The organism is Streptomyces sp. NPDC017225 (genome assembly GCF_044331465.1).
GTDB lineage: Bacteria > Actinomycetota > Actinomycetes > Streptomycetales > Streptomycetaceae > Streptomyces.
The window spans coordinates 42,836-98,671 of the sequence record NZ_JBIRNE010000012.1; the positions used below are offsets into that span (position 1 = coordinate 42,836).

52 protein-coding genes (1 of these 52 running past the window's edge) are annotated in these 55,836 nt (G+C 72.4%); 34 read left to right on the plus strand and 18 right to left on the minus strand.

Going from position 1 to position 55,836, the window contains the following annotated elements:
• Positions 1-52: 52 nt before the first annotated feature.
• The 13 genes from ACH4NX_RS24725 (at position 53) to ACH4NX_RS24785 (ending at position 12,988) form a co-directional block, all read left to right on the plus strand.
• Positions 53-154: a daptide-type RiPP gene (locus ACH4NX_RS24725; protein ID WP_382551630.1), complete on the plus strand. Its 102-nt coding sequence runs from the start codon at positions 53-55 to the stop codon at positions 152-154.
• 97 nt (positions 155-251) lie between these two features.
• On the plus strand, positions 252-416 hold the full coding sequence (locus ACH4NX_RS24730) for a daptide-type RiPP (RefSeq protein ID WP_279564400.1): 165 nt from the start codon (positions 252-254) through the stop codon (positions 414-416).
• A 168-nt stretch (positions 417-584) separates the two neighbouring features.
• Complete coding sequence (gene mpaP / locus ACH4NX_RS24735) at positions 585-2,219, plus strand: daptide biosynthesis intramembrane metalloprotease (RefSeq protein WP_351387493.1); 1,635 nt, start codon at positions 585-587, stop codon at positions 2,217-2,219.
• A 101-nt stretch (positions 2,220-2,320) separates the two neighbouring features.
• A complete protein-coding gene (gene lanKC, locus ACH4NX_RS24740; protein WP_398128766.1) occupies positions 2,321-4,846 on the plus strand; it encodes a class III lanthionine synthetase LanKC in 2,526 nt (841 codons plus the stop codon).
• Complete coding sequence (locus ACH4NX_RS24745) at positions 4,846-6,120, plus strand: YcaO-like family protein (protein ID WP_398128765.1); 1,275 nt, start codon at positions 4,846-4,848, stop codon at positions 6,118-6,120. The genes lanKC and ACH4NX_RS24745 overlap by 1 nt, the downstream gene beginning before the upstream one ends.
• A 55-nt stretch (positions 6,121-6,175) precedes the next feature.
• Positions 6,176-7,060: an ABC transporter ATP-binding protein gene (locus ACH4NX_RS24750; RefSeq protein ID WP_398128764.1), complete on the plus strand. Its 885-nt coding sequence runs from the start codon at positions 6,176-6,178 to the stop codon at positions 7,058-7,060.
• Positions 7,057-8,397, plus strand: a complete 1,341-nt coding sequence (locus ACH4NX_RS24755) for an ABC transporter permease (RefSeq protein WP_398128763.1) — start codon at positions 7,057-7,059, stop codon at positions 8,395-8,397. The genes ACH4NX_RS24750 and ACH4NX_RS24755 overlap by 4 nt, the downstream gene beginning before the upstream one ends.
• Positions 8,398-8,572: 175 nt before the next feature.
• On the plus strand, positions 8,573-8,761 hold the full coding sequence (locus tag ACH4NX_RS24760) for a hypothetical protein (RefSeq protein ID WP_351387481.1): 189 nt from the start codon (positions 8,573-8,575) through the stop codon (positions 8,759-8,761).
• Between the two features lie 84 nt (positions 8,762-8,845).
• Positions 8,846-9,082 (plus strand): hypothetical protein, encoded by a 237-nt coding sequence (locus tag ACH4NX_RS24765; RefSeq protein ID WP_351387479.1) that lies wholly within the window; start codon positions 8,846-8,848, stop codon positions 9,080-9,082.
• A gap of 95 nt (positions 9,083-9,177) precedes the next feature.
• Positions 9,178-9,507 carry a rhodanese-like domain-containing protein gene (locus ACH4NX_RS24770; RefSeq protein WP_351387744.1) on the plus strand — a complete coding sequence of 110 codons (330 nt, stop codon included), beginning with the start codon at positions 9,178-9,180 and terminating at the stop codon, positions 9,505-9,507.
• 675 nt (positions 9,508-10,182) lie between these two features.
• Positions 10,183-10,914: a DUF5819 family protein gene (locus ACH4NX_RS24775; RefSeq protein ID WP_398128762.1), complete on the plus strand. Its 732-nt coding sequence runs from the start codon at positions 10,183-10,185 to the stop codon at positions 10,912-10,914.
• A complete protein-coding gene (locus ACH4NX_RS24780; protein WP_398128761.1) occupies positions 10,911-12,206 on the plus strand; it encodes an HTTM domain-containing protein in 1,296 nt (431 codons plus the stop codon). Before ACH4NX_RS24775 ends, ACH4NX_RS24780 begins: the two co-directional genes overlap by 4 nt.
• Entirely contained in the window at positions 12,203-12,988 is a 786-nt protein-coding gene (locus ACH4NX_RS24785) for a TrmH family RNA methyltransferase (protein WP_351387472.1), read from the plus strand. The genes ACH4NX_RS24780 and ACH4NX_RS24785 overlap by 4 nt, the downstream gene beginning before the upstream one ends.
• A gap of 9 nt (positions 12,989-12,997) precedes the next feature.
• On the opposite strand, the gene paaN is transcribed toward ACH4NX_RS24785, so the two are convergent.
• Positions 12,998-14,689, minus strand: coding sequence for a phenylacetic acid degradation protein PaaN (gene paaN / locus ACH4NX_RS24790; RefSeq protein WP_398128760.1), 1,692 nt, complete (start codon positions 14,687-14,689; stop codon positions 12,998-13,000).
• 182 nt (positions 14,690-14,871) lie between these two features.
• Here paaN and ACH4NX_RS24795 point away from each other — a divergent pair, with 182 nt between their 5' ends.
• Positions 14,872-16,386 carry a 3-hydroxyacyl-CoA dehydrogenase gene (locus tag ACH4NX_RS24795; protein ID WP_398128759.1) on the plus strand — a complete coding sequence of 505 codons (1,515 nt, stop codon included), beginning with the start codon at positions 14,872-14,874 and terminating at the stop codon, positions 16,384-16,386.
• Complete coding sequence (locus ACH4NX_RS24800) at positions 16,383-16,994, plus strand: TetR/AcrR family transcriptional regulator (protein WP_351387466.1); 612 nt, start codon at positions 16,383-16,385, stop codon at positions 16,992-16,994. Before ACH4NX_RS24795 ends, ACH4NX_RS24800 begins: the two co-directional genes overlap by 4 nt.
• Positions 16,995-17,113: 119 nt before the next feature.
• Here the strand turns inward: ACH4NX_RS24800 and ACH4NX_RS24805 are convergent, their stop codons facing one another.
• Entirely contained in the window at positions 17,114-17,632 is a 519-nt protein-coding gene (locus ACH4NX_RS24805; protein WP_398128758.1) for an Lrp/AsnC family transcriptional regulator, read from the minus strand.
• Between the two features lie 174 nt (positions 17,633-17,806).
• Between ACH4NX_RS24805 and pdhA (ACH4NX_RS24810) the strand changes: the two genes are divergently transcribed.
• From pdhA (ACH4NX_RS24810) to ACH4NX_RS24835, 6 genes are all read left to right on the plus strand, one after another.
• Positions 17,807-19,012 (plus strand): pyruvate dehydrogenase (acetyl-transferring) E1 component subunit alpha, encoded by a 1,206-nt coding sequence (pdhA, locus tag ACH4NX_RS24810; RefSeq protein WP_398128757.1) that lies wholly within the window; start codon positions 17,807-17,809, stop codon positions 19,010-19,012.
• A complete protein-coding gene (locus ACH4NX_RS24815) occupies positions 19,009-20,013 on the plus strand; it encodes an alpha-ketoacid dehydrogenase subunit beta (protein ID WP_351387460.1) in 1,005 nt (334 codons plus the stop codon). Before pdhA (ACH4NX_RS24810) ends, ACH4NX_RS24815 begins: the two co-directional genes overlap by 4 nt.
• The gene (locus tag ACH4NX_RS24820; RefSeq protein ID WP_398128756.1) at positions 20,013-21,569 is read left to right on the plus strand and encodes a dihydrolipoamide acetyltransferase family protein; all 1,557 of its coding nucleotides are present in this window, start codon (positions 20,013-20,015) and stop codon (positions 21,567-21,569) included. Before ACH4NX_RS24815 ends, ACH4NX_RS24820 begins: the two co-directional genes overlap by 1 nt.
• 293 nt (positions 21,570-21,862) lie before the next feature.
• Positions 21,863-22,765 (plus strand): NTP transferase domain-containing protein, encoded by a 903-nt coding sequence (locus ACH4NX_RS24825; protein ID WP_398128788.1) that lies wholly within the window; start codon positions 21,863-21,865, stop codon positions 22,763-22,765.
• Entirely contained in the window at positions 22,765-24,264 is a 1,500-nt protein-coding gene (locus ACH4NX_RS24830) for a molybdopterin molybdotransferase MoeA (RefSeq protein ID WP_398128755.1), read from the plus strand. Before ACH4NX_RS24825 ends, ACH4NX_RS24830 begins: the two co-directional genes overlap by 1 nt.
• Positions 24,261-25,358 carry a potassium channel family protein gene (locus tag ACH4NX_RS24835; RefSeq protein ID WP_351387454.1) on the plus strand — a complete coding sequence of 366 codons (1,098 nt, stop codon included), beginning with the start codon at positions 24,261-24,263 and terminating at the stop codon, positions 25,356-25,358. The genes ACH4NX_RS24830 and ACH4NX_RS24835 overlap by 4 nt, the downstream gene beginning before the upstream one ends.
• Positions 25,359-25,430: 72 nt before the next feature.
• Here ACH4NX_RS24835 and ACH4NX_RS24840 read toward each other — a convergent pair whose 3' ends face one another.
• The gene (locus tag ACH4NX_RS24840) at positions 25,431-26,279 is read right to left on the minus strand and encodes an ABC transporter permease (protein WP_351387451.1); all 849 of its coding nucleotides are present in this window, start codon (positions 26,277-26,279) and stop codon (positions 25,431-25,433) included.
• A complete protein-coding gene (locus tag ACH4NX_RS24845; RefSeq protein ID WP_398128754.1) occupies positions 26,276-27,310 on the minus strand; it encodes an ATP-binding cassette domain-containing protein in 1,035 nt (344 codons plus the stop codon). Before ACH4NX_RS24845 ends, ACH4NX_RS24840 begins: the two co-directional genes overlap by 4 nt.
• 287 nt (positions 27,311-27,597) lie before the next feature.
• Here ACH4NX_RS24845 and ACH4NX_RS24850 point away from each other — a divergent pair, with 287 nt between their 5' ends.
• Positions 27,598-28,578, plus strand: coding sequence for an NAD(P)H-quinone oxidoreductase (locus ACH4NX_RS24850; protein WP_398128753.1), 981 nt, complete (start codon positions 27,598-27,600; stop codon positions 28,576-28,578).
• A 10-nt stretch (positions 28,579-28,588) separates the two neighbouring features.
• Here ACH4NX_RS24850 and ACH4NX_RS24855 read toward each other — a convergent pair whose 3' ends face one another.
• A complete protein-coding gene (locus ACH4NX_RS24855; RefSeq protein WP_398128752.1) occupies positions 28,589-29,188 on the minus strand; it encodes a hypothetical protein in 600 nt (199 codons plus the stop codon).
• Between the two features lie 347 nt (positions 29,189-29,535).
• On the opposite strand from ACH4NX_RS24855, the gene ACH4NX_RS24860 reads away from it, so the two are divergent.
• Positions 29,536-30,075, plus strand: coding sequence for a bacterial proteasome activator family protein (locus tag ACH4NX_RS24860; RefSeq protein WP_351387443.1), 540 nt, complete (start codon positions 29,536-29,538; stop codon positions 30,073-30,075).
• Between the two features lie 147 nt (positions 30,076-30,222).
• Here ACH4NX_RS24860 and ACH4NX_RS24865 read toward each other — a convergent pair whose 3' ends face one another.
• The gene (locus ACH4NX_RS24865; RefSeq protein ID WP_351387440.1) at positions 30,223-31,887 is read right to left on the minus strand and encodes a protein kinase; all 1,665 of its coding nucleotides are present in this window, start codon (positions 31,885-31,887) and stop codon (positions 30,223-30,225) included.
• Between the two features lie 359 nt (positions 31,888-32,246).
• On the opposite strand from ACH4NX_RS24865, the gene ACH4NX_RS24870 reads away from it, so the two are divergent.
• Positions 32,247-33,875 carry a protein kinase gene (locus ACH4NX_RS24870; RefSeq protein ID WP_351387438.1) on the plus strand — a complete coding sequence of 543 codons (1,629 nt, stop codon included), beginning with the start codon at positions 32,247-32,249 and terminating at the stop codon, positions 33,873-33,875.
• A gap of 99 nt (positions 33,876-33,974) precedes the next feature.
• On the opposite strand, the gene ACH4NX_RS24875 is transcribed toward ACH4NX_RS24870, so the two are convergent.
• Together ACH4NX_RS24875 and ACH4NX_RS24880 are read right to left on the minus strand one after the other, a co-directional pair.
• Positions 33,975-34,382 (minus strand): pyridoxamine 5'-phosphate oxidase family protein, encoded by a 408-nt coding sequence (locus tag ACH4NX_RS24875; protein ID WP_351387435.1) that lies wholly within the window; start codon positions 34,380-34,382, stop codon positions 33,975-33,977.
• A gap of 122 nt (positions 34,383-34,504) precedes the next feature.
• A complete protein-coding gene (locus tag ACH4NX_RS24880) occupies positions 34,505-35,161 on the minus strand; it encodes a response regulator transcription factor (protein WP_351387433.1) in 657 nt (218 codons plus the stop codon).
• 323 nt (positions 35,162-35,484) lie between these two features.
• Between ACH4NX_RS24880 and pdhA (ACH4NX_RS24885) the strand changes: the two genes are divergently transcribed.
• The 3 genes from pdhA (ACH4NX_RS24885) to ACH4NX_RS24895 are packed head-to-tail and all read left to right on the plus strand — an operon-like array spanning position 35,485 to position 39,251.
• Positions 35,485-36,801: a pyruvate dehydrogenase (acetyl-transferring) E1 component subunit alpha gene (gene pdhA, locus ACH4NX_RS24885; protein ID WP_398128751.1), complete on the plus strand. Its 1,317-nt coding sequence runs from the start codon at positions 35,485-35,487 to the stop codon at positions 36,799-36,801.
• Between the two features lies 1 nt (position 36,802).
• A complete protein-coding gene (locus ACH4NX_RS24890) occupies positions 36,803-37,783 on the plus strand; it encodes an alpha-ketoacid dehydrogenase subunit beta (protein ID WP_351387427.1) in 981 nt (326 codons plus the stop codon).
• Between the two features lie 10 nt (positions 37,784-37,793).
• A complete protein-coding gene (locus ACH4NX_RS24895) occupies positions 37,794-39,251 on the plus strand; it encodes a dihydrolipoamide acetyltransferase family protein (RefSeq protein WP_398128750.1) in 1,458 nt (485 codons plus the stop codon).
• A gap of 129 nt (positions 39,252-39,380) precedes the next feature.
• On the opposite strand, the gene ACH4NX_RS24900 is transcribed toward ACH4NX_RS24895, so the two are convergent.
• The 3 genes from ACH4NX_RS24900 to ACH4NX_RS24910 form a co-directional block, all read right to left on the minus strand.
• Positions 39,381-40,367: a DUF1648 domain-containing protein gene (locus ACH4NX_RS24900; protein WP_398128749.1), complete on the minus strand. Its 987-nt coding sequence runs from the start codon at positions 40,365-40,367 to the stop codon at positions 39,381-39,383.
• On the minus strand, positions 40,364-40,711 hold the full coding sequence (locus tag ACH4NX_RS24905; protein WP_279564367.1) for a GntR family transcriptional regulator: 348 nt from the start codon (positions 40,709-40,711) through the stop codon (positions 40,364-40,366). Before ACH4NX_RS24905 ends, ACH4NX_RS24900 begins: the two co-directional genes overlap by 4 nt.
• A 109-nt stretch (positions 40,712-40,820) precedes the next feature.
• Positions 40,821-41,771 (minus strand): D-alanyl-D-alanine carboxypeptidase family protein, encoded by a 951-nt coding sequence (locus ACH4NX_RS24910; RefSeq protein WP_398128748.1) that lies wholly within the window; start codon positions 41,769-41,771, stop codon positions 40,821-40,823.
• A 207-nt stretch (positions 41,772-41,978) separates the two neighbouring features.
• On the opposite strand from ACH4NX_RS24910, the gene ACH4NX_RS24915 reads away from it, so the two are divergent.
• Both ACH4NX_RS24915 and ACH4NX_RS24920 read left to right on the plus strand, forming a co-directional pair.
• Entirely contained in the window at positions 41,979-42,629 is a 651-nt protein-coding gene (locus ACH4NX_RS24915) for a GntR family transcriptional regulator (RefSeq protein WP_279564365.1), read from the plus strand.
• A complete protein-coding gene (locus ACH4NX_RS24920) occupies positions 42,626-43,936 on the plus strand; it encodes a nitrate/nitrite transporter (RefSeq protein WP_398128747.1) in 1,311 nt (436 codons plus the stop codon). The genes ACH4NX_RS24915 and ACH4NX_RS24920 overlap by 4 nt, the downstream gene beginning before the upstream one ends.
• 111 nt (positions 43,937-44,047) lie before the next feature.
• Here ACH4NX_RS24920 and ACH4NX_RS24925 read toward each other — a convergent pair whose 3' ends face one another.
• A complete protein-coding gene (locus ACH4NX_RS24925) occupies positions 44,048-44,872 on the minus strand; it encodes a maleylpyruvate isomerase family mycothiol-dependent enzyme (RefSeq protein WP_351387410.1) in 825 nt (274 codons plus the stop codon).
• A gap of 196 nt (positions 44,873-45,068) precedes the next feature.
• Here ACH4NX_RS24925 and ACH4NX_RS24930 point away from each other — a divergent pair, with 196 nt between their 5' ends.
• Complete coding sequence (locus ACH4NX_RS24930; protein ID WP_351387407.1) at positions 45,069-45,866, plus strand: carbon-nitrogen family hydrolase; 798 nt, start codon at positions 45,069-45,071, stop codon at positions 45,864-45,866.
• A gap of 29 nt (positions 45,867-45,895) precedes the next feature.
• Here ACH4NX_RS24930 and ACH4NX_RS24935 read toward each other — a convergent pair whose 3' ends face one another.
• Positions 45,896-46,414: an LURP-one-related family protein gene (locus tag ACH4NX_RS24935; protein ID WP_351387405.1), complete on the minus strand. Its 519-nt coding sequence runs from the start codon at positions 46,412-46,414 to the stop codon at positions 45,896-45,898.
• On the minus strand, positions 46,411-47,415 hold the full coding sequence (locus ACH4NX_RS24940) for a helix-turn-helix domain-containing protein (protein ID WP_398128746.1): 1,005 nt from the start codon (positions 47,413-47,415) through the stop codon (positions 46,411-46,413). Before ACH4NX_RS24940 ends, ACH4NX_RS24935 begins: the two co-directional genes overlap by 4 nt.
• A 67-nt stretch (positions 47,416-47,482) precedes the next feature.
• Between ACH4NX_RS24940 and ACH4NX_RS24945 the strand changes: the two genes are divergently transcribed.
• Positions 47,483-47,875: a cupin domain-containing protein gene (locus ACH4NX_RS24945; protein WP_351387739.1), complete on the plus strand. Its 393-nt coding sequence runs from the start codon at positions 47,483-47,485 to the stop codon at positions 47,873-47,875.
• 24 nt (positions 47,876-47,899) lie between these two features.
• Here the strand turns inward: ACH4NX_RS24945 and ACH4NX_RS24950 are convergent, their stop codons facing one another.
• From ACH4NX_RS24950 to ACH4NX_RS24960, 3 genes are all read right to left on the minus strand, one after another.
• A complete protein-coding gene (locus tag ACH4NX_RS24950) occupies positions 47,900-48,151 on the minus strand; it encodes a DUF6458 family protein (RefSeq protein ID WP_055418875.1) in 252 nt (83 codons plus the stop codon).
• Positions 48,152-48,286: 135 nt separating this feature from the next.
• Positions 48,287-49,585 carry a M18 family aminopeptidase gene (locus ACH4NX_RS24955; protein ID WP_398128745.1) on the minus strand — a complete coding sequence of 433 codons (1,299 nt, stop codon included), beginning with the start codon at positions 49,583-49,585 and terminating at the stop codon, positions 48,287-48,289.
• 98 nt (positions 49,586-49,683) lie between these two features.
• Positions 49,684-51,510 carry an acyl-CoA dehydrogenase gene (locus ACH4NX_RS24960; protein ID WP_398128744.1) on the minus strand — a complete coding sequence of 609 codons (1,827 nt, stop codon included), beginning with the start codon at positions 51,508-51,510 and terminating at the stop codon, positions 49,684-49,686.
• Positions 51,511-51,672: 162 nt separating this feature from the next.
• On the opposite strand from ACH4NX_RS24960, the gene ACH4NX_RS24965 reads away from it, so the two are divergent.
• The 3 genes from ACH4NX_RS24965 to ACH4NX_RS24975 all read left to right on the plus strand — a co-directional run bounded on the left by ACH4NX_RS24965 (position 51,673) and on the right by ACH4NX_RS24975 (position 54,448).
• Entirely contained in the window at positions 51,673-52,140 is a 468-nt protein-coding gene (locus ACH4NX_RS24965) for an SseB family protein (RefSeq protein ID WP_107477858.1), read from the plus strand.
• 139 nt (positions 52,141-52,279) lie between these two features.
• A complete protein-coding gene (locus ACH4NX_RS24970; RefSeq protein ID WP_351387394.1) occupies positions 52,280-53,257 on the plus strand; it encodes a pirin family protein in 978 nt (325 codons plus the stop codon).
• 96 nt (positions 53,258-53,353) lie between these two features.
• Complete coding sequence (locus tag ACH4NX_RS24975; protein ID WP_351387391.1) at positions 53,354-54,448, plus strand: AI-2E family transporter; 1,095 nt, start codon at positions 53,354-53,356, stop codon at positions 54,446-54,448.
• On the opposite strand, the gene ACH4NX_RS24980 is transcribed toward ACH4NX_RS24975, so the two are convergent.
• On the minus strand, positions 54,370-55,836 hold the 3' portion of the coding sequence (locus tag ACH4NX_RS24980; protein WP_351387389.1) for a SpoIIE family protein phosphatase. The gene runs 708 nt beyond the window's last position; the window shows 1,467 of its 2,175 coding nt (coding positions 709-2,175); its start codon lies off the right edge, out of view; the stop codon is at positions 54,370-54,372. The genes ACH4NX_RS24975 and ACH4NX_RS24980 overlap by 79 nt on opposite strands.

Below are 55,836 nucleotides of genomic sequence, written 5' to 3' on the forward strand. Positions count from 1 at the left end.
CAAGAACGACGTCGCTGTCGCCGCCGCCACCCCGGAGAACGTGGAGCTGGAGATGCAGGAGCTGGAGGCGCTGGAGGCCCCCGGTTTCTGGACCGGTGTCTCCATCGGCGCCACGGTCTCGTCGGCCGTCGCCACCTCGATCGCCCTCACCTGATCCGTCCCGCGTCCATCGTCCGATCCGCGTGCTGTTTCACGTGAAACCGCCGCTCCTGGTGAGAGGGACTCACCGGGCCTTACGAAAGGGAAATGTCATGGCCGAGATCAAGAACGACGTCGCTGTCGCCGCCGCCACCCCGGAGAACGTGGAGCTGGAGATGCAGGAGCTGGAGGCGCTGGAGGCCCCCGGTTTCTGGACCGGCGTGTCCATCGGCGCCACGGTCTCGTCGGCTGTCGCCACCTCGATCGCCCTCACCTGACCGAGGAACCGCGACGAGGGACGCGACCCCCAGTGAGTAGCCCTCACTAGGTCTTCGGCACCAACCGCAGATCCTGCCTCGGCCCTGCTTCCGGCAAACGAATGAGCTGGGCCGAGGCGGGGGGCGCCCCACCCACCGACCGATCCTCTCCGCCGTAAGGACACCACCGTGAGCGCCACCACCGCGTCACCCGCTGCGCCCGCCGCGCACACGCAGCGGCCGGACCGCGCACCGGGCACCGAGATCCACCCGCCCATGGGCGACGGCGGCACGTGGGTGCTGCAGCGTGGCCCGCGTTACATCCGAGTGAGCCCCGAAGTCGCCGTCCTCGCCGGCCACTTCGACGGCAGCCGCGACCACGAGGAACTGGCCCGTCTGATGGGCGGTGGCTGGAACGCCGAGATGGTCGGCTTCGCCGTCCGGCGCCTGGACGACCTCGCCCTGGTCGACAACGGCGAGATGAAGGCGCCCCGCCGCCAGGGCCGCTTCAAGATGGTCCCGCCGTTCACCTTCCAGTTCACCCTGCTGCGGCCCGGCCGCACCATGCAGTCCATGCAGCCCCTCTTCGCCCGCCTGGGCAACCGCTACCTCGTCGGTGGCGCGCTGCTGACCGCCCTGGCCGGCCTGCTCGCACTCGCCGTCCAGAACACCTACGTCACCGCTTCGCTGTCCGGTCCGCTGTCGCCCCTGACCTACCTGGGCATCCTCGCCGGACTCATCATCGGCACCTCGATCCACGAGCTCGGCCACGCCGCGACGCTCATCCGCTACGGTGGCAAGCCCTCGCGCATCGGGATCATGCTCTTCTACCTGATGCCGGCGTTCTTCTGCGACGTGTCCGACGCCTGGCGCCTGCCGCGACGCCGCCAGCGCGTCCACGTCGCGCTCGCCGGCCCAGCGGTGCAGACCTTCCTCGCCGGTTCCGCCGCGCTCGCCGCCTGGCCGCTGGCCGACTCCGGCGCCAAGACCGCCCTGGTCTTCTTCGCCCTCGGCAGCTACATCACCGGACTGCTGAATCTGCTGCCCTTCATCAAGCTCGACGGCTACATCGCCCTGATGAGCCACGTCGACATCCCCTACCTGCGCGACCGGGCCATCACCGACGCCCGCCGCTTCCTGGCCCGCCTGCTGTTCGGCGGCACCTACGAGCGCGAGCTGAAGCACCGCTGGACCACCGTGTACGGGCTGGCCTGCATGGTCTTCCCGCTGTACCTGCTCTCCACCGCACTTCAGCTCTGGATCGACCTGCTGCGCCGCGGCGGCGTCATCGGTATCTGCCTGGCCGCCTGCGGAGTGTCGTACGGGCTGTACTTCATGGGGCGCGGGGTCCGCAGGCTGGCGGGGGAGGTGCGCGCGGCCGGTGCCGGGCGGCCCCGTATCGCCCTGGTCACCACCGCGGTCGCCGCCGCCGTCGGCGCCGTGATGTTCCTGCCCGTCCCGCACACGGTCTCCGCCGCGTACGTGAGCCGGCCCGGCGGGGTGGACCTGGTGCTGCTCGACGGCGCCGACACCGACCGCATCGGGCCCGGCCAGAAGGTCGCCCTCACCACCAACGGCCCGGTGCTGAACTCGGCCACCGGCACCGCGACCATCGGCGCCGCGCCCGCCGGGACCGGTGAGGCCCCGCTGGACTCCTTCTTCCCGATCGACCTGGACGGCGCCCTGAAGATGCCGGTCACCACCTACCCGCTCGCCCTCGACGGCGCCCCGGAGGAGCCCGCGGGCGCAGCCCGGGTGGACACCGGCCGGCTGCCGCTGTGGGAGGTCGGCTACCGCACCTACATCAGCCCCTTCCTCCCGTAACCCACCGCCCGGCCCCGCCCCGCACCCCTTCCGCCCGACCCGTCACGCACCCTCGGCGCGGCCCCGCCGCGCCCACCGAACCCACGGTCAGGAGACGTATCGTGCTCGACTTCCGCTTCCTCGACTTCTGCCGCGAGGACTCCCTCTTCTACGACGCCCCCGACCACGACGGCGCCACGGACCAGGATTTCCACGCGGGCCGCGTCCCCGGCACCGGCTGGACGGTGAGCCGGGGCAGAGAGTGGACGTTCTGCACACCGCCGGACCTGGACGTCCCGGACCAGGGCTGGAAGATCCACGTCTCCGCCTCGCCGGACAACGCCGCCGAACTCCTCGACATCGTCGCCCCGTACTGCGTGGAGCACGGGCTGATGTACAAGTACATCTCCAACCGGGAGATCCTCGGCCGACGCGGCAGCAAGTACGGAGACCGCAGCGCCAGCGGCAAGTTCGTCACCATCTACCCGTCCGACGAGGAGGCCCTGGAGCGCACGCTGCGCGAGCTGGACGAGCTGGTCGGCGGCACGCCCGCCCCGTACATCCTCAGCGACCTGCGCTGGAACCAGGGCCCGCTGTTCGTGCGCTACGGCGGCTTCGTGCTGAAGATGGCGCGTGCCGAGAACGGCGCCATGGTCCCCGGCATCCGCAACCCGCAGGGCGAGATGGTGCCCGACGTGCGGCGCCCCGCGTTCCGGCCGCCGGAGTGGGTGACCCTGCCGGCGTTCCTCGCCGAGGCGCACGCCAAGCGCAGGCAGGGCACCCTGAAGAACTTCCCGTTCCGGGTCTACAAGGCGCTGCACTTCTCCAACGGCGGCGGTGTCTACCGCGCCGTCGACCAGCGCACCGGTGGCGAGGTGCTGCTGAAGGAGGCCCGTCCGCTGGCCGGTCTGGACGCCAGCGGGGCGGACGCGATCGCCCGTATGGAGCGCGAGCACTGGGCGCTGACGACGCTGGCCGGTCTGCCCACGGTGCCGGCCCTGGTCGACTACCGGGACGGTCACGAGCACCGCTTCCTCGCCCGTGAGTTCGTCGAGGGCGAGGCGCTCATCGACGTGCTGCGCCGCCGGCACCCCTTCACCTCGGGGGACAACACCCCCGAGGCCCGCGCCGCCTACACCGAGTGGGCGCTGGGCATCCTCGACCAGGTCTCCCGGGGCGTGGCCGACATGCACGAGCGCGGGGTGGTCTTCGGTGACCTGCACCCGGGCAACATCCTGCTCAAGGCCGACGACTCGGTCGCGTTCATCGACATGGAGACCTCCACCCCGGTCGAGGCCGGGTACCAGCAGGCGATGGGCGCTCTCGGCTTCCACGCGCCGCACCACCTCACCGGGCCGGCGGTCGACCTGTTCGCCCTCAACGTGCTGCGGTTGACGATGTTCATGCCGCTGCCGCAGGTGGTGCCGTGGGGCGTCGCCAAGGTGCGCACGCTGCTCAAGGCCGCCACCGACAACTTCGACCTGCCCGAGTCCCTGACCCGTGCCATCACCGACGGTCTGGGGCCGGACGTGCTCACCGCGGACCGGGACTTCCGGGCCGAGTGGCCCGCCGTTCCCGACGCCGAGCTGCGCGCCAGGATCGCCCGCTCCATCGTCGAGGGCGCGTCGCCCGACCGCGACGACCGTCTCTACCCAGGCGACGCCATGCAGTTCCTCATCCCGGACGGCGGCACGACCTTCGCGTACGGCGCGGCGGGCGTGCTGTGGGCCCTGTCCCGCGCGGGTCACCGGCCGCCGGCCGAGCACGTGCGGTGGCTCGCCGACCACGCCCGCGACGCCGAGACGGACGGCCCCGGCTTCTTCACGGGTCTGGCCGGACCGGCGTTCACCCTGGATCACCTGGGCCACCGGGACGAGGCCGACGCGCTGATGCGGCGGGCCTTCGACATCCCGGCCGCGAACGTCAGCGACTCGCTGTGCAACGGCTGGGCCGGTCTCGGCCTGGTGGCTCTGCACCTGGCCGAGCGTCGCGGCGACCCGGCGTACCTGGAGATGGCCCGTACCCTCGCAGGCCGGCTGGGCGGCCCGCAGAGCGCGCCGGCCGGGCCCAAGCGGGTCGGTCTGGTGCACGGGCGCACCGGTCACGCGCTGTTCCTGCTGCGGCTGTTCGAGCAGAGCGGCGACCTCCGTCACCTGGACGCCGCCGAGGCCGAACTGCGGGCGGACCTGGAGACCATCGACCTCGACCAGGAGGACAGCCGGCTCCGGCTCGGCCCCGGCCTCATCGGCGGCGCGGGAATCGCCCTGGTGATCCGGGCCCTGCGACGGCACCGGCCGAGCGCCGACCTGGCGGCGGCCCGGGAGCGGCTGCTGGAGACCGTGCACACGCACTTCGCCATATCCTGCGGCCTGTTCACCGGCCGGGCCGGCGCGCTGCTCGCGCTGACCGGCGAGGACCGCGCCCCCGAGCTGATCCGCACCCACCTGGACGCGCTGGGCTGGGAGGCCATGGCCGCCGAGCCGGGCCGTGTGGACTTCCTCGGCGACCACGGCTACCGGCTCTCCACCGACCTGGCGACCGGCTCGGCCGGCGTGCTGCTGGCGCTGGCCGCGCTCGCCGACGACGACGCGGCGGCCCTGCCCTTCCTGGGCGGCACGCCGGCGCGGGATTACGCGGAGGCGGCCTGATGATCGACGTCCCGCGCACCCTCGCCCCGGCCACCGGCATCGCCTCCCGCTATTCGCTGCTGCCCCCGCGGGGCGACAACCCGCTGTGGAGCACCGCCGTGGCGCTCGCCCCGGTCGCCGGGGCGGACGAGGCCGAGGTTCCGCTGTCCGCGCTGGTCGCGGGCGCCAACGGCCACTCCCGCGCCGACGCGCTGCTGCGCGGTGCCGGCGAGGCCGTCGAGCGCCGCGCGCTGCACCCCGACGACCGGCTGGGCACCGTACACGGCACCGCGTCCGGCCTGGGCCGTCCGGTCCTCGCCCCGCACGACCCGCGCCACGCCCTGGCCCACCCGGACGCGGCCCGCGCCGAACTGGCCTGGTACCCGGCGGTCCGGCTGAGCGACACGGCCGAGGTGCTGGTCCCGGCCCACCTCGTCGACTGGCCGACCGCCGGGCCGGCTTCGCTGTTCGACCCGGGGCCCTCCGGCGCGGCGTCCGGCGGCAGCGCGGACATGGCGCTGCGCTCGGCGCTCGTCGAGATCGTCGAGCGGGACGCGTTCACCGTCGCCTGGGGCCGCCAGCTGGGGCTGCCCTGCTGGAGCGACCCCTTCGCGGCGGTGGCCGGCGAACCCGACCGGCCCACCGGCGAGGCGCTGCGCGTCCTGTGGCGGCGCGCGCTGGAGCGCGACGTGGAGACGGTCTTCGCACGCGTCCCGACCGCCGTCGACGGCCTGTGGTGCGTGGTGGCCTGCCTGCTGGAACCGGAGCGCCCCGGCGCCCTGACGACCGTGGGCATGAAGGCCTCCGACCGCCCGTACGACGCCCTGCTGGGCGCTCTCCAGGAGGCCTGGCAGGTCCGGGCCGCGCTGGAGGTCACCGCGCAGGACGGTCCGGTCGCGGACGTGCCGGACCCGCTGGTCACCGAGCACGACCGGATCCGGTACATGCTCACCGGCCGCGCCCGCCGGGCGGTACGCGACTGGGTCGCCGGATTCGTCCCGGCCGGGGCACCGATGTCCCCGGCCGCGGTGAGCACCGACGCGATCGTCGCCGCGCTGCTCGCCGACGGCGCCGACCCGCTGGTCGTCGACCTCACGCCCCGGCTGCCCGCCACCGCGGCCGCCATGGGCTGGCACGCGGTGAAGGTCGTACCGGCCGGCTACCAGCAGCTGCGGATGGACGAGACCCACCAGTGGAGCTGGAACCGGTCCCGTCTGGACTCCGCGCCCAGGCGCACCGGCTGCCCGGCGCGCCTGACCGATCACCGGGCCGCGGCCCCCCACCCCCTGCCCTGACGAAGCGGCCCGCCAGGGCACGCCCGACCCCCTCGAAACGGGAGGAACGCACACGATGCTGGAACTGGACAACGTCGTACGGCGCTTCGGCGACCGCTGCGCGGTCGACCAGGTGTCGTTCCGCGTCGACGACGGCCGGATGACCGGCTTCGTCGGCGGGAACGGCGCGGGGAAGACCACGACGATGCGCATGATCATGGGCGTGCTGGCGCTGAACGGCGGAGAGATCCGCTGGAACGGCGCGCCGGTCACGGCCGTCGACCGCCGCGGCTTCGGCTACATGCCCGAGGAGCGCGGCCTCTACCCCAAGCAGACCGTTCTCAGCCAGCTGGTCTACCTGGGCCGGCTGCGCGGCCTGAGCGCCCGCGCCGCCCAGGACTCGGCCTCCGGGCTGATCGAGCGGCTGGCGCTCGCCGGAAAGCGGGACGACCGGCTGGAGTCACTGTCGCTGGGCAACCAGCAGCGCGTGCAGATCGCCGCCGCGCTGATCGGCGAACCGCATCTGCTGGTGCTGGACGAGCCGTTCTCCGGCCTCGATCCGCACGCCGTGGACTCCATGGCCGAGCTGCTGCGCGAGCACACGGAGCGCGGCGTCCCGGTGCTGTTCTCCTCCCACCAGCTGGAACTGGTCGAGCAGCTCTGTGACGACGTCGTCGTCCAGTCCGCCGGCCGCGTCCTGGCCCAGGGCAGCGCGGCCGACCTGCGCCGCCGGGGCCGGGTCAGGCACCGTCTGGTGACGGCCGGCCCCACCGGCTGGCTGCGCGACGTCAAGGGCGTCGACGTCATCGAGCAGCGGGAGGGCACCGCCCTGCTCGAACTGGCCACCGACGAGGTGGCCGACCGGCTTCTGGCGGAGGCACTGCGCCGGGGCCCGGTACGGGAATTCGCCGAGATCGTCCCCAGTGTCGCCGACGTGTTCAGGGAGATGACGGCAGCATGACCACGCTCACGAGCGAGAAGACACCGCGCACCGAGGAGCAGGGGACCACCGCCGCCGGCGGCCCCAACGCCTACGCCGCGTCCGGTTCCACCGCGTCCGGCTCCACCGAGTCCGGATCCGCCGGGTCCGCCCGATCCGCGGGAGCCGGGCGGCGGGCGGAACCGGCGAAACGCGAGGCCGCCTGGCTGATCGTCGCCGCCCGCGAGATCGCGGTGAAGATCAGGGACCGGGGCTTCCTGCTCTCCACGGTCGCCACCCTCGCCGTCATCCTCGGCGCGGTCGGCCTCCAGGTCTACCTCGCCTCCACGGCCGGCAGGATCACGGTCGCGGCGGTCGCCTCCGAGAGCGACGTGCTGGTGCGGCAGGCGGAGGCGCTGGCCGGCCAGGCCGACCAGGACGTCGAGATCAGCGTGCGCGAGGAGTCCTCGGCGGACGCGGTGCGCGAGGCGGTCCGGGCCGGTGACGTCGACGCCGGGCTGCTCCGCACGCCCGAGGGCTGGGCCCTGCTCGGGGACACCGGCAGCGACTCCACCGCCGCCACCTGGCTCGGCGCCGCCGTGCAGAGCAGCGCGATGGAGGCCAACGCCACCTCCGCGGGCACCGACATGGAAACCCTGACCAAGGGCGCCACGCTCCAGCACACCCTGCTGTCGCCGGACGAGACGCCCGAGTCCGTGGTGCGGATGGCCACCTACTTCTTCGGCTTCCTGTTCTACCTCGCGGCCGTGCTGCTGGGCGTCTCGCTGGCGACCAGCATCGTGGAGGAGAAGCAGAACCGGATCGTGGAGATCATCGCCAGCTCGATCCGTTTGCGGGACCTGCTCGTGGGCAAGATCGTCGGCAGTACGACGCTGGCCCTGGCCCAGATGGTGGCGTTCACGGCGGCCGCGGCGATCGGTCTGGTCGCCACCGGGGAGACCGGCACGCTGGGGCAGGTCACGGCGGGCCTCGGCTGGTTCCTGGTCTACTACGTCGTCGGAATCGCCGTCCTCGCCTGCGTGTTCGCCGCGGCCGGCGCCATCGCCACCCGTACCGAGGACATCCAGTCCACCACCACCCCGGTGAACGCCCTGGTCGCCGTCGTCTTCGTCGTCGGCATCACGGTCACCGGAACGGTCCAGAGCGTCCTGTCCTTCGTCCCCCTCACCTCGACCATCACCATGCCGGCCCGGATCATCGCGGGCGACACGGCCTGGTGGGAGCCCGGGGCCTCCCTGATCGTCTCCCTGGCCGCGGCCGCCCTGATCGTCCTGGCCAGCGAGCGGGTCTACCGCAGGGCACTGATGCAGACCGGCCGCAAGCTGTCCTTCCGTCAGGCGCTGAGGCTCGAGGACTGATCCAGCGCCGGTCGACGCCCACCCGTCCTGGCCGGGAACCGCTCGTACGGTTCCTGCCAGGTGGGTGCGCCTCTCTACGATCCACTCGACCTCGGCCGAAGCCATCGGGCCGACCGGTCGACACCACCCATCCGGCCGGTCCTCGGACCGGGCCCCCCACCAAGGAGAGAACACCATGAGCGACAACAACCGTACGAACAACACCGTCCTGACCGCCGCCCTCGTCGCCGTCCTCTGTGGCGCCGAAGTCGCCGTGATCACCAGCGACATGGCCAATGGCGCCCGCTACGGCCTGGGAGCCGTCATCCTGGTCGCCCTCCTGGCGAGCGTCTTCCAGCTGAGCCGGGCCCGCCGTTCCCGCTGACCTCTCGGCACGCGCTCGTCCCGGCCGGGGCCGTTCCCGCCCCCCAGTGGCCCCGGCCGGCACCACACCCTCCTGGAGACCTCCATGCCCACCGAGCACTCCGTCCGCATCAGCGGCCCGGCCGACGCTCCTCCGGAAACCGCGGCGATCCGGCTGATCGCCCTGCTGCCGACGGGCTGGCGGGCACGGCTGGTCGGCTGCCAGGGCGCCACCGCGGAGTTGGCCGTCCGCGCACCGGACGGCCTGACGCCGCCGGCGGTCCACCTGGCCGTCGACGGCGTCCTCGCCCATCCCGCGCTGCGTGGCTGGTCCAGGTCCTGACGTGCGACGACGCGTGCGGGCCCCGCGGGTACGGCGATCCGGCCGCCCGCCCCGCCGCGTCGGGTAGCGTCGGGGGCATGAGTTTCGGAGCTGGTGTGCCCACGGTCGAGGTCACGGACCTCAAGGACGGCGACTTCCTGCTGGACGTCCGCGAGGACGACGAGTGGCAGGCGGGTCACGCCGCCGGGGCGCTGCACATTCCCATCAGTGACTTCGTGGCCCGGTACGGCGAACTGACCGAGGCCGCGCCGCAGGACGCCCGGGTCCACGTGATCTGCCGTTCCGGCGGGCGCTCGGCCCAGGTCACCATGTACCTGGTCCAGCAGGGCATCGACGCCGTGAACGTCGACGGCGGCATGCAGGTGTGGGCCGCGGCCGGCCGTCCCGTGGTGGACGGGAAGGGCGAGCCGGGGCACGTTCTCTAGGACCGCCCGGGGCGTCGACCGGGCGGTTCGAGCCGTTCGGGGCCGTCTCCGGTCGTCTCAGGTTGTCTCCGGGCCGTCTTCGGAGCGGCCTTTCGTGTCACCGCGGGCGTCGGCGCGTGCGGACGGATGTGGTGACGGCCACGGTGCGGTCGGTCCGCCGGGGGGCTGTGCGGGCGGGCGGTCCTGAGTACCGTTCCGGTTCGAACGCTGCCGGGCAACCGCTCGAGAGGCGCGCGGGCGCGTCGCGTCGCGGCGGGCGGGCGGGCGGAACGACGGTCGGGACCGGAACGGGGCGCAATGGACGCGTACGACGCAGGCTCGGACGCCCGGCAGGGGCGGGACGAGCAGGGGGGCCGGGGCGGACCGGACCGGCCGGATGAGCCGGATGAGTCGGGCGAGCGGGATGGGCAGAATCGTACGGATGGGCAGGATCGTACGGAGAGCCCGGAGAGCCCGGAGAGCCCGGAGAGCCGGGGATGCCCGGAGGGGCGGGAGCCGTCGGAAGGCCCAGTCGGGACAGGCGGCGGTCCGGCGGAGACCGGCGGGCCCGTCGAGGCCGGGAGCCGGAACGAGGCCGGGGCCCGGAACGAGGCCGGGAGCGGGGTCGCGGCCGAGGCAGATACCTGGACCGGGGGCGCGGCCGGTACCGGGGCCGGCACCGGAGCCGATCCCCGAGTGACGCCCGCAGGGCCCGGCCCGGCGGCCGCGGAGCCCCGTACCGGTGTCGCGGCGCTCTCCCCCCGCTACCAGGTCGGTGCCGTGGTCGCCCTCGCGGTCGTCGCCGTCGCCGTCTGCGCCCACATAGGCCTGGTGTTCCTGCACGTCGCCCCGTCGAACACCCTCACCAAGCAGCACGGCGCCGCGGTCGACGAGTGGATCTACCCGGAGTTCGAACAGAACTGGAAGCTCTTCGCGCCCAACCCGCTCCAGCAGAACATCTCCGTCCAGGTCCGCGCCGAGGTGACCACGGCGGACGGCGCGATACGGACGACCGGCTGGTACGACCTGTCCGCCGAGGACGGCCGGAGCATCGAGGGCAATCCGCTGCCGAGCCACACCCAGCAGAACGAACTCCGCCGGGCCTGGGACTTCTTCGTCTCCACCCACGATTCCGACAACCGGCCCGTGGGCCCGCGGGGCACACTGGCCGAGACCTATCTGCGGCGCATAGCGGCCATGCGTCTCGACCGCAACGAGGCCGCCGGGCCGGGCGGGGTCGTCGAGCGCGTCCAGTACCGTTCCCGGACCACCAACGTGGAGCCGCCCCCGTGGAGCGGTGAGAAGGTCTCCGACCGGCCGGTCTACCGGGAACTGCCCTGGTGGCCGGTGGCGGGCGACGCGGAGGACGGCGACGCGGAGAACAGCGAGGCGGAGCACGGCACCGCGAAGGAAGGGGGCGCCGCGTGAACGGCCTCGCCCTCTCGCTCTCCCGCGGCATCGCCCGCGTCACCGGCGCCGCGCTCGGTCCGTACCAGACCGCGGTGATCCGTATCGGCTTCAGCGCCACCTGGCTGCTCTTCCTGCTGCGCGAACTGCCCCACCGCCACGAGCTGTACGGCCCCGACGGGCCCTGGAGCCACGACCTCGCCGAGCAGCTGATCACGGACAACGGCGCCTTCACGGTGCTGATGTGGTCGGACGGGCGGACCTGGTTCGAGATCGTCTACGCGCTGGCCGTCCTCAGCTGCGTGCTGCTCCTGCTGGGCTGGCGCACCCGGACCATGTCCGTGCTCTTCATGGTCGGGGTGCTCTCGCTGCAGAACCGCAGCGTCTTCATGGGAGACGGCGGAGACAACGTCCTGCACCTGATGAGCATCTACCTGGTCCTCACCCGCTGTGGCCAGGTGTGGTCGCTGGACGCGCGCCGGGCGCGGCGTGCGGGTGAGGCACGCGCGCGTGGGGAGCGTGTCGTGGACCGGGCCGGGCCGGCCCTGTGGTGGGTGTTCGGGTTCCTGCTGCTCACCATGACGTTGGCGGGCGGGCTGGAGGGCGACTGGTTCGTTCCGGCGCTGCTGTGGGCGGTGTGGGCCGCGCAGGGCCTGTGGTGGGCCGTCGGGCGCGGTGCCGGGAGCGGCGAGCCGCGGATCCTGCTCGACGTGGTCGCCAACATCGTGCACAACGGCGCACTGGTCGTGATCATGGCCGAGGCCTGCCTGATCTACGCGACCGCGGGCTGGTACAAGATCCAGGGCTCGCGCTGGCAGGACGGCACCGCGGTCTACTACCCGCTCAACCTGGACTACTTCTCGCCCTGGCCCGCCCTCTCCGACGCGTTGGCCGCCAACGGCACGATGGTCATGCTCGTCACCTACGGCACGGTCGCCGTGCAGGTCGCGTTCCCGTTCACGCTGTTCAACCGGCGGGTCAAGAACGTGCTGCTGGCCGCCATGATCACCGAGCACGCGGTGATCGCCGTGGTGCTCGGGCTGCCGTTCTTCTCGCTGGCGATGATCGCCGCGGACGCGGTCTTCCTGCCGACCTCGTTCCTGCGCCGCATGGGCGACTGGACGGCACGCGCGCGCGGCCGGCTTCGCGGCCGGCCGCCGGTCCGGCGCGGGGGCGGTCGTAAGGCGGCGGTGCCCGGCCCCCGCGCCCACGAGGCCGGGGCGGGTGGGGAAGGCGGCGAGGTCCGGGAAGGCGCGGAGCGCCCTGCGGACCGGAGGGGCCCCGAGCACACGCACGTAGGCTTCGGAGCATGACCGTCCCCGTCCCCGGCCCCGTCCCCGGCCTCGATCCGCTCGCCGCCTGGCGCCGGCACGCCGGCCCGTGCGTGCTGCTCGACGGCTTCCACGCCCTCAAACACGCGCTGCGTTTCGGCGCCGAGGTCCCGGTGGCCGTGACGGCTGACCGCGCGGGCGCCCTGGCCCTCGCCGACGAGCTGGCGCCCGACGTACGGGACGCGCTGGACGGGCTGCTGGCCGAGGTGGCGCACGAGACGTACGCGTCCCTCGTGCCGCGCCCGCACCCCACCGCCGTGGCCGCCCTGGCCGTACGCCCCTCTCGTGCGGCCGGCCTGCGGGCCCTGGCGCGCCTGCCCCGCCGTACGCCCGTGGTGGTCCTCGACCAGCCGCGCAACCTCGGCAACGCGGGGGCGGTGATCCGGCTCGCCGCCGGTTTCGGGGCGACCGGTGTGGTCACCACGGGCACACTGGACCCGTGGCACCCGACGGTGGTGCGGGGCGGGGCGGGGCTGCACTTCGCGACCGCCGTGGAGCGGCTGGACGTGGGAGAACTGCCGCCGGGGCCGGTGTTCGCGCTGGACCCGGAGGGCGAGGACATCCGCGGGCTGAAGCTGCCGGACGACGCGCTGCTGGCGTTTGGATCGGAGCGCGGCGGACTGTCGCGGGAGCTGCGCGCGCGTGCCGACCATCTGGTGGCGCTGCCGATGCGCCCCCAGGTCTCCAGCTACAACCTCGCGACCAGTGTGGCCATGACGCTGTACCACTGGAGCGCCACCGGGGGCGCGCCGCGGGTGCCGTAGGTACCGGTCTCAGGCCTGCCGGCGGACCTCCACCACCCGGAACCGGTTGGCCACGAACGCGCCGTCGCACAGGGCGGCGTTGGCCGCCGGGTTGCCGCCCGAGCCGTGGAAGTCGGAGAAGGCGGCCGTCTGGTTGACGTACACCCCGCCGGTGAGGTTGAGGGACAGCTGGGCGGCCTCCTCCAGGCAGGCCTCCCGCACGGCCTCCTCGACCTCCGCGTCGGTCGTGTACGCGCCGACGGTCATCGCGCCCTTCTCGCGGACGCTGCGGCGCAGCAGGTCCACGGCGTGGGCGGCGGAGTCGACGGCGACGGCGAAGGAGACGGGGCCGAAGCACTCGCTGGTGTAGGCGGCCTCGTCGTCGGGCTTGGCGCCGTCCAGCTTGACGATCACCGGGGTACGCACGACGGCGTCGGGGAAGTCGGGGTTGGTCACCTCACGGGAGGCCAGGGCGACCTCGCCGAGGCCGGCGGCGGCCTCCAGGCGGGCCTTGACGTCCGGGTTGACGATCGCGCCGAGCAGGGCGTTCGCGCGGGCGTCGTCGCCGAGGAGGCCGTCGACGGCCCGCGCCAGGTCGGCGGTCACCTCGTCGTAGGACTTGGCGCCCTGGTCGGTGCGGATGCCGTCGCGGGGGATCAGCAGGTTCTGCGGGGTGGTGCACATCTGGCCGCTGTAGAGCGAGAGGGAGAAGGCCAGGTTGGCGAGCATCCCCTTGTAGTCGTCGGTGGAGTCGACGATCACCGTGTTGACGCCGGCCTTCTCGGTGAAGACCTGGGCCTGGCGGGCGTTGGCCTCCAGCCAGTCGCCGAAGGCGGTGGAGCCGGTGTAGTCGATGATCCGGATCTCGGGGCGCATCGCCAGGGTCTTGGCGATGCCCTCGCCGGGGCGCTCGGCGGCCAGCGCGACCAGGTTGGGGTCGAAGCCGGCCTCGGTGAGGACGTCGCGGGCCACCCGCACGGTCAGCGCGAGCGGCAGTACCGCGCGTGGGTGGGGCTTGACCAGGACCGCGTTGCCGGTGGCGAGGGAGGCGAAGAGGCCCGGGTAGCCGTTCCACGTCGGGAAGGTGTTGCAGCCGACGACCAGGCCGATGCCGCGCGGGACCGGCGTGAAGTGCTTGGTCAGCGCGAGCGGGTCGCGCTTGCCCTGCGGCTTGGTCCACTCCGCCGTGCCGGGGGTGCGGGCCTGCTCCGCGTACGCGTAGGCCACGGCCTCCATGCCGCGGTCCTGCGCGTGCGGGCCGCCGGCCTGGAAGGCCATCATGAAGGCCTGTCCGGAGGTGTGCATGACCGCCTGCGCGAACTCCATCGTCCGGTCGGCGATCCGCCGCAGGATCTCCAGGCAGACCGTCGCGCGCAGCTCCGCGCCCGCGTCCCGCCACGCCCGCTGCCCGGCCCGCATGGCGGGCAGCAGCACGTCGAGGTCGGCGTGCGGGTACTCCACACCCAGCTCGATGCCGTACGGGGAGACCTCGCCGCCCACCCAGTCGTCGGTGCCGGGCTGACCGAGGTCGAGGCGGGTGCCGAGCAGGGCGTCGAAGGCGGCCTTGCCCCCGGCCATGTCCAGGCTGCCGTTCTCCCCGTAGGCCTTGGGGTGCTCGGGGTGGGGGGACCAGTACGCGCGCGTGCGGATCGTCTCCAGCGCCAGATCCAGGGTCGGCCGGTGCCGGTCGATCAGCTGCTGTGCGGTGAGTTCGGCGGCCATGCGGGACCAACTCCTCGTCTCTCACGAACCGCCGCCGACTCTCCGTGGAGTCCGCGTCGAGTTCGCGACCTGGGGGAAACCTGGGCGGAAACAGGTGGACACGGCTAGAGTAACCGAACGATCGGTCGGGACAAGGGGGACCGCCGTATCTGTGGAAAACCCCGTGCGGGAGGATCGCGCACATGACAGCACTCGACCTCAGCAGCCCCGTGGCCGTCGTCGGCACCGGCACCATGGGCCAGGGCATCGCCCAGGTGGCGCTGGTCGCGGGCCATCCCGTACGGCTGTACGACGCCGTCCCCGGGCGGGCCCGGGAAGCGGCCGACGCGATCGGCGCCCGGCTCGACCGGCTCGTCGAGAAGGAACGGCTCACCGGCGCCGGTCGCGACGCGGCCCGCGCCCGGCTGAAGCCCGCCGAGACCCTCGCCGACCTCGCCGACTGCGCGCTGGTCGTCGAGGCGGTCCTGGAGCGGCTGGACGTCAAGCGGGAACTGTTCCGCGCGCTCGAGGACGTCGTCGGCGACGACTGCCTGCTCGCCACCAACACCTCCTCCCTGTCCGTCACCGCCGTCGGCGGCGCGCTCCGCGCCCCCGGCCGCTTCGTCGGCCTGCACTTCTTCAACCCCGCGCCGCTGCTTCCCCTGGCGGAGGTGGTCTCCGGCTTCGCCACCGACGTCGCGTCGGCCACGCGCGCGTACGAGACGGCCCGCGCCTGGGGCAAGACCCCGGTCACCTGTGCGGACACCCCCGGCTTCGTCGTCAACCGCGTCGCCCGGCCCTTCTACGCCGAGGCTTTCGCGGTCCACGAGCACCAGGGCGCCGGCCCGGCCACCATCGACGCCGTGCTGCGCGAGTCGGGCGGTTTCAGGATGGGCGCCTTCGAGCTGACCGACCTCATCGGGCAGGACGTCAACGAGTCCGTCACGCACTCCGTGTGGCAGGCGTTCTTCCAGGACGTGCGTTTCACGCCGTCGCTCGTCCAGCGCCGCCTGGTCGAGTCCGGCCGGCTCGGCCGCAAGAGCGGGCAGGGCTGGTACGACTACCGGGACGGCGCCGAACGCCCCGAGCCGCACACCGCCGAACCGGCCGACCGGCCCGCGTACGTGGTCGTCGAGGGGGACCTGGGACCGGCCGCCGAGCTGGTCACGCTGATACGTGAGGCGGGCATCGAGGTCCGCGACGAGGACGCGGGCACCGGGGCGCTCGTGCTGCCCGGCGGCGGCCGGCTCCACCTCACCGACGGGCAGACCTCGGCCGAGCTCGGCGGTGCCATCCACTTCGACCTCGCCCTGGACTACCGGCGGGCCACCCGTATCGCCCTCGCGCCCTCCGGGGCCACCTCGCCCCGCGCCCTCGCCGAGGCCACCGGCCTCTTCCAGGCGCTCGGCAAGAAGGTCAGCGTCGTCGGCGACGTGCCCGGCATGATCGTGGCGCGGACGGTCGCGCGGATCGTCGACCTGGCGTACGACGCGGTCGCCCGGGGCGTGGCATCGGAGGCGGACGTCGACACCGCGATGCGCCTCGGCGTCAACTACCCGCTCGGACCGCTCGAGTGGGGCCGCCGGCTGGGCCTCTGGTGGGTGTACGAGCTGCTCGGTGAGCTGCACGTGCGTGAGCCTTCCGGGCGTTACGCCCCGTCCCTCGCGCTCCACCGTCACGCGCACGCCTCCGACGCCGGGGAGGGCATCCCCTCATGAGCACCGCCAGGCGCGACACGTACACGCCCGAGACGCTGCTGTCCGTCGCCGTGCAGGTCTTCATCGAGCGCGGCTACGACGGCACCTCCATGGAGCACCTCTCCAAGGCGGCCGGCATCTCCAAGTCGTCGATCTACCACCACGTCACCGGCAAGGAGGAACTCCTGCGCCGGGCCGTGAGCCGGGCCCTGGACGAGCTGTTCGGAATCCTCGACGAGGAGCACGCGCGCGTGGGGACCGCCGCCGAGCGGCTGGAGTACGTCGTGCGGCGCATGGTCGAGGTGCTCATGGCCGAACTGCCCTACGTCACGCTGCTGCTGCGGGTGCGTGGCAACACGGGCACCGAGCGATGGGCGCTGGAGCGGCGGCGCGAGTTCGACCACCGGGTCGCGGACCTGCTGAAGGCTGCGGCGGCCGAGGGGGACGTGCGCGCCGACGTGGAGGTGCGGCTCGCGACGCGTCTGGTCTTCGGCATGATCAACTCGATCGTCGAGTGGTACCGCCCCGAGGGCCCCGAGGGCACGGCCGGCCGCGGCGGCACGGGCGAGCGCGAAGTGGTCGACGCGGTGGCGCGGTTGGTCTTCGGAGGGCTGCGCAGGGCGTCCTGAGGGGCTTCGGGGGGCTGTGCGAGGCGCCCTGGGTGGGCTTCGGGGCCGCGTGGGGCTTCCGAGCGGTCTTCGAGGGCTGCGCCGAGCGCCCTGGAGACCGCTCGTCTCCGGCCCGGCGGTCAGCCCTGCGGTTCCAGGTCCTCCGTCTCGAACACCAGCAGGGTGCGCGTGCTGAGCACCTCCGGGATGGCCTGGAGACGGGTGAGTACCAGCTCGCGCAGGGCCCGGTTGTCGGGGGTGTGCACCAGCAGCAGGACGTCGAAGTCGCCGCCCACCAGGGCGATGTGCGAGGCCCCTGGGAGCTGCCGGAGCTGGGACCGGACCGTGCGCCAGGAGTTCTGGACGATCTTCAGGGTGATGTACGCCGAGGTGCCGTGCCCCGCGCGTTCGTGGTCGACACGGGCGCCGAAGCCGCGGATGACGCCGTCCTCGACGAGCCGGTTGATACGCGCGTACGCGTTGGCGCGCGAGACGTGCACCCGCTCGGCGACCGAGCGTATCGAGGCGCGGCCGTCCGCCTGGAGCATGCGCAGGATGTCCTGGTCGATGGCGTCCAGCGGGCGCGGGGGCGGCGGGGCGCCGGCCTCCTCCTGGCCGCCGGCCTCCTCCGGGCGTTCGGCCATTTGTTCAGATGCCATGTCCCCCCGCCTCCCTACCATGGACGTACTGCGTCCATCTCAGGCTGTGGAGAACCGTTTGTCCACAGCCCGGGGCCGCCTGTAGCCAAAATGCGCCGACGACCGAACAATCGGTAGGTGAGGCCCGTCACATCCGTGGCGAGCCCACAGCCGCTCCCACGAGGAGGTGCCGTCATGACGGTCATGGAGCAGCGGGGCGCTTACCGGCCCACACCGCCGCCCGCCTGGCAGCCCCGTACCGACCCCGCGCCGCTGCTGCCCGACGTGGAGCCGTACCGCGTCCTCGGCACGAAGGCCGCCGAGCAGGCCGATCCCGAGCTGCTGCGCACGCTGTACGCACGGCTGGTCTCCGGCCGGCGCTACAACGCGCAGGCCACGGCGCTGACCAAGCAGGGCCGGCTGGCCGTCTACCCGTCCAGCACCGGCCAGGAGGCCTGCGAGGTCGCCGCCACGCTGGCGCTCGAGGAGCGGGACTGGCTCTTCCCCAGCTACCGCGACACGCTCGCCGTCGTGGCCCGCGGCGTCGACCCGGTGGAGGCGCTCACCCTGCTGCGCGGTGACTGGCACACCGGCTACGACCCCTACGAGCACCGGGTCGCCCCGCTGTCCACGCCGCTCGCCACCCAGCTGCCGCACGCCGTCGGCCTCGCGCACGCCGCGCGGCTCAAGGGCGACGACGTGGTCGCGCTGGCGATGGTCGGAGACGGCGGCACCAGCGAGGGCGACTTCCACGAGGCGCTGAACTTCGCCGCCGTCTGGCGGGCGCCGGTCGTCTTCTTCGTGCAGAACAACGGCTTCGCGATCTCCGTCCCGCTCGCCAAGCAGACCGCGGCCCCGTCGCTGGCCCACAAGGCCGTCGGCTACGGGATGCCCGGCCGCCTGGTCGACGGCAACGACGCCGCGGCCGTGCACGAGGTCCTGTCCGACGCCGTACGGCACGCGCGCGCGGGTGGCGGCCCCACCCTGGTGGAGGCGGTGACGTACCGCGTGGAGGCGCACACCAACGCCGACGACGCGACCCGCTACCGGGGCGACTCGGAGGTGGCGGCCTGGCGGCGGCACGACCCGATCGAGCTGCTGGAGCGGGAGCTGACCGAGCGCGGCCTGCTGGACGAGGAGGCCGTCCGGGCCGCCCGCGAGGACGCCGAGACCATGGCCGCCGACCTGCGCGCGCGCATGAACCAGGACCCGCGGCTCGACCCGATGGACCTGTTCGCCCACGTCTACGCCGAGCCCACGCCGCAACTGCGCGAGCAGCGGGACCTGCTGCGCGCGGAGCTGGCGGCCGAGGCCGAGGCCGAGGCGGATGCGGATGCGGGGACGGAGTCGGGAGCCGGGGCCGGTTCCGTCGCCGAGGCGCCCGAAGGGGGACACCGATGACCACCGTCGCCGTCAAGCCGGCCACCATGGCGCAGGCCCTCACGCGCGCGCTGCGCGACGCCATGGCCGCCGACCCGGGTGTGCACGTGATGGGCGAGGACGTGGGCACCCTCGGCGGCGTCTTCCGCGTCACCGACGGCCTGGCCGAGGAGTTCGGCGAGAACCGGTGCACGGACACCCCGCTCGCCGAGGCCGGCATCCTCGGCACGGCCGTGGGCATGGCGATGTACGGGCTGCGCCCGGTCGTGGAGATGCAGTTCGACGCCTTCGCCTACCCGGCGTTCGAGCAGGTCGTCAGCCATGTCACCAAGATGCGCAACCGCACCCGCGGGAGGATGCCCCTGCCGCTCACCATCCGCGTGCCCTACGGCGGCGGTATCGGCGGTGTCGAGCACCACAGCGACTCGTCCGAGGCGTACTACATGGCGACTCCGGGGCTCCATGTCGTCACGCCCGCGACCGTCGCCGACGCCTACGGGCTGCTGCGTGAGTCCATCGCCTCCGACGACCCGGTGGTCTTCCTCGAACCCAAGCGTCTGTACTGGTCGAAGGACTCCTGGAACCCCGAGGAGCCCGCACCCGTTGAACCGACAGGCCGCGCGGTGGTGCGGCGCTCGGGCCGGAGCGCCACACTCATCACGTACGGGCCGTCGCTGGTCGCCTGCATGGAGGCGGCCGAGGCGGCCCGGGCCGAGGGCTGGGACCTCGAAGTCGTCGATCTGCGCTCCCTGGTGCCGTTCGACGACGAGACGGTGTGTGCTTCGGTGCGGCGGACGGGACGCGCGGTCGTCGTCCACGAGTCGGGTTCCTTCGGGGGCCCGGGCGGGGAGATCGCGGCCCGGGTCACGGAGCGCTGCTTCCATCACCTGGAGGCGCCGGTGCTGCGTGTGGCCGGGTTCGACATCCCGTATCCGCCACCGATGCTGGAGCGCCACCACCTGCCTGGTGTGGACCGGATCCTGGACGCCGTGGGGCGCCTGCAGTGGGAGGCCGAAAGCTGATGGCACACGCTTCTGATGGGCACGGCCTGGAGTTCAAGCTCCCCGACCTCGGAGAGGGGCTCACCGAGGCGGAGATCGTGCGCTGGATGGTCGAGGTCGGTGACGTCGTCGTCGTGGACCAGCCGGTCGTCGAGGTCGAGACGGCCAAGGCGATGGTGGAGGTGCCCTGCCCCTACGGCGGTGTGGTCACCGCCCGCTTCGGCGAGGAGGGCACGGAGCTGCCCGTCGGGGCGCCGCTGCTGACGGTGGCGGTGGGCGAGACCGCCGGGGACCGCCCGGCCGGGGGGCGGCCCGGCACCGGCGTCGAGGCGGTCGGTGAGCCGCCCGGCGTCGACACCGGTGATCCGCAGGCCGGGCAGGTCCGGGCCGAGGGCGCCCGGGTCGAGCAGGACCCAGCCGATGGGACCCCAGCCGAGGGGGCCGGGACTGAGGGGGCCGGGACTGAGCGGGCCGGGGCCGGGGCGCGGCAGGCGAAGGCCGAGGGCTCGGGCAACGTCCTGGTCGGCTACGGCACCTCCGGCGCACCCGCGCGGCGGCGCAGGGTGCGGCCGGTGCCGTCGGCGTCCGCCACGGCGCCGTCCGGGCGGGCGAACGGCCAGGTCCGTGCCGCCGAGCCGGTGGACGGCACGGTGGACGGCCCGATCCCCGTCATCTCCCCGCTGGTACGCAGGCTCGCCCGGCACAACGACCTGGACCTGCGCGAGCTGACCGGCTCCGGCCCGGAGGGGCTGATCCTGCGCGCGGACGTGGAGTACGCGCTGCGTGCCGCCGCCGCCCAGGTCGGCCGTACGACGGCTCCGGAGGGCGGGCCGCACCCGGCAGCGAGCGGCCGGACACCGGCACCCGCGGCGTCCGCGCCCCGGTCCGGCGGGACGCGCACCCCGCTCAAGGGCGTCCGCGGCGCCGTCGCCGACAAGCTCTCCCGCAGCCGCCGCGAGATCCCCGACGCGACCTGCTGGGTGGACGCCGACGCGACCGAACTGATGCGGGCGCGCACCGCGATGAACGCCGCCGGTGGCCCGAGGATCTCCCTCGTCGCCCTGCTGGCCCGGATCTGTACGGCCGCGCTGGCCCGCTTCCCCGAGCTGAACTCCACGGTCGACACGGAGGCCCGGGAAGTCATCCAGCTCGACCAGGTCCACCTCGGCTTCGCCGCCCAGACGGACCGAGGGCTGGTCGTGCCGGTGGTCCGGGACGCACACGCGCGGGACGCCGAGGCGCTCACCGCGGAGTTCGCCAGGCTGACGGAGGCGGCCCGGTCCGGCCGGCTGACGCCCGGTGAGGTGACCGGCGGCACCTTCACGCTGAACAACTACGGCGTGTTCGGCGTGGACGGGTCCACGCCGATCATCAACCACCCCGAAGCGGCCATGCTCGGGGTCGGCCGCATCGTCCCCAAGCCCTGGGTGCACGAGGGGGAGTTGGCGGTACGTCAGGTCGTGCAGCTGTCGCTCACCTTCGATCACCGCGTGTGCGACGGCGGCACGGCGGGCGGCTTCCTGCGGTACGTCGCGGACTGCGTGGAACAACCGGCGGTGCTGCTGCGCACGCTGTGACAGGGGCCTCGTCAGCGCCGGCCCCGGCGCCGGTGCGCACACTCTGATCGCGTGGCCTCCCCCGCGTTCCCTGTGATCGCGCCGGGACGCATACTCGGGGGGTGACCGCGTACGAGCCCCCTGGTGACCCCGGCACCGGGCCGACCGACGGCCCTGGCACCGGGCCGACCGACGGCCCTGGCACCGGGCCGACCGACGGCCCTGGCACCGGGCCGACCGACGGCCCCGTCGCCGGCTCCAGAACCGCCGCCGGTCCCGCGCCGGGCCCGGGCCCTGCCGGGTACGACGCCGTCGTGCTCGCGGGCGGCGGCGCCCGGCGGCTCGGCGGCGCGGACAAACCCGGTCTCCGCGTGGGTGGGCGCGCGCTGCTGGACCGGGTGCTCGCCGCCTGCGCCGGAGCGCGGACCACCGTCGTCGTCGCCGACCACCGGCCCACCGCCCGCCCGGTGACCTGGGCCCGCGAGGACCCGCCCGGCGGCGGACCGCTCGCCGCCCTCGCCGCCGGCCTCGGGCACACCACGGAGGAGCACGTCGTGGTGGTCTCCGCCGACCTGCCGTTCCTCGCCGGGCCCACCGTCGGACGACTTGTGTCGGTCCTGGCCGCGGGCGATGCCGACGGCGTGCTGCTCACCGACGCGGACGGCCGCGACCAGCCCCTCGTCGCCGCCTACCGCGCCCCCGCGCTGCGCCGTGAACTGGCCGCGCTCACCAGGGACGGGGGAGAGCCGGGCGCCCGGGCCGGCCTCACCGGGCTGCCCCTGCGCCGCCTGACCGGCGCCCTCCGCCTCGTCCGCGTCCCGGACGCCGTCGCATCCTTCGACTGCGACACCTGGGACGACATCGCCACCGCAAGGGCACGCATCAGGGAGCATGGTCACGTGTTGGATGAATGGATTACCGCAGCCAAGGACGAGTTGGGCATCGACCTCGACGTCGACACCGGCGTCCTGCTCGACCTCGCCCGGGACGCCGCCCACGGGGTGGCCAGGCCGGCGGCCCCGCTGACCACCTTCCTCGTCGGCTACGCGGCCGGACGGGCCGGGGGAGACCCCGAGGCCGTCGCCGAGGCCGCCCGCAAGGCTACGGCCCTCGCCCAGCGCTGGGCCCAGGAGGCCGCCGACTCCGGGCCTGCCCCCGCGTCGGGCAAGCCCGACATGGCTCCCGACGCCACCCCCGACACCCGCCCGGACGCGTGATGACCTCCCCCGGCACACGGGCCGACGAGGAAGCGGACGACCTCGATGTCGAGGAGGCGCTCGCCCTCGTGAACGAGAAACCCGGCCCTCCCCACGGTGACCACGACCACGCGGCGCCACCCACGCACGCCGAGCACCCCCGCGGCAGTGGCCGGCCCGACAGCCAGGCGCGCCACGACCGCCACGGGCACCAGGGCAACCACGAGTACCAGGACACCCACGGACAACACGATCGTCACGGCCCGCGCGACGCGCCGCACGCGCCGCACGGGGCGTCCGAGTCCCACCACCGGGCGACCCCCTGGCCCGAAGCCCGGGAGACCGCCGCGCGCGCCGCCCGCACCGCCGCCCGTGCCGCCCGCCGCGCCCCGGTCTCCGTGCCCCTCGACGCGGCCCTCGGCCTCTCCCTCGCCGTGCCCCTCACCGCACTCACCGACCTGCCCTCCTTCGACGCCTCCGCGATGGACGGCTGGGCCGTCGCCGGGCCCGGCCCCTGGACGGTGCGCGACAAGGGAGTTCTGGCCGGACACGCGGAACCCGCCCCCCTCACCGACGGCGAGGCCGTCCGGATCGCGACCGGCGCCCGCATCCCCCTGGGCGCCACCGTCGTACTGCGCACGGAGCACGGCCGCACCGACGGCAAGGACCGGCTGCAGGCGACCCGTGGGGTCGTGCACGGCCAGGACATCCGCCCGCGCGGCCAGGAGTGCCGCAGCGGGGACCAGTTGCTGCCCGCCGGCACCCTGGCGACACCGGCCGTTCTGGGCCTGGCGGCAGCCGCCGGCTACGAAACCCTCACCGTGGTCCCCCGCCCCCGCGTCGACGTGCTCGTCCTCGGCGACGAACTGCTCACCGAGGGCCTCCCGCACGACGGCCTCATCCGGGACGCGCTCGGCCCGATGCTGCCGCCCTGGCTGCGCGCCCTGGGCGCCGAGGTCCGCACGGTCCGCCGGATCGGCGACGACGCCAAGGCACTGCACCGCGCCATCACCACCTCGGCCGCCGACCTGATCGTCACGACCGGTGGCACCGCCGCGGGACCCGTCGACCACGTCCACCCGGTCCTGCGCCGGATCGGCGCCGAACTCCTCGTGGACGGCGTCGAGGTACGCCCCGGACACCCCATGCTGCTGGCCCGCCTCAAGGACGACCGGCACCTCGTCGGCCTGCCCGGCAACCCCCTCGCCGCCGTCTCGGGACTGCTCACGCTCGCCGAGCCGCTGCTGCGCACCCTCGCCGCCCGCCCGGCGCCCGAGCCGTACGCGCTGCCACTGCGGGACGCGGTGCACGGGCACCCGTACGACACCCGGCTCGTCCCCGTCGTCCTGCGCGGCCACGGTGCCGTGCCGCTTCGCTACCAGGGCCCCGCCATGCTGCGCGGCATCGCGGCCGCCGACGCACTGGCCGTCGTACCCCCTGGCGGTGCGCGGTCGGGACAGGAGGCCGAGCTGCTCGACCTGCCCTGGGCCGCCGGCGGAATCGGAGTGTGTTTCACGTGAAACTTCCGGGCCAGGACCTGATCGCCCGCCAGGCGGACGAGCATCTCGTGACCCATCGGGTGAAACTCCCGAGGAAGCTGGTGGAGCATCCGATCCGACAGGTCGGCAAACGGCTCTCCACGGCACTGCTCGTCCTCTTGGTGACCGCCTTCATCGTCTATGCCGACCACGACGGCTACAACGACAACTCCGACGGCTCCGTCGATCTCCTCGACGCCTTCTACTACGCCACCGTCACCCTTTCCACCACCGGGTACGGCGACATCACACCCGTCAGCGACGCCGCCCGGCTGACCAACATCTTCGTCATCACGCCCCTGCGCGTGCTGTTCCTGATCATCCTGGTCGGCACCACGCTGGAAGCCCTCACCGAGCGCACTCGGGAGGAGTGGCGCCTGAACCGCTGGAGGTCCACCTTGCGCGATCACACCGTCGTCGTCGGTTTCGGTACCAAGGGACGGTCGGCGATCCAGACCGTCTGCGCGACCGGGCTGCGCAAGGAGCAGGTCGTCGTGGTCGACCCCAGCGGGAAGGCCATCGAGGCCGCGACGGCCCACGGCTACGCGGGTGTGATCGGTGACGCGACGCGCAGCGATGTGCTGAACCGTGCCGAGGTGTACCGGGCGAGGCAGATCATCATCGCCACCCAGCGCGACGACACGGCCGTACTGGTGACGTTGACGGCCCGGCAGCTCAACCGCGGCGCGAAGATCGTGGTCGCGGTCCGCGAGGAGGAGAACGCGCCGCTGCTGAAGCAGTCCGGCGCCGACGCCGTCATCACCAGCGCCAGTGCCGCGGGCCGGCTCCTCGGGCTCTCCGTGCTCAGCCCCGCCGCCGGCATGGTCATGGAGGACCTCATCAGCCAGGGCAGCGGGCTCGACCTCGTGGAGCGGCCGGTCATAAAGGCCGAGGTGGGCAAGAACCCGCGCGAGACGGACGACCTGGTGGTGAGTGTCCTGCGCGGGCACCGGGTGCTCGGCTACGACGACCCGGCTGTCGGCGAGCTGGAACTGACGGACCGCCTGATCACGATCGTGCGGGCGACGCCGGCCACTCACGTGGCACCCGACGCCCGCCCGCTGCCCCGCGACTGACGGAGCCCGCTGCCCCTGTCGGTCGCGGGGCAGCGGGCGCCGTACCGGCGAGGGCTTCCTGCCCGGCCGCCGCTACTTGCGGTTGTAGAGGCGCATCGTGACCGGGCCGAAGACCAGGAGGAACAGGCCCGCCCAGCCCAGCGTCCAGCCGATCTCGGCGCCGGGCCAGTCGCCCGCCATCAGCCCGCGCACCGCGGACGCCAGGTGGGTGATCGGGCTGTTGTTGACGAACACCTGCAACCAGCCCGGCATCGTCTTCGGGTCGACGAAGACGTTGGACAGGAAGGTGAGCGGGAAGATCACCATCATGCTGATGCTCATCACCGACTTCTCGGTGCGCAGCATCAGCCCGAACATCGTCCAGATCCACGAGAAGGCGAACGAGAACACCAGCAGCAGCGCGATCCCGGCGACCACCCCGCCGAAGCCGCCGTCCGGCCGGTAGCCGAGCAGGAGGCCCACGGCGAGCATCACGACGGACGCGATGGTGTACCGCAGAGCGTCACCGAGCAGATAGCCGACCATCGCCGAGGGCCGCCAGATGGGCAGCGTGCGGAAACGGTCGAAAACGCCCTTCTCGATGTCGACGTTCACCGACACCCCGGTGTACATCGTGATCATCACGACCGACATCACGAGGATGCCGGGCAGCACGAACTGGATGTAGTCGCTCGGTGAACCCGCCAGCGCACCGCCGAAGAGGTACGTGAACATCAGCAGGTTCATGATCGGGAAGGCGGTGACGTCGAAGAGCTGTTCCGGTACGTGCTTGATCTTGAGGATCGCGCGCCATCCGAAGGTCAGGGACGCGGACAGGGCGCTGGGCCGTGGCGGGCGTTCCTTGGCGACCAGCAGGGCCGCCAGCGACTCGGTGCTGACCGGGGAGAGCTCCTTGCCCTCGGTACTCGTGGCCGTGCTCATGCCGCCACCTCGTCCTTCGCGTCGGGGCCGGTACCGGTGTCGTCGCCGTTGCCGGTGCTCCGGCCGGTGTCGTGCCCGGTCAGCGCCAGGAAGACCTCGTCGAGGCTGGGCTGTCCCAGGGAGAAGTTGTCGACGACGACGCCGGCCCGGGCCAGCTCGCCGAGCGCCTTGGCGGCCTGGTCGGCCGCGGTGTCGTCGGCCGCGGCCCCCAGGCGGGCGGTCAGCGCCACCGGGTCGTGCTCCAGCTGGACCTCGGCGACCAGCAGGTCCCGCAGCACGCGTTCGGCCTCCGGTCGCTGGTCGGCGTCGCGCAGCCGCAGATGGACGGAGCCGGCGCCGACGGACGCCTTCAGCTCGCCCTTGGTGCCCTCGGCGATCACCCTGCCCTTGTCGATCACCGCGATCCGGGACGCCAGCTGGTCGGCCTCGTCCAGGTACTGCGTGGTCAGCAGCACGGTCGTGCCCTGGGCGACGACCGCGCGCACGATGTCCCACACCTGGTTGCGGCTGCGCGGGTCGAGGCCGGTCGTCGGCTCGTCGAGGAAGAGCAGATCGGGGGTGTTGAGGATGGAGGCGGCGATGTCGATGCGTCGGCGCATACCGCCGGAGTAGTGCTTGACCTGCTTCGCCGCCGCGTCCGTCAGCCCGAAAGCCGCCAGCAGCTGGTCGCCCCGCTCTCGCGCGGCCGTCTTGCCGTGCCCGAGGAGGCGGCCCAGCAGTATCAGGTTCTCGGTGCCGGTGAGGTCCTCGTCCACGGACGCGTACTGCCCGGTGAGGCTCACGCGGCTGCGCACCTCGTCCGCCTCGCGCACGACGTCGTGGCCGAAGACGCGGGCATGGCCGCCGTCCGGCCGCAGCAGGGTGGCGAGCATCTTGACCGTGGTGGTCTTGCCGGCGCCGTTCGGGCCGAGGACGCCGTAGACCGTGCCGGCGGGCACCGCGAGGTCCACCCCGTCCACGGCCCGGGTCTCGCCGAACGTCTTCACCAGCCCCGCGGTCTCGATCGCGAGTCCGGACGTGTGCGTGCTCATTGGTGGTCCTTCCGCGTTCTTGGGCTACGCATGGGAAGACCTTTACCGTCGCGCAAACTCATCGGTCGCGCACAGGGTTTTTCCGTCGGACGGTCCAAAAGACGGAGTACCCCCCGGTCCGGGGGGGAGTACCCCCAGGCCGGGGACGGAGTACGGCCCCTCCCGGGACGGAGTGGCCCGGTTCCGGAGACCGAGGACTTCCCGTATCGGGAGGCGGACGGGGGGAGCTACGGCCGGCGACCCGGGTGGAGGGGCCCGACCAGGGGTGGAGGAGTAGCGTCGACTTCATGCATGCGATCACGATTTCCGAACCCGGAGGCCCCGAGGCGCTGGTCTGGGCCGAGGTCCCCGACCCGGTGCCCGGCGAGGGCGAGGTCCTGGTCGAGGTGACGGCCAGCGCCGTCAACCGCGCCGACATCATGCAGCGCCAGGGCTTCTACGATCCCCCGCCCGGTGCCTCCCCCTACCCCGGCCTGGAGTGCTCGGGGCGCGTCGCCGCCCTCGGTCCGGGCGTGTCCGGCTGGTCCGTCGGCGACGAGGTGTGCGCGCTGCTCGGAGGCGGCGGTTACGCCGAGAAGGTCGCCGTTCCGGCCGGTCAGCTGCTGCCGGTTCCGGAGGGCATCGACGTCCGGCGGGCGGCGGCACTGCCCGAGGTGGTCTGCACCGTCTGGTCGAACGTCTTCATGGTCTCCCACCTGCGCCCCGGCGAGACGCTGCTCGTGCACGGCGGTTCCAGCGGCATCGGCACCATGGCGATCCAGCTCGCCAAGGCCGTCGGTGCGAAGGTCGCCGTGACGGCGGGCACCAAGGAGAAGCTGGAGCGCTGCGCCGAACTGGGCGCCGACATCCTGATCAACTACCGCGAGCAGGACTTCGTCGCCGAGGTGAGGGAGGCGACGGGCGGCACGGGCGCCGACGTCATCCTCGACAACATGGGCGCCAAGTACCTGGACCGCAACGTCCAGGCCCTCGCCGTCAACGGCCGGCTCGCGATCATCGGCATGCAGGGCGGCCGGAAGGGCGAGCTGGACATCGGCAGGCTTCTGGCCAAGCGCGCGGCCGTCAGCGCGACATCGCTGCGCGCCCGCCCGTCGACGGAGAAGGCGGCGATCGTGGCGGCGGTGCGCGAACACGTCTGGCCGTTGCTCGCCGGGGGCCACGTCCGTCCGGTCGTCGACCGCGAACTCCCGATGAGCGATGCCGGCGCCGCCCACCGGGTCGTGGAGGAGAGCGGGCACATCGGCAAGGTGCTGCTGCTCACCTCGTAGCGGAGGTGTGTCAGCCCCTTCGCAGGCGGAGACCTACGAAGGCCAGGCCCAGGCCGAGACCGATCAGGACCAGCCCGCTGCCCAGGGGCAGGACCCGCAGTACGGGCTCGGTGGCGTCCTCGGCGCGCGTGCTCGCCCCCGACGGGGTGCGGGACAAGGACGGGGAGGGCATCAGAGCGGCCTCCCCGGGAGACACGGCGGCGTCCGGATTGCCGAGGATGCCGTCACCGCGGTCGCCGTCCGCCCTGTGACCGGCGTTCTCGTCCGCGCCGCCCTCCGCCCGCTCCCGTCCCTCGGGCCGCCCGGGCCGCTGCCGCCCCTCGCCGGGCCGGCTCCCCGCCCGGGAGGGCTCCGGGTCGGCTGCCGGGGCGCCGGACGCCGAAGCCGAGGCAGTGGAAGGGACGGAAGAGGAGGAAGCGGAGGGGGAGGAAGCGGAGGGCGTCGCGGAGTCACGCGGCGGGCTGCCCGCCGGGCCGGGTTCCTTGGTGGCCGTCGGGGCGGCCGGCCCGGCATCCGGGCTGTCGGGGCCGTCGTGACCGTCCTCGTGGCGGGGGCGCTCGTGACCGCCCCGCCCGTCGTGACCGCCGGAGACGTCCGGGTCGGCGGCCACCTTCCGTACCGGAGCGGGCGCCGGCGCGGAAGAAGACGGGGCCGTGGCGGCCCTCGCCGTCGCGGACCCGGCGCCGTACGCCACCCCCGTCCCGCACGGTGACATCCCGCACGGTGACATCAGCGCGCCCACCCCCAGAACCCCCGCCAGTCCCGTCGCTCGCAGTGTGCGCAGCCATGGAGTCACGGCCGTGACCCCCTCCCGGTGATAACCAGTCGCGGAAATCGACGGAACAAGCCTCACACCTGCCCGCCATACCGGCATTCCGGACGCGGCCGAACGGGATGGATCACGTTTCTCCGGGGGCACCACCCTGTCGGGGTGCACGCGTACGAGAGAATGGCGGCATGGAGATGCCGAGGAACGACAGGTCGCCGGAGAACCCTCAGATCCTGGTCGTCGGCCAGGACGGAATGGCGCTGGGCGGCGGCGGGGACGACGACTCCCGCGAGACTCCGGTGACGGAGCAGGTGGAACAGCCTGCCAAGGTCATGCGGATCGGCAGCATGATCAAGCAGCTGCTGGAGGAGGTGCGCGTCGCGCCCCTGGACGAGGCGAGCCGGGCCCGGCTCAAGGAGATCCACTCCAGCTCGGTGAAGGAGCTGGAGGACGGTCTGGCCCCGGAGCTGGTCGAGGAGCTGGAGCGGCTCTCCCTGCCCTTCACGGACGACGTCACCCCGACCGACGCCGAACTGCGGATCGCGCAGGCCCAGCTGGTCGGCTGGCTGGAGGGCCTGTTCCACGGCATCCAGACCACGCTGTTCGCCCAGCAGATGGCCGCGCGGGCCCAGCTGGAGCAGATGCGCCGCGCTCTCCCGCCGGGCGCCGGGCCGGACGAGGAGGAGCCGCCCCACCTGGGCGGCCGCACCGGCGGTCCCTACCTGTAGGAGACCCCTGATTCCAGGGGCGACCACCCACCGACAGTACGAAGGGCCCGGCAGCACCCGCTGCCGGGCCCTTCGTCATGCGTGACGCGTGATGAGCCACGCGTGTGCGTGAGACGTCACGCGGCAGGCGTCATGCGCCGGGGCGGATCAGGCCGACGGCGGATTGCCCGTCGAGACCTTGAGCTGGATCGTCGGCATGTCGTCCTCGTCGACGTCCGTACCGGCCGTCGGGAACTGGTCCCGGACCGAGCCCTCGCCGTACGTGTTCTCGTCGACCTCCACGACCTCCATCGGCCAGCCGGCGGCCTGGAAGCACTCCTTGACCGAGCCGATGTACTTGAACGTGAAGTCAGGCACCTGGATCTGGTCGGGGTCGTTGTCCGACTCCTTCGGCTCCGTGCACTTGTCCTTCTCGATCGTCTTCGTCTTGTCCGGCCCGCGGTAGCCCGCGGGCTTCTCCGACGCCGAGGCACTGGCGGTGCTCTCCCCGCCCTTGGGGTCGTCGCCGCTGTCCATCGTCAGCGCACCGATCAGACCGCCGACCGCCAGGACGGAGACCACGATCGAGCCGATGATCACCATCTTGTTGCTCTTGCCGCCCCCCGGTGAGCCGGACCCCGCGGTGGCGGGCGCGAGATTGTACGGCGGCGGCGTGGACGCGCCCTGGTACTGCGGCTGCGGCTGCTGCGCGTACGGCGACGGGGCCGGAGCCTGGTAGGCGCCCTGCTGCGGGTAGCCGTACGCGGGCGAGTGCGCGGCGGGCGCCGGGGTGCCGTAGGGATTCGGGCCCTGGTTCGGCGTCGGCTGGTACGGCGTCTGGACGGGGCCCGTCGGCGCCGGTGTGCCCTGGTCGACCGGCGGGAACACCGCGGAGCCGACGCCCGCGCCGCTCGACGTGTGCGTGCCGGGCACGATGCTCGGCGGGGCCGCCCGGAAGGAGGCCGCCACGCGCAGGCACTCGTCCCGCATGGCCTCGGAGCTGGGGAAACGCTCGTTGGGGTTCTTCTTCAGCGCGCGGGCCACGAGCGCGTCCACGGCCGGCGGCAGGGCGCGGTTGACGGAGGAGGGCGCCACCGGCTCCTCCTGCACGTGCGCGTACGCGATGGCCAGCGGCGAGTCCGCCTCGAACGGCAGGCGTCCGGTGACCAGTTGGAACAGCATGATGCCGACCGAGTACAGGTCGGAGCGGGCGTCCACACCGCGGCCGAGGGCCTGTTCCGGCGAGAGGTACTGCGGGGTGCCGACGACCATGCCGGTCTGCGTCATCGAGGTCACGCCGGACTGCATGGCGCGGGCGATGCCGAAGTCCATCACCTTGATCACGCCGCGCTTGGTCATCATCACGTTGCCCGGCTTGATGTCCCGGTGGACCAGGCCCATCTCGTGGCTGATCTCCAGGGCGGCCAGCACGTCCGCGGTGATCTTCAGCGCCTTGTCGGCGGGCATCGCGCCCTGCTGCCGGACGTCGTCGTCGAGCACGGAGCCGAGCGGCCGGCCCTCGACGTACTCCATGACGATGTACGGCGTCGTCATGCCGCCCAGATCGTCCTCGCCGGTGTCGAAGACCGAGACGATGTTGGTGTGCGTGAGTTTGGCCACTGCCTGGGCCTCACGGCGGAAGCGCTCACGGAAGGCCTGTTCCCGGCCCAGCTCGGTGTGCAAAGTCTTGACCGCGACCTGGCGGTCCAGCACCGAGTCGTACGCCAGGTGCACGGAGGCCATGCCGCCCTCGCCGAGCAAGTCGCGCAGCTGGTAGCGGCCGCCGGCGAGCGCCCGCCCCGCGTACCGGCCCTGTCCGGCGTCCTGGCTCATGTCTCTTTGTCCCCCGTAGGCGCCGCGACGCCGGTGGCGGCGGCGCGCTCGCTCGCGTCTGCGATCGTGATCGAAAGTGCTATTCCCGGCCAAGTCTGCCCCAGGGCACTGACACGTCAAGCGTGGTGCCCGTTCCGTGACCGTACGCGAAGGAAGCGTCGCGGAAGCGTTACAGCGGGCGTACCGCCGGTTCACGGAATTTGCACGACAGTACGGAACCAGGGTTTCATGACCGGTCCGTCTCGAAGCCGTTCCCGGCGCTCATCTCGGACCGGAGGCCGGCGCGGAGGCTGTAGCGTGGCCGACGGAGACCGTGACAACACCGCGCGCACCGCGGGCAGAAACGACGGCGAGGACTGATGGCACAGCAGCAGCGCGCCCAGGGCCCGTCCGAACCCGAGGCGACTGGCGGCGGTATGTCTGACGCGCCGGAGGCCTGGGGCAACGGCGGCCTGGTCGGCGACGGCCGGTACCGGCTGACCCGCAGGCTCGGGCGGGGCGGCATGGCCGAGGTGTTCGCCGCCGAGGACGTCCGCCTGGGACGCACCGTGGCGGTCAAGCTGCTGCGCGCCGACCTCGCCGAGGACCCGGTCTCCAAGGCGCGCTTCACGCGTGAGGCACAGTCGGTGGCCGGCCTCAACCACCACGCCATCGTGGCCGTGTACGACTCCGGCGAGGACTTCGTCGGCGGCCAGTCGGTGCCGTACATCGTGATGGAGATCGTCGAGGGCCGCACCATCCGCGACCTCCTCCTCAACGCCGAGGCCCCCGGCCCGGAGCAGGCGCTGATCATCGTCTCCGGTGTCCTGGAGGCCCTCGCCTACTCCCACCAGCACGGCATCGTGCACCGCGACATCAAGCCCGCCAACGTCATCATCACGGACAACGGCGCGGTGAAGGTGATGGACTTCGGCATCGCCCGCGCCCTGCACGGCGCCCAGTCGACGATGACGCAGACCGGCATGGTCATGGGCACCCCGCAGTACCTCTCCCCGGAGCAGGCCCTCGGCAAGGCCGTCGACCACCGTTCCGACCTGTACGCGACGGGCTGCCTGCTCTACGAACTCCTCGCGCTGCGCCCGCCGTTCACCGGCGAGACCCCGCTGTCGGTGGTCTACCAGCACGTCCAGGACATCCCGACGCCGCCGTCCGAGGTCTCCGACGCCACCCCGCCGGAGCTCGACGGCCTGGTGATGCGCTCGCTGGCCAAGGAGCCCGACGACCGTTTCCAGACCGCCGAGGAGATGCGCGGGCTGGTCCAGTACGGGCTGCAGATGCTGTACGAGCAGGGCGGCCACACCGGCACCTGGAACACCGGCCCGGTCGCCGCGCACGACGGCCGGCACACTCCCGCGGCCGGCCTCGCGGGCACCTCGGTGCTGCCGCACCAGGAGCACGGCCCGGGCACCGCGCAGATCCCCCAGCCGATCCTGCCGAACGGGTACGGCGGGGGCTACGGCGACGACGGCGGTTTCGAGGGCAACGGCAACAAGGGCGGCGGGCGCGGCAAGCTGTGGATCCTGGCCGTTCTCGCGGTGATCGCCATCGCCGCGGGCGTCGCACTGGCGATGAACGGCGGAGACGGTGAGAAGGGCGGTGGCGGTCCGACGACCAGCCCGTCGCCGACCACCTCGCAGAGCACCGACGACGCGTCGCCCAGTTCGTCGCCCAGCGACGAGACGACGCAGGAGACCACCGACCCGGGCACGGAGCAGGGCAACGGCGGCGGAGGCACGGGCGGCGGGGACTGGGAACAGCCCTACACGCCGTCGTACACGCCGTCGGAGACCGCGACGGACGATCCGACGGGCGACCCGACGGGCGACCCGACCACGGACCCGACGGGTGATCCGACCACGGATCCGACCACGGATCCGACCACGGACCCGACGGGCGGCAGCGACGGCGGCGCGACCGGCGATCCGACGGGTGGCACCGACGGTGGCGCGACCGGCGATCCGGGCCTGCCGGGCGGCGTGGGGGGCTGACCCCGGACCGAGCAAGTCATCACGCGCGCGTGCGACCCGGAAACGGGTCCACGCGCGCGTCGCGTTCCGGATGCCGTTCCCGGACGCCGTTTCCGGACGTCACAGCGTGCCGGTGGGGCCGTCCGTGAAGTGCACCGTTCCGAAGCGCGGCTCGATCCGCAGGTAGACCGGCTCGAACGGCTCGCCGTCCACCTGGCGCGGCACGGGGCCGAACCGCTCGATCTCGCCGGCGCTCGGTTCGTGGGTCTCGCACCGGCCGACGACCTGCACGGTCCACAGGCGCTCCCCGGGCCGGGCGGAGCCCAGGTTGTCCGCGCCGTACGCGAGGACGCTCCCGGCGCACGCCTGGTGGTAACCGCAGCTCCTGGGCATGCGCAGCAGGACCCGGCCGTCGGCCACGATGTGCCGCGCGAAGGCGAGGAAGGGCAGGGCGCGCATGCTGGTGGCCGCCCGGCCGTAGGCGGTGCGGCCGAGCAGGCCGACGGCGAGCTGTTCGTCGGAGGGCATGGCCTTACTGTGCGGGAGCGCAGGGCGACGGAGACAGAGTCGCCCGCCCCGGCATGAGGGGACGTAAGTCCCGGATAAGCGAGCCCGCTCGGTGGCCCGCTCCCCGGCCCGTTCCCCCTTCCTCAGCGGTTCTCGGCCTGTAGCCGTGCCACGAAGGCGGCGGCCTGCGAGCGTCGCTGCATACCGAGTTTGGCCAGCAGACTCGACACGTAGTTCTTGATCGTTTTCTCGGCCAGGTGCAGCCGCTCGCCGATCGCGCGGTTGGTCAGTCCCTCGCCGATCAGATCGAGGATGCGCCGCTCCTGCTCGGTCAGCCGGGCGAGCCGGTCGTCGGACCGCGTGCCGCCGTCCCGCAGCCGCTCCAGCACGCGCGTGGTGGCCGCCGGGTCCAGCAGGGACTTCCCCTCGGCCACCTCCCGTACGGCGCTCAGCAGCTCGGCGCCCCGGATGTCCTTGAGGACGTAGCCCGAGGCGCCCGCCATGATCGCGTCGAAGAGGGCCTCGTCGTCGGCGAAGGAGGTCAGCATGAGGCAGCGGACGGACTCGTCCCGGGAGCGGATCTCGCGGCACACCTCGACGCCGCTGCCGTCCGGCAGCCGGACGTCGAGCACCGCCACGTCCGGACGGGTGGCCGGGACGCGGGCCAGCGCGTCGGCCGCCGTGCCGGCCTCGCCCACCACCTCGATGTCGGCCTCGCCCGCGAGCAGATCGTGCACCCCCCGGCGGACGACCTCGTGGTCGTCGAGGAGGAATACCCGGATTTTTCCGTCTTCGCGCACGCGCTCAGTGTCACACACCGACTCTTCCCGTGCCCGGGGTGGCCGGGATAACGTGCCGTTGTTCCGGCCCCCTGCGAGGCTGTGACCAGTAAAACTTCCAGTCTTCGCCGATTTACTTGGATATCCGAGTAAAAACGCAGGTCAGGAGGGGTTTCACAGAAATGTGGAGCACTGGGTAACGTGCTGTTCGCAGGGCGCTCGCCGGGGCACCTGTCACGCCTGTTCCCGACCGGGCCGCACCCACCCTTGTGCGACCGCCGGGCCGCAGGTGAGCCGCACTGGCTTCCGGCGAACCCGGGGGCCGGACCGACGGAGGAGCACACGTGACCGAGAGCACTGCCGCGCGCCAGCCGCGACGCAGCGCCGGAAGCAAGGCGACCGGTACCACCGGCACCAAGACCGGCACCACAGCCGCCAAGGCCGGCGCCAAGACCGCCGCCAAGTCCGCCGCCAAGACCGCGGCCAAGTCCGGTACCACCGGCACCCCCGGCGCCAAGCGCACCACCCGCACCACCCGCGCCGCCGCTGCCGGGAAGGGCTCCGAGACGGAGCTCGTGCAGCTGCTGACGCCCGAGGGCGAACGCGTCGGGACCGCCAGGAACTCGGCCTACGCCGAGTACGCCGGGTACGTCGCCGACATCACCCCCGACGAGCTGCGCGGCCTGTACCGCGACATGGTGCTCACCCGGCGCTTCGACGCCGAGGCCACCGCCCTGCAGCGCCAGGGCGAGCTGGGCCTGTGGGCCTCGCTGCTGGGGCAGGAGGCCGCCCAGATCGGCTCCGGCCGGGCCACCCGTGAGGACGACTACGTCTTCCCGACCTACCGCGAGCACGGCGTCGCCTGGTGCCGCGGGGTGGACCCGACCAACCTCCTGGGCATGTTCCGCGGCGTGAACAACGGCGGCTGGGACCCCAACAGCAACAACTTCCACCTGTACACGATCGTCATCGGCTCGCAGGCGCTGCACGCCACGGGCTACGCGATGGGCATCACCAAGGACGGCGCGGACTCCGCCGTGATCGCCTACTTCGGCGACGGCGCCTCCAGCCAGGGCGACGTCAGCGAGGCGTTCAACTTCGCCGCCGTCTACAACGCCCCCGTGGTGTTCTTCTGCCAGAACAACCAGTGGGCGATCTCCGAGTCCAACGAGAAGCAGACCCGGGTGCCGCTCTACCAGCGCGCCCAGGGCTTCGGCTTCCCCGGCGTCCGCGTCGACGGCAACGACGCGCTGGCCTGCCTCGCGGTCACCCGGTGGGCGCTGGAGCGGGCGCGGCGCGGTGAGGGCCCGGCGCTGATCGAGGCGTACACGTACCGCATGGGCGCCCACACCACCTCGGACGACCCCTCCCGGTACCGGCACGACGACGAGCGCGCCTCCTGGGAGGCGAAGGACCCGATCCTGCGCCTTCGCCGCTTCCTGGAGTCCGCAAACCACGCGGACGAGGGATTCTTCGGGGAACTGGAGGCGGAGAGCGAGGCGTTGGGCAAGCGAGTACGCGAAGTGGTCCGTGCCATGCCGGACCCGGACCGTTTCGCCATCTTCGAGAACGTGTACGCGGACGGGCACGCGCTCGTCGACGAGGAGCGAGCCCAGTTCGCCGCCTATCAGGCGTCGTTCGCAGAGGCAGAGGGGGTCTGACATGGCTGCGGAAAAGATGGCGCTGGCCAAGGCGATCAACGAGTCGCTGCGCCGCGCGCTGGAGTCGGACCCGAAGGTCCTGATCATGGGTGAGGACGTCGGCAAGCTCGGCGGCGTCTTCCGGGTCACCGACGGTCTGCACAAGGACTTCGGCGAGGACCGGGTCATCGACACCCCGCTCGCCGAGTCCGGCATCGTCGGCACCGCCATCGGTCTCGCCCTGCGCGGCTACCGGCCGGTGGTGGAGATCCAGTTCGACGGCTTCGTCTTCCCGGCCTACGACCAGATCGTCACCCAGCTGGCGAAGATGCACGCCCGCTCGCTGGGCAAGGTCAAGATGCCGGTCGTCATCCGTATCCCCTACGGCGGCGGCATCGGCGCGGTCGAGCACCACTCCGAGTCCCCCGAGGCGCTCTTCGCGCACGTGGCGGGCCTGAAGGTGGTCTCCCCGTCGAATTCGGCGGACGCGTACTGGATGATGCAGCAGGCCATCCAGAGCGACGACCCGGTGATCTACTTCGAGCCCAAGCGGCGTTACTGGGACAAGGGCGAGGTGAACACGGAGGCGATCCCCGGCCCGCTGCACACCGCGCGCGTGGTGCGTGAGGGCACCGACCTCACGCTGGCCGCGTACGGCCCGATGGTGAAGCTCTGCCAGGAGGTCGCCGACGCGGCGGCCGAGGAGGGCCGCTCGCTGGAGGTGGTGGACCTGCGGTCCATCTCCCCGGTCGACTTCGACACGATCCAGGCGTCGGTGGAGAAGACCCGCCGCCTGGTCGTGGTCCACGAGGCACCGGTGTTCCTGGGCTCGGGCGCGGAGATCGCGGCCCGGATCACGGAGCGCTGCTTCTACCACTTGGAGGCCCCGGTGCTGAGGGTAGGCGGCTACCACGCGCCGTACCCGCCGGCGCGTCTGGAGGAGGAGTACCTGCCCGACCTGGACCGGGTGCTGGATGCCGTCGACCGCTCGCTGGCGTACTGAGGAGAGGGCCGTGACGACGATGACCGAAGGGTCCGTACGCGAGTTCAAGATGCCCGACGTGGGCGAGGGACTCACCGAGGCCGAGATCCTCAAGTGGTACGTTCAGCCCGGTGACACGGTCACCGACGGCCAGGTGGTGTGCGAGGTCGAGACGGCGAAGGCCGCCGTCGAACTGCCCATCCCCTACGACGGCGTGGTCCGCGAGCTGCGCTTTCCCGAGGGCGCCACGGTCGACGTGGGTACGTCGATCATCGCGGTGGCCGTCGGCGACGGAGCCGCCGCCGCGGAACCGGCGCAGGCACCCGTCGAGGAGGACACGGCGGGCGCACGGGCCGTGACCGAGGCGTCGGAGAAGGCGTCGGAGAAGGCGCCGGAGGAGAAGAAGCCGGAGGGCCGCCAGCCGGTCCTGGTCGGGTACGGGGTGTCCACCTCCGCGACCCGCCGCCGCCCGCGCAAGGGCGTGGATGCCCAGGTTCCGGCCCCGGAGGCGTCGGCGGCCTCGGCCGCGATCCAGTCCGAGATGAACGGTCATGGGCCGGCCCCGGCGGCGGGGGCGCGCCCGCTGGCCAAGCCCCCGGTGCGCAAGCTGGCCAAGGACCTCGGCGTCGACCTGGCCACGGTCACCCCGACCGGCCCGGACGGCGTCATCACACGCGAGGACGTGCACGCGGCGGTGGCCCCGGCGCGGCAGGCCCCGGAGCCCGGGTCGGCACCCGCCGCCGTGGCCCCCGCGGCCCCGTCCCCCGCCCCGGTGTCGTACGACGCGGCGCGTGAGACCCGTATCCCGGTCAAGGGTGTCCGCAAGGCGACGGCTGCGGCGATGGTCGGCTCGGCGTTCACGGCGCCGCACGTCACCGAGTTCGTCACGGTCGACGTGACCCGCACGATGAAGCTGGTCGAGGAGCTGAAGCAGGACAAGGAGTTCACGGGCCTGCGGGTGAACCCGCTCCTGCTGATCGCCAAGGCCCTGCTGGTCGCGATCAAGCGCAACCCGGACGTCAACGCCTCCTGGGACGAGGCGGCGCAGGAGATCGTGGTCAAGCACTACGTCAACCTGGGCATCGCCGCGGCGACACCGCGAGGCCTGATCGTCCCGAACATCAAGGACGCCCACGCCAAGACGCTGCCGCAGCTGGCGGGGTCCCTGGGTGAGCTGGTGTCGACGGCCCGGGAGGGCAAGACCTCCCCGGCCGCGATGCAGGCGGGCACGGTGACCATCACCAACGTCGGAGTCTTCGGCGTCGACACGGGCACGCCGATCCTCAACCCCGGCGAGTCCGCGATCCTCGCGGTCGGCGCGATCAAGCTCCAGCCGTGGGTGCACAAGGGCAAGGTGAAGCCGCGTCAGGTGACCACCCTCGCCCTGAGCTTCGACCACCGCCTGGTCGACGGCGAGCTGGGCTCCAAGGTCCTCGCCGACGTGGCGGCGGTCCTGGAGCAGCCCAAGCGACTGCTCACCTGGGCGTAACGCCCCGGGTCACGAGAGACGGAGCCGCGCGTCCCGCATCGGGACGCGCGGCTCCGTCGTTCCCGTGCCGGTGCGGGGCGCACGGTTTCTTCGAGGACGGCTCCCGCAGGGGCCGCTGACCGGCCGGTCTCAGGAAGCCCGCCCCGTGCGCAGCGCGTTGAGCAGGGCCGCACCGCGTTCCGCGTCGTCGACGCTCACCGCGAAGTCCGTACGGCTGCCCCGTCGGCGTATGACCAGGCACTCCCCGGCGCGCAGCATCACCGTCGTGCCCAGGCCGCTGACGCGGTAGCCCCAGCCGCCGACCTGGGCGGGCTCGCGGATCTCGGAGCGTGCCGTGTCGATGTCGTCGGGCGCCCAGCGCCGGGCGGGCCAGCCGAAGGGGCCGAAGGAAACCTCCAGGCCACGCTCCGAGACGCGCGCCTGCACCGAGGAGCACAGGGCGCAGGCGAGGGACACGGCGGCGCAGCCGGCGAACAGCGCCCACAGCGTGCCGGGGGAGGCCAGGCCGACGATCAGGGCGATCAGCGCGGCCGCGGCCACCAGGCCGGCCACGGCCGCCAGCAGCTGGAGCCAGGGGTTGGCGGTCCGGGAGAACCACGCCAGTCGCCGGCCCTTCGGGAGGCTGAGCGCGGGGGTGTCGCCGCCGGGTGTCGTGCTGTCGGCCGAGGCGCTCGTCCGCCGGGTGACGACCAGCCACGCCGCCACTCCCGCGATCGGGGCCAGTACGAGGGTCGCGACGACCCACGCGGTCGGCTGACTGGCCTGGTGCCAGTCGGCGCGGTCCAGGTTGGACCGGACGACGGCGGCCTGCGCGCCGGCCAGGACGATGCCGGTGGGGAGCAGGGTCGCGGTGACCCAGGGACGTGCCGCCGGACCGGCCCGCATTATCGGGACGGTGACCACCGCCGCCGTCACCAGCCAGATCAGTGCCGGAACGACCGAGGCCGCCCACAGGGGCATCGAGCCGTCCGGGGTGCTTCCGTCCAGGTTCCAGTGGGTCGCCAGCCGGTCCGGCAGCCGCTCCCGCGCCACGAACGGCAGCCCGGCGAGTACGGCCGTGACACCGACCGTCCACACCGCGACCGTCGTCCGAACCGCCACAGTCCTGTCTCTCACGGCATCCCCCTGATCATGTCGATGACATCGGTCCTGCTGTAGCCCAGCCGTGCGGCCTCGGCGACCAGCTCCCGTACGCGGATCTGCAGTCCGGAGTGCGGTCGGGCGCCCTCGGCCACGGTCACTCCCCGGCCCCGGCGGAACTCCAGCAGGCCCTCGTCCCGCAGGCCGCGAAGGCCGCGCAGCACGGTGTTGACGTTGACGTCCAGGGCCTCGGAGAGGTCGCGCGCCGAGGGGAGACGGTCCCCGGGGGCGCACTCCCCCTCGGCGATGGCACGTCGGATGGCGCCGGCGACCTGCTCGTGCAGGGGGCGGGTGTCGTTCTTGTCCAGACTCAGCAGCATGGTGCTAATGAAGCTATCACCATGTGTTCCATCGGTCCAAAGGGCCGGGCAGGGAGAACGGGCCCGTCGCGGCGGCGACGGGCCCGTGGCGAGGCGGGAGGGGCGGGGATCAGCTCGGCCCGGCGAAGCCGTGGTTCATGAGCTTCGTCGCGTCCTTGGCGCGCTGGGCCGAGGACGAGGAGGTCAGTACCGTGCCGATGACGGTCCTGCCCTTGCGGGTCGCGGCGAAGACCAGGCAGTACTTGGCCTCCGGGCCCGACCCGGTCTTCACGCCGATCGCGCCGCTGTAACTGCCGAGCAGCGTGTTGGTGTTGGTCCAGGGCGCCATGGTGCGGGTGCCGCCCTTCTTGGTGACCGTCCTCGCCGTGTACTTCCTCGTCTTCACGATCGTGCGGAAGGTGGAGCTCTTCATCGCGCTGCTCGCGAGCTTCGTCAGATCGCGCGGTGTGGAGTGGTTCTTTCCGTTGCCGATGCCGTCGAACGAGTCGAAGCGCGTGTTCTTCATGCCGAGGCTCTTGGCGGTGGAGTTCATCCTGCCGATGAACGACTTCACCCGGGCCGCCCGCGTCCTGCCCGTGCCGAACCTGTCGGCCAGCGCGTACGCGGCGTCGCAGCCCGACGGCAGCATCAGCCCGTACAGCAGCTGGCGGACCGTCACCTCGTCGCCGACGATCAGGCGTGCGGAGGAGGCGTTCTTCGACACGATGTAGTCGCTGTACGCCATCTGGATCGTGACCTTGGCGTCCAGGTTCAGCTTGGGCTGGGAGAGCACGACCTTGGCGGTCATGATCTTGGTGGTGGAGCCGGTGGCGCGCTTGGTGTCCGCGGCCTTGGTGTAGAGCGACCTGCCGTTCGCGTTGTCCATCAGGAAGCCGCCCTTGGCGACGACCGAGGGCGCCGCGGCGGCCCGCGCGGGCGCGGGTGCGATGGCGGGTGCGAGTGCGGGTGCGGCGGCGTGCGCGGGTGTGGTGGTGAGGGCTCCGGTCGCGAGTACGGCGCCGCCGGTCAGCGCGGCGACGGCGGCTCTGCGGAGGCGGGTGCCCTGAATGGCGTCTATCACGTCGAGTACCCCGGTTTCGGTGAATTGCCCTGCGGCGCGGCCGAGTTGCGGTCGATGCGGTGCCGGCCGCGCCCGTGCGACTTGTGAATAGCACGGGCGGCGGGGCGGTGGCCGGGGGCGGATCACCGCGTCCCCCTGATGAGTGGCCGCACGTCCGCATGCTGGACCGGGATCTTCTTGCGTCCCTGTTGTATCTATCCTGTCGCCATGACCACGGCAGTGAGGCAACCCCCAGCGGCGGACCGCGTCTACACCCACGTCAAGCAGGGCGTCCTCGAGCGCCACTACGAGGGCGGGACCCTGCTCACCGAGGGCGAGCTCGCCGAGGCCGTGGGCGTCTCCCGCACGCCGGTGCGCGAGGCGCTGCTCCGGCTGGAGGCCGAGGGGCTGATCCGGCTCTACCCGAAGAAGGGCGCGCTGGTCCTGCCCGTCTCCGCGCAGGAGATCGCGGACGTGGTGGAGACCCGGCTGCTGGTCGAGGAGCACGCGGCGCGCAAGGCCGTACCCGCCCCGCCCGCCCTCGTGGAGCGGCTGGCGGAGTTGCTGGACCGGCAGAAGGAGCAGGCCGCCGCCGGCGACTTCGCCGCCGCCTCCGTCACCGACCGCTGCTTCCACGCCGAGATCGTCCGCAGCGGCGGCAACGAGATCCTCTCCCGCCTCTACGACCAGCTCCGCGACCGCCAGCTGCGCATGGGCGTCGCCGTCATGCACTCCCACCCCGACCGGATCGCCAAGACCCTCGCCGAGCACGAGGAGATCCTCGAAGCGCTGCGTGCCGGGGACGCGGAGGCGGCCGTCGGTGTGGTCCACCGGCACGTGGGCTGGTTCTCGCACCTGGCCCGGGGGGAGGTCCGATGAGTTCGGTCACGTCGGCCGGGAAGACGCTGCCCGGAGATCCACCGGGCGGCCGGCGCGCGATCGCCGTCTGGAGCGTCGGCGTCTCCGTCTACTTCGTCGCCGTCATCTTCCGTACGTCCCTGGGTGTGGCCGGCCTCGACGCCGCCGACCGCTTCCACGTCAACGCCTCCGCCCTGTCCACCTTCTCCATCCTCCAGCTGCTGGTCTACGCCGGTATGCAGATACCCGTCGGCCTGCTGGTCGACCGGCTCGGCACGAAGAAGGTGCTGGGCATCGGCGTCGTGCTGTTCACGGTGGGGCAGCTGGGCTTCGCCTTCTCCCCGTCGTACGGCATGGCGCTCGCCTCGCGGGCGCTGCTCGGCTGCGGGGACGCGATGACGTTCATCAGCGTGCTGCGGCTGGGCACCCGCTGGTTCCCGGCCCGGCGCGGGCCGATGGTCGCCCAGCTCGCCGGGCTGGTCGGCATGGCGGGCAACCTGGTCTCCACCCTCGTCCTGGCCCGGTTGCTGCACGGCATCGGGTGGACGGCGGCGTTCGCGGGCAGCGCGCTGGCGGGCGTGGTCGTCCTCGTCCTGCTGCTGCTCTTCCTGAAGGACCACCCCGAGGGGCACGAGCCGGAGCCGCTGGGGCACCAGGGAGCCGCGTACGTACGGCGGCAGATCGCCATGTCGTGGCGGGAGCCGGGGACGCGGCTCGGGCTGTGGGTGCACTTCACCACCCAGTTCCCGGCGATGGTGTTCCTGCTGCTGTGGGGGATGCCGTTCCTGGTCGAGGCGCAGGGCCTGTCCCGGGCCACGGCCGGCGGGCTGCTCACCCTCGTCGTGCTGTCCAACATGACGGTCGGCCTGGTCTACGGCCAGATCATCGCCCGGCACCACGCGGCCCGCCTGCCGCTGGCGCTGGGCACGGTGGGCGCGACGGCGCTCCTGTGGGCGGCGACGCTCGCCTACCCGGCCGACCACGCGCCGATGTGGCTGCTCGTCGTGTTGTGCGCGGTGCTGGGCGCGTGCGGTCCGGCGTCGATGATCGGCTTCGACTTCGCGCGGCCGGCGAATCCGCCGGAGCGGCAGGGGACGGCGTCCGGGATCACGAACATGGGGGGCTTCGTGGCGTCGATGACCACGCTGTTCGCGGTCGGGGTGCTGCTGGACGCGACCGGGGACGACTACTCGGTGGCCTTCTCGTCGGTGTTCGTGCTCCAGGCGGTCGGGGTGTCGCAGATCCTGCGGCTGCGCAAGCGGGCGGTCCGCCGGGAGCGGGAGCGGCTGGTGGCGAGCCGGGTGGAGACGGTGCACGTGCCTGTGTAGGCACCCGGCGTGGGTGCCGGCCGGGCTGGGGGCCTGCCGCCCCCAGACCCCCGCTTCGGCCTGGACGGCCTCGTCCTCAAACGCCGGACGGGCTGAGGATACTCACCGGCGTCACTGAGTGACCGTGAAGTTGCGCAGGATCGCCGTCGTCAGGTCCTGGTCGCCCTCCGTCTTGACGCGGTCCGCCGCCGCGGCCGGGGTCACGCGGCCGCAGGCCAGGCGGACGTAGGTCTCCCAGTCGAGGGTGAGGGTGGCGGCGGGGCCGAGGGCGGGAGCCGTCTCCAGGGTGCCGCGGCCCTGGATGTCGACGCGGATCGTGCGCAGGAACTCGACCGGGCCGTGGACGTCGAAGACGACGGCGGAGCTGCGTGGCGCCTGGGCGCGCTCGGCGACGACACCCGGCAGTTCGGCGAGCAGCACGTCACGGGCGACGTGCGCGCCGGGGGAGTCGAGGTTGCCGGGACGGCCGAGGGTCGCGCGCAGGTCCTGCTCGTGCGCCCACACGTCGAAGGCGTGCCGGCGCATCGCCTCCTCCAGGGTCAGCTCGGTGCCGAGCGGTCCGCGCACCTTCGTGCCGGGGTCGCGCGACTCGTTCCGCAGCTGGCGGTTGCGCCGGATGATCATGTACTCCAGCTCGGACGTCATCTCCGGCGCCGTGTGGTGGCGGCGGACGTCGACCTGCATCTCCATGTAGCGCTGGTGGTCGTTGGTGACGTGGAAGAGGTCGCGCGGGAGCGTGTGGATGGGGCGCGGGTCGCCGAGCATCTCGGAGTCCAGTCCCATCACGTGGGAGACGACGTCGCGCACCGACCAGCCCGGGCAGGGGGTGCGGCGGTTCCACTCTGCCTCCACAAGCGGCTGGACCAGCTCGGTTATCGCCTCGATGGAGTGAGTCCAGGCGTCGGCGTAGGGCTGGAGGGTGGGATGCAGACTCACGGAACGGGACCCCTCGGGCGGTCGGTACACGGGCGGTTGTTTCGGCGGCGGTGCCTGTGGGAGGTGGCGGCGGTCAGTGGGCGTGTTGAGACGCTAAGTTACGCTGCTGTGCGGTACCCCGGCAGTGCTTTCGTGTGACGATCGTAGGCCGTGTGGACACCCTTGGGGACGGCCCGAATGGCAGGACGGTGGTAGCGTGCGCGCCTCTTTGATCCAAATCGCCGTGAATGCGGATGAATCCGTGGAAGCGCGCCGTCGGCGGGCGGCGTCGTCGGTACGGGAGCAGGCGGGCGTCGCCGATCTCGTCGTGCTGCCGGAGCTGTGGACCACGGGCGCGTTCGCCTTCGAGGAGTTCGGCGCGGCGGCCGAGCCGGTCGAGGGCCCGACGTACGAGGCGATGGCGAAGGCGGCGAGCGACGCGGGCGTGTGGCTGCACGCGGGATCCGTCCCCGAGCGCTCCCCGGACGGCCGGCTCTACAACACCTCTCTCGTCTTCTCCCCCTCCGGTGACCTGGCCGCCGCCTACCGCAAGATCCACCGGTTCGGCTTCGACAAGGGCGAGGCCGTGCTGATGGGCGCGGGGAGCGAGCTGGTGACGGTCCGCCTGCCCGGGACGACCCTTGGTGTGGCGACCTGCTACGACCTCCGTTTCCCCGAACTCTTCCGCGGTCTCGTCGACGCCGGTGCCGAGACGCTCGTCGTCCCGGCGGGCTGGCCGGAGCGCCGCCGGTCCCACTGGACGCTCCTGGCACAGGCACGGGCGGTGGAGAACCAGGCGTTCGTCCTCGCGTGTGGAACGGCCGGGACGCACGCCGGAGTTCCGCAGGCCGGTCACTCGATCGTGGTCGGTCCGTGGGGGGAGGTGCTGGCGGAGGCCGGCGCGGGTGAGGAGGTCCTCACGGTGGAGTTCGACCCGGCGAAGGTGGCGCGGACCCGCGAGCAGTTCCCGGCCCTGAAGGACCGGGTGCTGGGACTGGAGACGCCGCGGCGGTAGCCGGATCCGGAGCAGGGGAGGGCCCCGCTTCAGTCCCCCTCCCCCTCGTCCCCTCCCGCCTTCTCCCGCTCCTTCTCCGCCAGGTGGATCACGCACACCGTCAGCGCGATCAGCAGCGCCGGGTCCGCGTCGTCCCGGACGACGTCGACGCCGTAGGTGTCCCGGAGGGTCAGCCACCGCCGGGATACGACGGCCAGCAGCTCACCGTCGTACTCGATGGCGAACTCCCGGTCGAACACCTTGCCGCTGACGTCCAGTTCGGTGCCGTCGGCCAGGGAGACCCGGTAGTGGTTGCGCAGCAGCGACAGCCGCTTGCGCCTGATCCGGGCCAGCGGTTCACCGCCCCGCTCGATCACCATCGTGTCCCGCAGGGCGAGCATCTTCTGGTGGATGCCGATGACGACGTTCCCCCGGGCGTCCTTCAGCTCCCAGGTGTCCCGCAGCCGCATCGCCTTGCCGTCGACGAGGAAGGCCTTGTCGCCGTTGTCGTCCTCGATCCAGTAGTCGTCGCCGAAGCCGAGGAGCCGGTCGTACACGAGGAATCTCATGACGTGATCGCTTCCCCCACGCCCGGACCGAAACGCCGCCGGTAGGCCGACGGGCTGAGCCCGGTCTCCCGCCGCAGCCGTGCCCGCAGGTTCGCGGCGGTGCCCAGCCCGCTCCGTGCCGCCACCACGTCCAGCCGCTCCTCCCCGCGCTCCATCAGCCGCCGGGCGAGGGTCACGCGTTCGGCCGTCAGCCAGGCGAGGGGCGTCGTCCCCAGCTGGGCCCGGAAACGCCGGTGCAGGGTCGCCGGTGACACCGCCGCGCGCTCCGCGAGGTCCGTCACGGTCAGCGGCTCGTCCAGCCGCTCCTGCGCCCACTCCAGCAGGGGCGCGAGCGACTCGTCGGGCACGTGCGGCACCGGCCGCTCCACGAACTGCCGCTGTCCGCCGTCCCGGTGCGCGGCGAACACCAGCCGCCGGGAGACGGCGCCCGCGATCTCGGCGCCGTGGTCCTGGCGCCAGATGTGCAGCCCGAGGTCGAGCGCCGCCGCGCTGCCCGCGGCGGTGAGGATGTCGCCCTCGTCCACGAACAGCACGTCCTGCTCCAGCAGCACCCTCGGGTGCAGCCGGCGGAAGGAGTCCGTCCACAGCCAGTGGGTGGCGGCCCGCCGTCCGTCCAGCAGCCCGGCCTCGGCGAGCGCGAAGCTGCCGGTGCAGAGGCTGACGACGCGGGCGCCCCGTGCGTGCGCGCGCCGGATGGTGTCCAGGACGGCCGGGCCGCGCGGTACGACGTTGTCCGGCCGGCCGGGGACGACGAGCGTGTCCGCGTCGTCGGCGGTGTCCAGCCCGGGCACGTCGACGAGCGTGAGGAACCCGTGGTTCATCCGGATCGCGGGCGTCGGCCCGCACAGCGACACCTCGTACAGCGGCCTCGTCGGCCCCAGCTCGGGACGCGGCAGCCCGAACAGCTCGGTGGCACAGCCGACCTCGAACGGATTGGTGCCCTCGTCGACGATCACGGAGACCCGGTGCGGGCGCGGTGGCTGAGAGGATCCTTGCGGCATGTGCGATTTCTAGCACTCGTCCGGCGGACACGGCACACCCCACGATGGCGTCATGTCACAGGAACTCATGTCACAGGAGCCCGTCTCCCTCGACTCCGCCCTCGCGTCCTTCACCGAGCAGTGGAGCCCCCGCATCGTCGCCGCCGTCAACGACTACGACGTCCGTGTCGCCAAGGTCGAGGGCGAGCACGTCTGGCACGCGCACGACCACACCGACGAGTTCTTCCTGGTCCTGGCCGGCGAACTCCACATCGCGCTGCGCGGACCCGACGGCGAACGCACGGCCGTTCTGCCCAAGGGCTCGGTCTTCACCGTCCCGCGCGGCACCGAGCACAAGCCGTACGCCCCCGTCCCCACCGAGATCCTGCTCCTCGAACCGACGGGGACGTCGACCGTGGGCGACCGGCACGACGAGGTGCCCGACCACGTGGACGCCACGACGGGACACGCGCTGACGTGAGGGCGGCACGCGGACCGGCGGGGCTCAGGCGCCGTAGCCGTTGTGGTAGCCGTCCCGGGTGTGGTGGTGGGGCCGTTCCTCGACGACCGGGGTCGTCGGCGGCATCACGACGCGGCGGCGCCGGGCGATGCTGCTGAACGTCGCTACACCGATCAGGCCGACGATCATGAAGATGACACCGACCAGGTCGAGGTTCACACCCTGCATGTCCCAGTCGGTCGCGAACGTGAGGATGGCTCCCACGGCGATGAGGATGATGCACCCGCCGAGGCCCATGAGTGTCGCCTCCCTGTAGATCCGGTCGGTTCCGGGTTTCCGGTCGATCCGGTTCCGTGCGGGTACCCCCGGCCGGAACACCCATGCGACGCAGGGGTGTTCCGGCCGGGGAACGCTCGGGGCGCGGGCCTCGGCTCAGCCCTCCAGGAAAGCCACCAGCGCGTTCGCCAGCAGGTACGGGTCGTCGGCGCCGCACAACTCCCGGGCGCTGTGCATCGAGAGGATCGCGGCGCCGATGTCGACGGTGCTGATGCCGTGCCGGGCCGCCGTGATCGGGCCGATGGTCGTGCCGCACGGCATGGAGTTGTTGGAGACGAAGGTCTGGAAGGGGACGTTCGCCTTCTCGCAGGCGGCGGCGAACACCGCGCGGCCCGAACCGTCCGTGGCGTAGCGGTTGTTGACGTTGACCTTCAGGATCGGGCCGCCGTTGACGCGCGGGTGGTGCGTCGGGTCGTGCCGCTCCGCGTAGTTGGGGTGGACGGCGTGGCCCGTGTCGGAGGACAGGCAGACGGTGCCGGCGAAGGCGCGCGCCCGGTCCTCGTACGATCCGCCGCGCGCGAAGACCGAGCGTTCCAGCACGCTGCCGAGGAGCGGGCCGTCGGCGCCGGTGTCCGACTGGGAGCCGGTCTCCTCGTGGTCGAAGGCGGCCAGGACCGGGATGTACGGGAGGTCCGCGCCGGAGGTGGCGACCGCGGCCAGGGCGGCCACGCCGGCGTGCACGGACAGGAGGTTGTCCATCCGGGGCCCGGCCACCAGGTCCCGGTCGCGGCCCAGGTAGGCCGGGGGCTCCACCGAGTGGGTCATCAGGTCCCAGCCGGTGACCTCGCCGCGGGCGAGTCCCGCCTCGTCCTCCAGGAAGGCGATCAGGTCGCCGTCGCTGACGGTGTCGCCCAGGCCCCAGACGGGCTGGAGGTGGCGCTGCTTGTCGAGCTTGAGGCCCTCCGCGGACACGTTGCGGTCCATGTGGATGGCGAGTTGCGGCACGCGGAGCAGCGGGCGGTCGACGTTGACCAGGCGGGTCGTGCCGTCGCGCAGGGTGAGGCGGCCGGCCAGGCCCAGGTCGCGGTCGAGCCAGGAGTTCATCAGGGGGCCGCCGTAGATCTCCACGGCGACCTGGCGCCAGCCGTGCGCCCCGGTGTCCGGGCGGGGCTTCACGCGCAGGTTGGGGGAGTCGGTGTGCGCGCCGACGATGCGGAAGGGGGTGTGCGGGGCCGCGTCCTCGGGGGCGTACCAGGCCACGATCGCGCCGCCGCGCAGCACGTACTTGCCGCCCGCGGTGCCCTCCCAGGCGTCCGTCTCCGCGACCTGCCGGAAGCCGGCCTTCTCGAGCCGCTCGGCGGCACTCGACACGGCGTGGTACGGCGTGGGGCCGGCCGCGAGGAAGGACATGAGGTCGTCGGTGTGGCCGCGGTCGAAGCGGGAGGGTGCGCTCATGGGGTTCACCTTAACGACGTGCGAGGGCCCGCTTCCCGTGCGGCGGGAGCGGGCCCTCGTCAGGGTGTGTGGAATTGGTGGAGGGGAGCGGACGGGTCCTAGAAGGCGGCCTCGTCCAGCTCCATCAGGTCCAGTTCGACGCCCTGCGCGATCTTGCGGGCCATGGTGAGGCCCGGCAGGACGTTGGCCGCGAAGAACTTCGCGGCGGCGATCTTGCCGGTGTAGAACGCCTTGTCCCTGGCGGACGCGGTCGGCAGCTTCTCGGCGGCGATCGCGGCGCCCTTGAGGAGCAGGTAGCCGACGATCACGTCACCGGAGGCGAGGAGGAGGCGGGTGGTGTTGAGGCCCACCTTGTAGATGTTCTTGACGTCCTGCTCGGTGGCGGCGAGGTCGGTGAGCATGAGGCCGACGATGGCCTCCAGCTCGACGGCGGCCTTGGCCAGGTGCTCGCGGGCGCCGGACAGCTCCTCGCCGCCGGTGCCGAGGGCGAGGAACTTCTTGATGTCCTCGGCGAGCGAGTTCAGCGCGGCGCCCTGGTTGCGGACGATCTTCCGGAAGAAGAAGTCCTGGCCCTGGATCGCCGTGGTGCCCTCGTACAGGGTGTCGATCTTGGCGTCGCGGATGTACTGCTCGATCGGGTACTCCTGGAGGAAGCCGGAGCCGCCGAAGGTCTGGAGCGACTGGGCGAGCTGCTCGTAGGCCTTCTCCGAGCCGTAGCCCTTGACGATCGGCAGGAGCAGGTCGTTGAGGGCGTGCTCGGTGGCGGCGTCCTCGCCGTTCGCCTCCTTGACCTGGATCTCGTCCTGGACGGAGGCCGTGTACATCACCAGCGCGCGCATGCCCTCCGCGTACGCCTTCTGCGTCATGAGGGAGCGGCGGACGTCCGGGTGGTGCGTGATGGTGACCTTGGGGGCCGTCTTGTCCATGAAGTTGGCCAGGTCGGGGCCCTGGACGCGCTCCTTGGCGTACTCCAGGGCGTTGAGGTAGCCCGTGGAGAGGGTGGAGATCGCCTTCGTGCCGACCATCATCCGCGCGAACTCGATGATGCGGAACATCTGGCGGATGCCGTCGTGCTTGTCGCCGATCAGCCAGCCCTTGGCGGGGTGGCGGTCGCCGAAGGTCATCTCGCAGGTGTTGGAGGCCTTCAGGCCCATCTTGTGCTCGACGTTGGTGGCGTAGACGCCGTTGCGCGCGCCGAGCTCACCGGTCTCGAAGTCGAACTCGTACTTCGGGACGAGGAAGAGGGACAGGCCCTTGGTGCCCGGGCCGGCGCCCTCGGGGCGGGCGAGGACGTAGTGGAGGATGTTCTCCGACATGTCGTGCTCACCGGACGTGATGAAGCGCTTCACGCCCTCGATGTGCCAGGAGCCGTCCTCCTGCTGGACCGCCTTGGTCCGGCCGGCGCCGACGTCCGAGCCGGCGTCCGGCTCGGTGAGCACCATGGTGGAGCCCCACTGCTTCTCCACGGCGAAGGACGCGATGTGCTTCTGCGCCTCGTTGCCCTCCTCGAAGAGGATGCCCGCGAACGCGGGGCCGGAGGAGTACATCCACACGGCCGGGTTGGCGCCGAGGATCAGCTCCGCGTAGGCCCAGACGAGGGAGCGGGGCGAGGTGGTGCCGCCGATCTCCTCGGGCAGGCCCAGACGCCAGTACTCGGAGTCCATGAAGGCCTGGTAGCTCTTCTTGAAGGACGCCGGGACCGGCGCGGTGTTCGTCTCGGGGTCGAAGACCGGCGGGTTGCGGTCGGCGTCGGCGAAGGACTCGGCCAGCTCGTTCTCCGAGAGGCGGGTCAGCTCCTCCAGGACGCTCTTGGCGGTGTCCGTGTCCATCTCCGCGAACGGGCCGGTGCCGTACAGCTTGTCGCGGCCGAGCACCTCGAAGAGGTTGAACTCGATGTCCCGGAGATTCGGCTTGTAGTGCCCCATGGCGACGGCTCCGTTGAGAGATCGGCGAGGCACTGGCTCCTCGCATCTGTACACATACCAACTACACGTACCGAGTAGTAGCTACGATGATGCTACCCGTCGGTATTAAGAAGCAACCCCGAGCCGGACATCTGTGACTCGTTACTCGTTACTCTGTGCGGCATGTACGGCTACGACCAGACCGCGGGCCAACAGCAGCAGCAGTACGCCCCGCCGCAGCAGCCGATGTCCGGCGGATACGGGCAGCAGCCGCCGCTGTACCCCGAGCCGTCCCCGCCCTCGCTCGCGGACGCGGTGCGCGCCTTCACCACCGGCCAGATGTCCGCCGAGGACTTCCAGCAGATCTTCGCGACCTCGAAGGTCTACTGCCCGCGCGGCGACAACCCGGGCTTCCTCGCGCTGCACAACACCCAGCAGCCGGTGATTCCGATGTTCACCGGGCTCAAGGAGCTGCGCCGGTACGCGGGCAAGGAGTCCAAGTACTTCGTGATCACCGGCGCGGAGGTGATCGACCTGCTGCCGACCGGCTACGGCTTCGTGCTGGACATGGAGGGGGAGCACCGGATGGTGTTCGACGCGAAGGCCGTAGAGCAGATGGTCGATTTTGCGATGCGCCGCATGTACGGCTAGACACCGTCGCCCGACAGGTGGCCCGACCGGCCGCCGTGACCGAGGAAGCCCGGAGGGAATGCCCTCCGGGCTTTCTCGGTTCCAGGTGGCAAGAAGTTCAACGCTCAACTAAAGTGGGCGTACCCGAGGAGGTACCGACATGCCTGCAGTGACCGTCGAGAACCCGTTGACGCTGCCCCGTGTATCCGCACCCGCCGACGCCGTCGCACGTCCCGTGCTCACCGTCACGACCGCGCCCGGCGGTTTCGAGGGCGAGGGCTTCCCGGTTCGCCGCGCGTTCGCCGGGATCAACTACCGCCATCTCGACCCGTTCATCATGATGGACCAGATGGGTGAGGTGGAGTACGCGCCCGGGGAGCCGAAGGGAACGCCCTGGCACCCGCACCGCGGTTTCGAGACCGTCACCTACATCGTCGACGGGATATTCGACCACCAGGACTCCAACGGCGGCGGTGGCACCATCACCAACGGCGACACCCAGTGGATGACGGCGGGCTCCGGCCTGCTGCACATAGAGGCGCCGCCGGAGCAGCTCGTCATGTCGGGCGGACTGTTCCACGGGCTCCAGCTCTGGGTGAACCTGCCGGCCAAGGACAAGATGATGGCCCCCAGGTACCAGGACATCCGCAGTGGCTCCGTCCAGCTGCTCACCTCCCCGGACGGCGGCTCGCTGCTGCGGGTCATCGCCGGTGAGCTGGACGGCCACGAGGGCCCCGGCATCACGCACACGCCGATCACCATGGTCCACGCGACGCTCGCGCCGGGCGCGGAGATCACCTTGCCCTGGCGGGAGGAGTTCAACGGCCTGGCGTACGTGATGGCCGGCCGCGGCTCCGTGGGCGCCGAGCGGCGTCCGGTCCACCTGGGGCAGACCGCCGTCTTCGGCGCGGGAGGCTCGCTGACCGTCCGCGCGGACGAGAAGCAGGACTCCCACACCCCGGACCTGGAGGTCGTGCTGCTGGGCGGGCAGCCGATCCGCGAGCCGATGGCGCACTACGGGCCGTTCGTCATGAACACCCGGGAAGAGCTCCAGCAGGCGTTCGAGGACTTCCAGAAGGGGCGCCTGGGCACCGTCCCGGCCGTGCACGGCATGTCGTCGGCGGGACCGGACGCCTGACGCGCTCATGCGCCGGCAGGCGCCGTGCCGGCACCGCGTAACCCGGGCGGGCCGTCCACGCAGGACAGCCCGCCCGGTGCGTGATCGGCTGGGAGCGTGCAGCTGCTTCCCGGTCCGGTCCGTCGGTTCGCCGCCTGGTGTGCCGTCATCCTGCTCGCCAGCGGTGTCGTCTACGTCGCGATCCGGCTCTGCGTCGAGTTCCGCACCGCGGTGACCCCGGCGCTGCTCGCGCTGCTCGGCACCGCACTGCTCAGACCGCTGCACCGGTGGCTGGTGAAGGCGCACGTGCAGCGGTCGCTGGCCGCCGGGCTCACCTGCGTCGCCGTCGTGGCCGTGGTGGGCGGGGCCGTGTACATCGTGGTGTCCGCGCTCATCGAGACCGGCGACCAGATCATCGCCTCGCTCCGGGACGCCGCGAAGGACATCACCGACCACTTCGGGGCCGCCGGGACCTCGCTGGACGACATCGCGTCCAACGCACAGGAGCTGCTCGGCAAGTTCGGCGGTACGGCCGCCTCGGGCGTGGTCACCGGGATCAGCGTCGTCGGCGAGATGATCGCCATGGCCGTGCTCGCCCTGCTGCTCGTCTTCTTCTTCCTGCGCGACTCGGACCGGGCCACCGGGACGGTGCGGGCCATCGCCCCGCCCGGCGGCGCCGACATGGTCGAGGCGATGGCCCGGCGGGCCTTCGGGGCCGTCGAGGGGTTCATGCGGGGCACCACCCTCATCGCCCTCATCGACGCGACCTGCATCACGATCGGGCTGCTCGTCCTCCGCGTCCCCGGCGCGGTGGGGCTCGGCGCGCTGGTCTTCGTCGGCGCCTACATCCCCTACCTCGGCGCCTTCATCTCCGGAGCCGTCGCCGTGCTGGTCGCGCTGGCCGACCGGGGCTTCGTCATCGCACTGTGGGCCCTCGGGGTGGTCCTGGCCGTGCAGGTGCTGGAGGGGCACATCCTCCAGCCGATGGTCCAGAGCCGGACCGTGCACATGCATCCGGCCATCGTGCTGCTGGCCCTGACCGCGGGGGCGTCGGTGGCCGGCATCCTGGGGATGCTCCTCGCCGTTCCCCTCACGGCCGCCGCCTTCGGGGTGGTCCACGAACTCCAGGGGCGTTACGCGGCCTCGGGTTCGCCGGCCGGGCCGCCGCCCCGGCCGTCTCCGGGCCCGTCCTCCGGACCCGCCGACTCGTAGACCTCGTACCAGATGCTCTTGCCCTTGCCGCGCGGGGCGACGCCCCACGCGTCCGCCAGCAGTTCGATCAGTATCAGGCCGCGTCCGGAGGACGCCATCTCCCCCGGACGGCGCTTGTGCGGCAGGTCGTCGCCGCTGTCGGTGACCTCCACCCGGATCTGCCGCGCGCCCGGCTCCCCGGCGACCTCGGCCACCAGCAGGGCGTCGGCGTCGGTGTGGACCAGGACGTTCGTCAGCATCTCGGAGAGCAGGAGCACCGCGGCGTCCCGCTGCTCCTCGCTGGGCCAGTCGTGCAGCAGGTCGCGCAGATGCTGCCGGGCGGTGGCGATCCGCGCGGGCTCGGCCTGCGCGACCGTCAGCATCGTGCGGCGTACCGGGGCGCGGGCCACGGTGCTGTCGCCGCAGCCGCAGCCCTCGCCCTGCCGGCACAGCAGCAGCAGGGCGATGTCGTCCTCCCGCCGGTCGGCCAGCGGGCCGGTGGTGTGGTGCGAGGAGGGTCCGTGGACGGCCTGGACCAGCGCGTCGGCCAGTTCCTCCAGGCCGCCGTCGTGCTCCTCCAGGATGACGCGCAGCCGGTGCCAGCCGGTCTGCAGATCGTGGCCGCCGGTCTCGACCAGACCGTCCGTGCACAGCATCAGGGTGTCCCCGGGCTCCAGGGCGAGCCGGGTGATCGGGTAGTCGGAGTCCGGGTCGATGCCGAGGGGCAGCCCGCCCGCCGTGGCGAGGATCAGCGCCGTCCCGTCCGCCATGCGTACGACCGGGTCCAGGTGCCCGGCGCGGGCACTCTCCACGGTGCCGGTCGCGGGGTCGACCTCCGCGTAGTAGCAGGTCGCGAAGCGCAGGTCCCCGGGGTCGTCACCGGACTGGGCGAGACCGTGGAAGAAGTGGGAGGCGCGGGCGAGCACCGCGTCGGGACGGTGCCCCTCGGCGGCGTAGGCGCGCAGGGCGATACGCAGCTGGCCCATCAGTCCGGCCGCCCGTACGTCGTGCCCCTGGACGTCGCCGATGACCAGGGCGAAGCGCCCCCCGGGCAGCTGGATCATGTCGTACCAGTCGCCGCCGACCTGGAGGCCGCCGCCGGTGGGGACGTAGCGGGCGGCGACGCCCATGCCGGGGATCTCCGGGCCGAGCACGGGCAGCATGGTGCGCTGCAGCCCCTCGGTCAGCTCCCGCTGGGTCTCGGCGGCGCCCGCCCGGGACAGGGCCTGTGCCAGCATCCGCGCCACGGTGGTCAGCACCGACCGTTCGTCCGGCGTGAACGCGACCGGGTAGGCGAAGGCGGCCATCCAGGCGCCCATCGGGCGGCCCGCCACGGTCAGCGGCAGGAAGGCCCACGAACGGCGGCCGAAGCGTTCGGCGAGCGGCCAGGTGAGGGGGTAGTGGGACCG

Excerpts from the sequence above, each read along its gene's own strand:
- ACH4NX_RS24725 (WP_382551630.1), top strand. The coding sequence starts at position 53 with ATGCAGGAGCTGGAGGCGCTGGAGGCCCCCGGTTTCTGGACCGGTGTC.
- ACH4NX_RS24730 (WP_279564400.1), top strand. The coding sequence starts at position 252 with ATGGCCGAGATCAAGAACGACGTCGCTGTCGCCGCCGCCACCCCGGAG.
- ACH4NX_RS24745 (WP_398128765.1), top strand. The coding sequence starts at position 4,846 with ATGATCGACGTCCCGCGCACCCTCGCCCCGGCCACCGGCATCGCCTCC.
- ACH4NX_RS24750 (WP_398128764.1), top strand. The coding sequence starts at position 6,176 with ATGCTGGAACTGGACAACGTCGTACGGCGCTTCGGCGACCGCTGCGCG.
- ACH4NX_RS24755 (WP_398128763.1), top strand. The coding sequence starts at position 7,057 with ATGACCACGCTCACGAGCGAGAAGACACCGCGCACCGAGGAGCAGGGG.
- ACH4NX_RS24760 (WP_351387481.1), top strand. The coding sequence starts at position 8,573 with ATGAGCGACAACAACCGTACGAACAACACCGTCCTGACCGCCGCCCTC.
- ACH4NX_RS24765 (WP_351387479.1), top strand. The coding sequence starts at position 8,846 with ATGCCCACCGAGCACTCCGTCCGCATCAGCGGCCCGGCCGACGCTCCT.
- ACH4NX_RS24785 (WP_351387472.1), top strand. The coding sequence starts at position 12,203 with ATGACCGTCCCCGTCCCCGGCCCCGTCCCCGGCCTCGATCCGCTCGCC.
- paaN (WP_398128760.1), bottom strand. The coding sequence starts at position 14,689 with ATGGCCGCCGAACTCACCGCACAGCAGCTGATCGACCGGCACCGGCCG.
- ACH4NX_RS24795 (WP_398128759.1), top strand. The coding sequence starts at position 14,872 with ATGACAGCACTCGACCTCAGCAGCCCCGTGGCCGTCGTCGGCACCGGC.
- ACH4NX_RS24800 (WP_351387466.1), top strand. The coding sequence starts at position 16,383 with ATGAGCACCGCCAGGCGCGACACGTACACGCCCGAGACGCTGCTGTCC.
- ACH4NX_RS24805 (WP_398128758.1), bottom strand. The coding sequence starts at position 17,632 with ATGGCATCTGAACAAATGGCCGAACGCCCGGAGGAGGCCGGCGGCCAG.
- pdhA (WP_398128757.1), top strand. The coding sequence starts at position 17,807 with ATGACGGTCATGGAGCAGCGGGGCGCTTACCGGCCCACACCGCCGCCC.
- ACH4NX_RS24815 (WP_351387460.1), top strand. The coding sequence starts at position 19,009 with ATGACCACCGTCGCCGTCAAGCCGGCCACCATGGCGCAGGCCCTCACG.
- ACH4NX_RS24820 (WP_398128756.1), top strand. The coding sequence starts at position 20,013 with ATGGCACACGCTTCTGATGGGCACGGCCTGGAGTTCAAGCTCCCCGAC.
- ACH4NX_RS24830 (WP_398128755.1), top strand. The coding sequence starts at position 22,765 with ATGACCTCCCCCGGCACACGGGCCGACGAGGAAGCGGACGACCTCGAT.
- ACH4NX_RS24840 (WP_351387451.1), bottom strand. The coding sequence starts at position 26,279 with ATGAGCACGGCCACGAGTACCGAGGGCAAGGAGCTCTCCCCGGTCAGC.
- ACH4NX_RS24845 (WP_398128754.1), bottom strand. The coding sequence starts at position 27,310 with ATGAGCACGCACACGTCCGGACTCGCGATCGAGACCGCGGGGCTGGTG.
- ACH4NX_RS24850 (WP_398128753.1), top strand. The coding sequence starts at position 27,598 with ATGCATGCGATCACGATTTCCGAACCCGGAGGCCCCGAGGCGCTGGTC.
- ACH4NX_RS24860 (WP_351387443.1), top strand. The coding sequence starts at position 29,536 with ATGGAGATGCCGAGGAACGACAGGTCGCCGGAGAACCCTCAGATCCTG.
- ACH4NX_RS24865 (WP_351387440.1), bottom strand. The coding sequence starts at position 31,887 with ATGAGCCAGGACGCCGGACAGGGCCGGTACGCGGGGCGGGCGCTCGCC.
- ACH4NX_RS24870 (WP_351387438.1), top strand. The coding sequence starts at position 32,247 with ATGGCACAGCAGCAGCGCGCCCAGGGCCCGTCCGAACCCGAGGCGACT.
- ACH4NX_RS24875 (WP_351387435.1), bottom strand. The coding sequence starts at position 34,382 with ATGCCCTCCGACGAACAGCTCGCCGTCGGCCTGCTCGGCCGCACCGCC.
- ACH4NX_RS24890 (WP_351387427.1), top strand. The coding sequence starts at position 36,803 with ATGGCTGCGGAAAAGATGGCGCTGGCCAAGGCGATCAACGAGTCGCTG.
- ACH4NX_RS24905 (WP_279564367.1), bottom strand. The coding sequence starts at position 40,711 with ATGCTGCTGAGTCTGGACAAGAACGACACCCGCCCCCTGCACGAGCAG.
- ACH4NX_RS24915 (WP_279564365.1), top strand. The coding sequence starts at position 41,979 with ATGACCACGGCAGTGAGGCAACCCCCAGCGGCGGACCGCGTCTACACC.
- ACH4NX_RS24920 (WP_398128747.1), top strand. The coding sequence starts at position 42,626 with ATGAGTTCGGTCACGTCGGCCGGGAAGACGCTGCCCGGAGATCCACCG.
- ACH4NX_RS24935 (WP_351387405.1), bottom strand. The coding sequence starts at position 46,414 with ATGAGATTCCTCGTGTACGACCGGCTCCTCGGCTTCGGCGACGACTAC.
- ACH4NX_RS24940 (WP_398128746.1), bottom strand. The coding sequence starts at position 47,415 with ATGCCGCAAGGATCCTCTCAGCCACCGCGCCCGCACCGGGTCTCCGTG.
- ACH4NX_RS24945 (WP_351387739.1), top strand. The coding sequence starts at position 47,483 with ATGTCACAGGAGCCCGTCTCCCTCGACTCCGCCCTCGCGTCCTTCACC.
- ACH4NX_RS24950 (WP_055418875.1), bottom strand. The coding sequence starts at position 48,151 with ATGGGCCTCGGCGGGTGCATCATCCTCATCGCCGTGGGAGCCATCCTC.
- ACH4NX_RS24955 (WP_398128745.1), bottom strand. The coding sequence starts at position 49,585 with ATGAGCGCACCCTCCCGCTTCGACCGCGGCCACACCGACGACCTCATG.
- ACH4NX_RS24960 (WP_398128744.1), bottom strand. The coding sequence starts at position 51,510 with ATGGGGCACTACAAGCCGAATCTCCGGGACATCGAGTTCAACCTCTTC.
- ACH4NX_RS24965 (WP_107477858.1), top strand. The coding sequence starts at position 51,673 with ATGTACGGCTACGACCAGACCGCGGGCCAACAGCAGCAGCAGTACGCC.
- ACH4NX_RS24970 (WP_351387394.1), top strand. The coding sequence starts at position 52,280 with ATGCCTGCAGTGACCGTCGAGAACCCGTTGACGCTGCCCCGTGTATCC.